Here is a 57080-nt window from a genome sequence, read left to right on the forward strand (position 1 = left end):
CGGCAGCGGCTCGCTGCACGCGGCGAACGCCGCGGCGTGCGCGCAGGACGTAGGGAAATTCGTCCCGTATCACGACGTGCTGTACCAGAACCAGCCGCCGGAGACGGACGACGCCTTCGCCAATAACAGCAGGCTGATCGAGCTCGCGGGCAAGGTCGACGGCCTGGACACCCCCGACTTCCGCAGCTGTGTGGAGGACGGCAAGCACAACAGCTGGGTGGCCAAGTCGAACGCCGCCTTCCAGAACGGCGGCTTCCGCGGTACCCCCACCGTGCTGCTCAACGGGGAGTCCGTCTTCCCGCAGAAGGGCGCCGAGCACATTTCCGTCGCCAACTTCAAGAAGTGGGTCCAAGAGGCGAACAAGGGCAAGAAGCCGGGCACCGAGCGGTCCACGCCGAGTCCGGGTGCGGCCTCCTCCTGACGGCTTCCGGGCGGCCTCCCGGCGTACATCGGTGCATATCGGCGTGCATCGACGTACGTCCGGGACGCGGCTCGTTATCCAGACGTTGCGGGGTGGGTTGCCGCAGGTCCCACCCGGCAGGGTAGCGTCGGTCCTGCCATGGAAATTGCCTACATTCCCAGCCCGTCGACCGGAGTGATCCACCTCGGACCGCTCCCGCTGCGCGGCTATGCCTTCTGCATCATCATCGGTGTCTTCGCGGCCGTCTGGTACGGCAACAAGCGCTGGATCGCTCGCGGCGGCAAGGCCGGCACTGTGGCCGACATCGCCGTCTGGGCGGTGCCCTTCGGTCTCGTCGGCGGTCGGCTGTACCACGTGATCACCGACTACCAGCTGTACTTCAGCGAGGGTGAGAACTGGGTCAACGCCTTCAAGATCTGGGAGGGCGGCCTCGGCATCTGGGGCGCGATCGCGCTGGGCGCGGTCGGCGCCTGGATCGGCTGCCGCCGCCGCGGGATCCCGCTGCCGGCCTGGGCGGACGCCCTCGCGCCCGCCATCGCCATAGCGCAGGCGATCGGCCGCTGGGGCAACTGGTTCAACCAGGAGCTGTACGGCAAGCCGACGGATCTGCCGTGGGCACTCAAGATCACCGAGAGTACGAACCGCGAGGCGGGTCTCTACCACCCGACGTTCCTGTACGAGTCCCTGTGGTGCATCGGCGTCGCGCTGCTGGTCATCTGGGCCGACCGGCGCTTCAAGCTGGGACACGGCCGGGCGTTCGCGCTCTACGTCGCTTCGTACTGCGTGGGCCGGGCCTGGATCGAGTACATGCGGGTCGACGAGGCGCACCACGTGCTGGGGCTGCGCCTCAATGTGTGGACCTCGATCATCGTCTTCGTACTGGCGGTGACGTACATGGTGATCTCGGCACGGGTGCGGCCCGGGCGCGAGGAGATCGTCGAGCCGGAGAGGTCCGACAAGCCGGCGAAGGCGGCGGCTGCGCAGCCGGAGGCGGACGACGCTGCGGGCGCCCCGGCAAAGGACCCGGCGGACGGGGACGAGGCTGCCGCGGAGAACTCGGACGCAGGCGCGGACGCGGAGTCGGCCAAGAAGGGCTGACCGCGGGCATTTGCGCGACCCGCGTGACTTGCGCGACGAGGCCGCCGGGACCGAGAGGGTCCAGGCGGCCTCGTGCGTTTCTCGTCCGCTCCTTGTTCCTCCATTCCTCCATTCCTCCATTCCTCCATTCCTCCATTCCTCCGCTCCTGTGCTCCTATCCGCCCTCACGTCGCGCGAGGGAGAGGGTCCGCTGCGCCGCGGCCACGATCGCGGCGTCCACGAAGCGGCCGTCCGGCAGGGCCAGCGCGCCCTCGTCCGTGGCAGCCGCCTTGACGACCTCCTCCGCCGCCTCGATCTCCTCGGGCGTGGGGCGGAACGCCCGCTCGATGACCGGGAGCTGGCGGGGGTGGATGGCCGCCCGGCCCAGGAAGCCGAGAGCGCGGCCGTGGGTGCAGGAGGCGTAGAGGGCGTCCAGGTCGCGGATGTCGGGGAAGACGGACTGGACCGGTGGCGCCAGACCGGCCGCGCGGGCGGCGACCACGATGCGGGTGCGCGGCCAGTCGAGGCCGGTGCCGTCCCGGATACCGAGGTCGGCGCGGAGGTCGGCCTCGCCGATGGCGATGCCGTGGACGGCGGGGTGTGCGGTGGCGATGGAGTACGCGTGTTCGATGGCGAGAGCGGATTCGAGGAGCGGATAGAGGGGGACGCCGGGGGCGCGGGCCGCGATCCGCCGGATGTCAGTGGCGTGTGCGACCTTGGGGATACGCAGAGCACAGAGGCCGGGGAGTGTGGTCAGGGCCTCGACGTCATGGGGGGTGTTGATGCGGACATGGACCGGAAGCGTCTGGGGGGAAGCGAGAAGTTCGGCTGTGGCGGCCAGCGCGTACTTCTTGCGGTCGGGGGAGACGGCGTCCTCCAGGTCGACGATCACGACGTCGGCGTTGGAGGCAAGGGCCTTGTGCACCACCTCGGGCCGGTCCCCGGGGGCGTACAGCCAGGTGAGGGGGGTGGTCATACGGCGCCCTGGGAGCGGAGAGCTGTGATTTCGGCCCGTGACAGACCGAGTTCGGTGAGGACCTCGTCCGTGTTGGCACCGTGCGGGCGGCCCGCCCAGCGGATGGCACCGGGGGTCTCGGAGAGGCGGAAGAGGACGTTCTGCATCCGAAGGATGCCGAGTTCGGGGTCGGGGACCTCGGTGATGGTGTTCAGCGCTTGGTATTGGGGGTCTTCCATGACGTCACGGATGTCGTAGATGGGGGCGATCGCCGCTTCGGCCTTCTCGAAGGCGGCCATGGCTTCGGCGCGGGTGCGGGACGCGATCCAGCCGCCGACCGCCTCGTCGAGTACGTCGGCGTGCTCGGCACGGCCGCTGCCGGTGCTGAACCACGGCTCGTCGATCAGGTCCGGACGGCCGACCAGATGCATGACGCGTTCGGCGATGGACTGGGCGGACGTGGAGACGGCCAGCCAGGAGCCGTCGGTCGTGCGGTAGGTGTTGCGCGGGGCGTTGTTGCAGGAGCGATTGCCGGTCCGTGTCTGTACGTACCCGGTCTGGTCGTACCAGAGGGGCTGCGGGCCGAGCACGGTCAGGATCGGCTCGATGATCGCCATGTCGACGACCTGGCCGCGGGCAGTGGCGGTGCGGGCGGTGAGCGCCGTCATGACGGCGTACGCGGTGGCGAGCGCCGCGATCGAGTCGGCGAGGCCGAACGGAGGGAGGGTGGGCGGACCTTCGGGCTCGCCGGTGATGAAGGCGAAGCCGCTCATCGCCTCGGCGAGCGTGCCGAAGCCGGGGCGGTGGGAGTACGGGCCGAACTGTCCGAAGCCGGTGACGCGGGTCAGCACGAGGCGGGGGTTGGCTGTGCTCAGCTCCTCCCAGCCGAGCTGCCACTTCTCCAGGGTGCCGGGGCGGAAGTTCTCGATGATCACGTCGGCGGTTTTCGCGAGACGGAGGAGGGTGTCGCGGCCGCCGGGGGCGGACAGATCGAGGGTGACGGTGCGCTTGTTGCGGCCGAGCAGCTTCCACCACAGGCCGACGCCGTCCTTGTCGGGACCGTGACCCCGGGAGGGATCGGGCCTGGTGGGATGCTCGATCTTGATGACCTCCGCGCCGAAGTCGCCGAGCATGGTGGCGGCGAGCGGGCCCGCGAAGAGGGTGGCCAGGTCGAGGACGCGCAGGCCGGTAAGGGGAGCGGCCGGTGGGGGAGTGTGGCTCATGAGGCCTCGTCGATCTCTGATCGGTACGGCATGGAGGTGGAGGCGCCCGGGCGCTGGACGCAGAGGGCGGCGGCGGCCGAGGCCCAGGTGAGGGCCTGTTGTACGGGCATGCCCTCGACGAGCGCGACGGCGAGGGCGCCGACGAAGGTGTCGCCCGCGCCGGTCGTGTCGACGGCCCGTACGCGAGGCGCGGGCACGGTGACGGGATCCGCGCCCCGGGCCGCGTACAGGCTGCCCGCCGAGCCGAGCGTGATCACGACCTCGGGGACCTGACGCAGCAGCGCCTCGGCGGCCATGTGCGGGTCGGCGACGCCGGCGAGGGTGGCCGCCTCGTGCTCATTGGGCACCAACAGGTCCGTGACGGCGAGGAGTTCGGGAGGAAGGGGTTGTGCGGGGGCGGGAGTGAGGACGGTCCGTACACCGTGCCGACGCGCGGCTTCGGCACCGTCGAGCACTGCACTCAGGGGGAGCTCGAGCTGGAGGAGCAGCGCGACGGAGGTGGCGATGAGGGCCTCGTCGCCGGGGGCGAGAGCGGTGACGGTGCCGTTCGCGCCGGGGATGACGACGATCGCATTGCCGCCTTCGTCATCGACGACGATGTGCGCGGTGCCGGAGGGGCCTTCCGCGGTGCGCAGAAGGTCGGTGTCGACGCCGGACGATTCGAGCGTGTGCCGGAGCAGTACGCCGAAGTCGTCCGAGCCGACCGCGCCGATCATCGCGACGTCGCCGCCGGCGCGGGCGGCGGCGACGGCCTGGTTGGCGCCCTTGCCGCCGGGGATCGTACGGAACTCCCTTCCGGTGACGGTCTCTCCGCGTTTCGGCGCGTGCGAGACGTACGCGACGAGGTCCATGTTGGTGCTGCCGAGCACTGCGATGCCGGTCATGGGCGGAGTGCCTCCTGGTGCGTGAGCTGGGCGAGGGTGTCGAAGCCGATGCCGTCGAAGCCGGCGACGGAGGTGGCGAGACGGTTCTTGAGGGGGGTGGTCCAGCGGTCGGGAATCGCGGCGGGGTGGCCGGCGAGCAGGCCCGCGACGGAGCCGGCGGTCGCGCCATTGGAGTCGGTGTCCCAGCCGCCGGAGACGGCACGGCAGATGGAGCCGGTGAAATCGCCGTCGGCGTGGGTGAGGGCGGCGGCGAGGAGGGCGGCGTTGGGGATGACGTGGACCCAGTGGTGGTGGCCGAGGGCGGTGTGGAGCCGGTCCACGACGGTGTCGAAGTCGGGTTCCGCGCGGGCGGTGTCGATGCCGAGTCGGATCGCCTTGGCGAGCCGGGAGCGCGGGGGGATGACGGTGAGGCCGGTCCGCAGACACTGGTGGACGTCGCTCCGGCCGCCGGCCGCGGTGGCGATGGTGGCCGCGATGAACATCGAGCCGTAGACGCCGTTCGCGGTGTGGGTGAGCGACGCGTCGCGATGGGCCTGCGCGGCGGCGGCCGCGGGGTCGCCGGGGTGCGTCCAGCCGTGCACATCGGCGCGGATGGCGGCGCCGATCCACTCCCGGAAGGGGTTGCGGTGGCCGGCGGTGAGCGGGGGTTCGACGCCGGAGAGGAGATTGCGATAGGCGACGCGCTCGGCGGTGAAGGTACGGCCGGCCGGGAGCTCGTCGAGCCAGAGCTGGGCGAGCTGGGCGGTGGTGAACGCCTTCCCGTGGCGCTGGAGGAGAAGGAGGTTGAGGAGGGGGTAGTTCAGATCGTCGTCCTCCGGCATCCCGTCGATGTTCTCGGCGAGTGAGGTGCCGGCGGACCGGCGATTCCAGGGGTGCGCGGCGGCGAGGTCCTGGGGGAGGCCTTTGGCGGTGAACCAGGTGTGGAGGGGCCAGTTGCCGGTGGCGCGAGCGAGACTGCGGATGGCGTGGAGGGGGAGCTTTTCGACGGGCTTGCCGAGGAGGCAGCCGATGGCCCGGCCGAGCCAGGAGGCGTGCAGGGTGTCGGGGTGGGGGTGTCTCTCCCCCGGAGCTTCGCCTGGGTGGGGGTGCCCCCGGCGCAGCCAGGGGGAGTACCCCCATCCCGGAACCGGGAGCTGACCCCCAGGCCCCCGGCCCCTCGGTGGTTCGCGCGAGGACTGGGCGTCGCTATGGGGCTGCGCCTGGCGCGAGGAGGCGGGTTGCCGCCCGCGGGCGTCAGCTGGGGGTGGCGTGGGGGGCCAGGCCGGGCAGGCGGCCTTGATCAATGCGAGAGGCGTCGGCTCTTGCCCCGTCAACGGGGACGGCAGCGGGGCCAGTTCGTCCAGGAGCTCGTACGCCAGGGCCCGAAGCTCCGGTGGCGCGGGTGACGCAGACGCCCCGTCCCGCGGCGGGGACTGGGGGCCGCCCGCGCGTGCCCAGCGGGTGCGGATCTGTGTAGCGTCCCGGCCGTCCTCGTCCGCCTGGCGCAGTTCGTGGCCCACCAGGTCCTCCGGCTGGACCCAGGTGAGGCGGAGGCCGGTCATCGCGGATCCGTCAGATGGGCGAACGCCGTTTCGTGGGTGCGGCGGCGGGTGATGTCGCGGGCGAAGATCTCGCGGGTGACCGCGGTCAGCGCCGCCGCCGGGGCGTGCAGGTCGAGGCGGCTGGCCTCGGCGACCGTCTTCGCCCAGTCACTCGGCACCGCGGACTCGCCGTGGAGCGCGCCCGCGATCGCCCCTGCCATCGTGGCGATCGAGTCGCAGTCGCGGCCGTAGTTGACGGCTCCGAGGACCGTACGGCGGTAGTCGCCGCCGCCCACCAGAAGCATCCCGAGGGCAATCGGGAGTTCCTCGATCGCGTGCAGCCGGGAGGGCCGGCGGGCGGCCAGCGACGGGGCGCGGTAGTCCGGGCCGACTGTGTCGAAGGGGGCGACGGCCGCTCGGAGCGGGGCCAGTGCCGACTCGAAATCCGTGTGGTGCGGGGCGACTTCGGCCACCGCCTCGATCGCCGCGCCCGTGCCGTCCTTGGCCAGCGAGAGTGCCGCGTCCACAACCGTCGCAGGCGTCGCGCCGGGCAGGCACGCCGCGGCGACCGCCGCCGCGAAGACGCCCGCCGCCTCACGTCCGTACGAGGACTGGTGCGCGCCCGCGATGTCGATGGCCTCGGCGTAGGCGGCCGCCGGATGCGCCGCGTTGACCAGGCCCACCGGGGCCATGTACATCGCCGCGCCGCAGTTCACGATGTTGCCGACGCCCGCCTCGCGCGGGTCGTTGTGCCCGTAGTGGAGGCGGGCCACCATCCACTTCTCGGCGAGGAAGACGCGCTGCACGGGGAGCGCCTCCGCCTCGAGCTCCGGAATCCAGCGGGGGTTCGAAATCAGGTCGGGGACCAGATGGTCGGCGACGGCGTACGCGTCGAGGTGGTCGCGGACGGTCGTGTACACGCGGATCAGCGCGTGCGTCATGAGGGTGTCGTCGGTGACGTGTCCGTCGCCCTTGTGGTACGGCGCGATGGGGCGGGCGGTGCGCCAGTCGTCGCCGTGCCACGGGCCGACGATGCCGTGGACGCGGCCGCCGTGCCGCTCCACGATCTGCTCCGGGGTGTAGCCCTCGACCGGGCCGCCGAGCGCGTCACCGACCGCCGCGCCGATCAGGCTGCCGCTGATCCGGTCATCGAGTGTGAGCGTCGCGAGTGTCGTCGTCATATCGGAATTGTCCACCCGGGGCGGTCAGTTCTGTGTGTGCAAGCAGCCCGGCGAGTTCAACGAGATCCGTGCCGGCGAGCCGGGGGAGCGCGCAGCCGGCCAGGGTGCGGCAGGCGTCGCGCCAGGTGGCGGGCACGGCCCCGCCGCCGCCGAGCGCTCCGGTCAGGGCGCCGGCGAGGGCGGGCGCGGAGTCGGCGACGCGGGACAGACAGGCGGCCGCGGGCACGGCTTCCGTGACCCGGCCGCGGGCGGCGGTGGCGATGGCGAGGGCGATGGGGACGGTCTCGGCGGCGGCGACGCCGTAGCTGTAGACGTGGTCGACGATCTGGTGCTCGAGGAGCGGTACGAGTTCGAAGGCGCCGTGGGCGTCGCGGGCGAGCTTGACGGCGTGCTGGGCGTTGCGGCCGATTTCGGTGGCGTCGGGGAGTTCGGCGAGGGCGGCGTCGACGGCGTCGTCGACGGACGCGCCGCCGAGCGCCGCGGCCACGGCGGCGGCCATGGCGCGGGCGCCGTGCACCCCGTCGCCGTCCTGGCTGTAACGCGCGTCGAACTCGGCGAGCGCGGCGGCAGCGGCCGGGTCGCCGGGGTGGACGACGGCGAGGACAACGGCGCGTACGCAGGCGGCGTCGTCGAAGAAGTGCGGGTTGTCGTGGCCGGTGGCGGGCGGGCGGAGGCCGGTGGCGAGATTGCCGAGCCCGGCGCGGACGGAGATCCGGGCGCGGAGGGGGGGTACGGCGGACTCGACCTCGGGGGCGCGGTCGGCGGCCGCGGCGACCTCGCTGGCGAGGGAGTTCCAGGCGAGGTCGACGGCGGCGCGCATCCGGCGGCCGGGCGCGAGCCCTGCGAAGAGATCACCGGCGGCGGTGAGCACGGTCTCGGCGGCGAAGGCGGCCCACTCGGCGTCGTCGGAGGGGCCGAGTCGGAGGGGTTCGGGGGGCTGGTTGAGGGCGATGGGGACGGGGAGCGTGGTGGTCGCGTTCTGCTCGGCGAAGTCGTCGAGCTCACGGGTGAGCCGCCGGGTCCACTCGGGCATCCGCGCGGCCCGATGGCGCGCGGATGGCCATCCGGCGGCGTCCCCCGCAGCGAGCCCGAGGAGCAGCCCTTCGATGGGGCGGGCCGGCGTACGGCCGGAGCCTGCGGCCAGGCCCTTCGTCCCCCCGGAGCCGCTCGGCGCTTCGCGTGACTCGCCGGCCACGCGGGGGCGGCCTCCCGACGGGCGCGCGTGGCCCGGCGCTGCGCCCGGGCGGATGGGTCTGACTTGGACGGGTGCCTGGTCCGTGGCGGCGCTCGGCGCTTCGTGTGAGGGGGTGGGTTGGTGGGTGCGTGGCGCTTCGCGGGTGCGCGTCTTGTCCGTGCCGGGCGTTTCGCACCTCGTGGGGGGCCTCTCGGGGGCGATGCCGTGGCCCGCGCCGGCGCCCGCGGGGATGGGCCTGCCCGCCTCGGCGCTCGGCGGCGAACCCGCTGGGGCAGGGGCTTCGAGTCCCGCGTCCTCGCGCCACCGCGGCTCGCGCGTCATGGCGCCGTCTGTGGGTCGTCGTCCGGGGTGAGCAGTTCCGCGATGTCCAGGACGTGGTGGCCGGTCATCGACGGGAGGCAGCTGCCGCGGACCGGGCCGATGGCCGAGGACCATTCCGGGGGGATCGCGCCGGCCCCGGACATCGCCCCGGCCAGCGCTCCCGCGACCGCCGCCGTGGTGTCCGCGTCGCGGCCCATGTTGACCGCGGTGAGGACCGACGTACGGAAGTCTCCACGGGCCGCCGCGAACGCGCCGAATGCCAGGCCCACCGCCTCCGGGGCCAGGTCCGTCCACGGGTAGCCGCCGATCACCACCGCCGAGCGGACCGCCCGTTCCATCTCCAGGGCGTGCGCGTGGGTGCGCTGAGCCGCGACCACCGCGCGGCGCAGGGAGCGGGCCGTCCAGGAGTCCATCGGGACCACCGACAGCGCCGCTCCGATCACCCCGGCCGGGCCCGCGCCCGCCATCGCCGCGGCGACGCCCGCCGCCACTGCCTGGCCGCCGTAGATGCCCTCGCCGTCGTGGCTGACGGTGCCGTCGATCGCGACCAGTCGCGCCGCCTCCGCCGGGTGGCCCGCCGCGAAGACGCCGAACGGCGCCGCGCGCATCGCCAGCCCGTCGCTCCACGCGTGCCGGTGCTGGGCCGAGATCGGGGCGGCGAGCCCGCGCCGCAGGTTCTCCAGGGTGCCGCGTTCGCTGAACCCCGCTCCGCGGAACGGGCCTTCGTCCAGATCCGCGATCCAGTGGTGCCACGCATTCTCGACATGCGCGACGGTCAGCGCCGAGCCGTGCCGCGCCAGCAGCAGGCCGGAGAAGATCGCGTACTCCGTGTCGTCCGTACCCTCCGGGTCCTCGCTCACGAAGCCTTCGATACGGCCCCAGCGGCGGCGGATCTCCGACGGCCGCATGTTCTCGGCGGGAGCGCCGAGGGCATCGCCCACCGCGAGGCCGAGCAGTGCGCCACAGGCCCGGTCGCGGAGTACGGCGGCGGCCGTAACAGGGGCGGTGGGGGCGCGGGCGGCGGGATCAGCGGGATTGCATGCAATCAAGTCCATGGGGCGGGCCCCTTTCGCGCGCACCGAGCCTGTTCCTGCATCTGTGCCACATGCGACGCGGGACGAGTCTGAGAAACGTGTCTGTCACCCGCCTGACTACAGGTAAGTACGGCCTGCCTTGCTGGCGCGCCCCTTACATAGTGCGTATTTTCGAGGGTGTTGAGGGGGGAGCGGGACCACCGGGCCCGCTGCCGGAGAAAAGGGGAGAACTGTGTCCATCATCGAAACCGGGGCGACGCTCCACGAAGCGCACCGCGACAACCACACCCACCGTGATGTCAACGGCGGCTGGCTGCGCCCCGCGGTCTTCGGCGCGATGGACGGACTGGTCTCCAACCTCGCCCTGATGACGGGTGTCGCGGGCGGCGCCGTGTCCCAGCAGGCGATGGTCATCACGGGGCTCGCCGGACTCGCCGCGGGCGCCTTCTCGATGGCGGCCGGCGAGTACACCTCGGTGGCCTCCCAGCGGGAGCTCGTCCAGGCCGAACTGGACGTCGAGCGGCGGGAGTTGCACAAGCACCCGGTGGACGAGATGGAGGAGCTCGCCGCACTGTACGTGGCCCGCGGCGTCGAGCCCGCGCTCGCCCGCGAGGTGGCGATGCAGCTCTCCAAGGACCCCGAGCAGGCGCTGGAGATCCACGCCCGCGAGGAGCTCGGCATCGACCCGGACGACCTGCCGTCGCCGGCCGTCGCCGCTGTCTCGTCCTTCGGATCGTTCGCGCTGGGCGCGCTGCTGCCCCTACTGCCGTATCTCCTGGGCGCGAGCTCCCTGTGGCCCGCGGTGCTGCTCGCGCTGGTCGGGCTCTTCGCCTGCGGCGCGCTCGTCGCCCGGGTGACCGCGCGCAGCTGGTGGTACAGCGGACTGCGCCAGCTGGTCCTCGGCGGCGCGGCGGCGGCGGTCACCTACGGGCTCGGGACGCTGTTCGGTGCGGCCCTCTGACCTGGTTCCGAATCCGCGGCCTGCTGATCCGGCACTCCGATTCCGCGGCCCTCTGATCCGGCTCTCCGGAGCCGCGGCCTTGATCCCCGGCATCCCCTCATCCGAGGTCCCAGGACGCGGCAGAACCATCGAGCAGGAAGCACCGGCTCCCACCAGGGGCCGGTGCTTCCGCGCACGACCCTGGCCGGTCACCTCGAAGGATGTGACGTACGCCCCCTCTCGGGAAACAGCCCCAGGTGAGACACTATGAATGCCGCTACGTATGTAGCCGTTACTCGGGGGTTTCGAGTCCTTAATCACCGGGCATGAGCCGTAGGCGCTGCGGGCAATGAAGCCTGCTCTGCGACGGGCCGGTGGATATCGATATGTCCGACTGTGACCCACAATTCACCGCTTTACGCGGTGTCCGCATGCTGGAATGATCTATCCGCTTTTCGAGAAGCACTCCATCATGTAACCTGCACGAAATTTCGCGGAGGGCCAACGTCGTCCCTCGGTAGTTGCATATGCCACGACGACGACGGGAGTGCCAATGCGTTCCGACGCCTGGTCGCCCATGGACGGTCGCCCCGCCCCTCAGGGGCTGTACGACCCCCGTAACGAACACGACGCATGCGGCGTCGGGTTCGTGGCCACCCTCACTGGTGTTGCCAGCCATGAGCTGGTCGAGCAGGCGCTGACCGTACTGCGTAATCTTGAGCACCGCGGTGCCACCGGCTCCGAGCCCGACTCGGGTGACGGCGCGGGCATCCTGCTTCAGGTCCCGGACGCATTTTTGCGTGAGGTCAGCAATTTCGAGCTTCCCGAGGCCGGTTCGTATGCCGTCGGCATCGCCTTCCTGCCGGCCGACGACTCCACGGGTGCCGTCTCACGTATTGAGACGATTGCCGCTGAAGAGGGCCTGACGGTCCTCGGCTGGCGCGAGGTCCCGGTCAGCCCGGATCTGCTCGGCAACGGCGCGCGCGTCACCATGCCGGCCTTCTCCCAGCTCTTCGTCTCGGACGGACCGGACGGTGCCAGCAAGGGCATCGCGCTGGACCGCAAGGCGTTCGTGCTGCGCAAGCGCGCCGAGCGCGAGGCCGGCGTCTACTTCCCCTCGCTCTCCGCCCGCACCATCGTCTACAAGGGCATGCTGACCACCGGCCAGCTGGAGCCCTTCTTCCCGGACCTTTCCGACCGCCGCCTGGCGACCGCCGTCGCGCTCGTGCACTCGCGGTTCTCGACCAACACCTTCCCGAGCTGGCCGCTCGCCCACCCGTACCGCTTCGTCGCGCACAACGGCGAGATCAACACGGTCAAGGGCAACCGCAACTGGATGCGTGCCCGTGAGTCGCAGCTCGCCTCGGAGCTCTTCGGCTCGGACAAGCTGGAGCGGATCTTCCCGGTCTGTACGCCCGACGCCTCCGACTCCGCGTCCTTCGACGAGGTCCTGGAGCTCCTCCACCTCGGCGGCCGCTCCCTGCCGCACTCCGTGCTGATGATGGTCCCCGAGGCGTGGGAGAACCACGACTCCATGGACCCGGCCCGGCGCGCCTTCTACCAGTACCACTCCACGATGATGGAGCCCTGGGACGGCCCGGCCTGTGTCACCTTCACCGACGGCACCCAGGTCGGTGCGGTCCTCGACCGCAATGGCCTGCGCCCCGGCCGCTACTGGGTCACAGACGAGGGACTCGTAGTCCTCTCCTCCGAGGTCGGCGTTCTCGACATCGACCCGGCCAAGGTCGTCCGCAAGGGCCGCCTCCAGCCCGGCAAGATGTTCCTCGTCGACACCGCCGAGCACCGCATCATCGAGGACGACGAGATCAAGTCCTCGCTCGCCGCCGAGCATCCGTACCAGGAGTGGCTGGAGGCCGGCGAGATCGAGCTCGAGGACCTGCCCGAGCGCGAGCACATCGTCCACACCCACGCCTCCGTCACCCGCCGCCAGCAGACCTTCGGGTACACCGAGGAGGAGCTGCGCGTCATCCTCGCGCCCATGGCCAGGACCGGCGGTGAGCCGCTCGGCTCCATGGGTACGGACTCCCCGATCGCGGCCCTGTCCGAGCGCCCCCGGCTGCTCTTCGACTACTTCACCCAGCTGTTCGCGCAGGTCACCAACCCGCCGCTGGACGCCATCCGCGAGGAGCTCGTCACCTCGCTGTACTCCTCGCTGGGCCCGCAGGGCAACCTGCTCGAGCCGACCGCTGCCTCCTGCCGGTCCGTCACGCTGCCCTTCCCCGTGATCGACAACGACGAGCTGGCCAAGCTCATCCACGTCAACGCCGACGGCGACATGCCCGGCATGACCGCCGCGACCCTCTCCGGTCTCTACCGCGTGAGCGGCGGCGGCGACGCCCTCGCGGCCCGTATCGAAGAGATCTGCGCCGAGGCCGACGCCGCCATCGAGGACGGCGCCCACCTGATCGTTCTCTCCGACCGGCACTCGGACGCCGAGCACGCGCCGATCCCGTCGCTGCTGCTCACCTCCGCCGTGCACCACCACCTCATCCGCACCAAGCAGCGCACCGAGGTGGGCCTGCTCGTCGAGGCCGGCGACGTACGCGAGGTGCACCATGTCGCGCTTCTCATCGGCTACGGCGCGGCCGCAGTCAACCCTTACCTCGCGATGGAGTCGGTCGAGGACCTGGTCCGCGCCGGCACCTTCATCGAGGGCCTGGAGCCCGAGAAGGCCATCCGCAACCTCATCTACGCGCTGGGCAAGGGCGTCCTGAAGGTCATGTCCAAGATGGGCATCTCGACCGTCGCCTCCTACCGTGGCGCGCAGGTCTTCGAAGCCGTCGGCCTCGACGAGGCCTTCGTGGAGAAGTACTTCAACGGCACCGCCACGAAGATCGGTGGAGCCGGACTCGACGTCACCGCCAAGGAGGTCGCCGCCCGGCACGCCAAGGCCTACCCGGCCTCCGGCATCGCGGCCTCGCACCGTGCGCTGGAGATCGGCGGCGAGTACCAGTGGCGGCGTGAGGGCGAGCCGCACCTCTTCGACCCGGAGACGGTCTTCCGGCTGCAGCACGCCACGCGCTCGCGCAGCTACGACATCTTCAAGAAGTACACGGACCGGGTGAACGAGCAGTCCGAGCGGCTGATGACGCTGCGCGGCCTGTTCGGCTTCAAGACCGACCGGCAGCCCATCCCGGTCGACGAGGTCGAGCCGGTCTCCGAGATCGTCAAGCGCTTCTCGACCGGTGCCATGTCGTACGGCTCCATCTCGAAGGAGGCGCACGAGACCCTCGCCATCGCCATGAACCAGCTGGGCGGCAAGTCCAACACCGGTGAGGGCGGCGAGGACGCGGACCGTCTGTACGACCCGAAGCGCCGCTCGTCCATCAAGCAGGTCGCCTCCGGCCGCTTCGGTGTGACCTCCGAGTACCTGGTCAACGCGGACGACATCCAGATCAAGATGGCGCAGGGCGCGAAGCCCGGCGAGGGCGGCCAGCTGCCCGGCCACAAGGTCTACCCCTGGGTGGCCAAGACCCGGCACTCCACGCCCGGCGTCGGTCTGATCTCCCCGCCGCCGCACCACGACATCTACTCCATCGAGGACCTGGCTCAGCTGATCCACGACCTCAAGAACGCCAACCCGGCCGCGCGTATCCACGTGAAGCTGGTCTCCGAGGTCGGTGTCGGCACGGTCGCCGCGGGTGTCTCCAAGGCGCACGCGGACGTCGTCCTGATCTCCGGCCACGACGGCGGCACCGGCGCTTCTCCCCTTACGTCGCTGAAGCACGCGGGCGGCCCCTGGGAGCTCGGCCTCGCCGAGACCCAGCAGACCCTGCTGCTCAACGGCCTGCGCGACCGCATCGTCGTCCAGACCGACGGCCAGCTGAAGACCGGCCGTGACGTCGTCATCGCCGCTCTGCTCGGCGCCGAGGAGTTCGGTTTCGCGACCGCGCCGCTCGTCGTCTCCGGCTGCATCATGATGCGCGTCTGCCACCTTGACACCTGCCCGGTCGGCATCGCCACGCAGAACCCGGTGCTGCGCGACCGGTTCGCCGGCAAGGCCGAGTACGTCGTCAACTTCTTCCAGTTCATCGCCGAGGAGGTCCGTGAGCTCCTCGCCGAGCTGGGCTTCCGTTCGATCGAAGAGGCCGTCGGCCACGCGGAACTGCTCGACACCGAGCGGGCCGTGGACCACTGGAAGGCGCAGGGCCTCGACCTGGCTCCGCTCTTCCACGTCCCCGAGCTGCCGGACGGCGCGGTGCGCCACGCGCTGGTCGAGCAGGACCACGCTCTGGAGAAGGCGCTCGACAACGAGCTGATCGAGCTCGCCGCCGAAGCGCTGAAGGCCGCCACCGCCGAGGAAGCCCAGCCGGTCCGCGCGCAGGTCGCGATCCGCAACATCAACCGGACCGTCGGCACGATGCTCGGTTACGAGGTGACGAAGAAGTTCGGCGGTGCGGGCCTGCCCGAGGACACCATCGACATCACCTTCTCCGGCTCGGCCGGCCAGTCCTTCGGCGCGTTCCTGCCGCGCGGTGTGACGCTGCGACTGGAGGGCGACGCCAACGACTACGTCGGCAAGGGCCTCTCCGGCGGCCGCGTCATCGTTCGCCCGGACCGGGGCGCCGACCACCTCGCCGAGTACTCCACCATCGCGGGCAACACCATCGCCTACGGTGCGACCGGCGGCGAGCTGTTCCTGCGCGGCCGCACCGGCGAGCGCTTCTGCGTCCGCAACTCCGGCGCCACGGTCGTCTCGGAGGGCGTGGGCGACCACGGCTGCGAGTACATGACCGGCGGCCACGCGGTGGTGCTGGGCGAGACGGGTCGTAACTTCGCGGCCGGCATGTCCGGCGGTGTCGCGTACGTCATCGACCTCGACCGCGACAACGTCAACGTCGGCAACGTCGACGCCATCGAGACCCTCTCGGACGCCGACAAGCAGTGGCTGCACGATGTCGTGCGCCGCCACCAGGAGGAGACGGGCTCCACCGTCGCGTCGAAGCTGCTGGCCGAGTGGTCCGTCGCGGTGGACCGATTCAGCAAGATCATCCCGACCACGTACAAGGCAGTGCTCGCCGCCAAGGACGCCGCTGAGCTCGCCGGTCTCTCCGAGCAGGAGACCACCGAGAAGATGATGGAGGCGGCGACCAATGGCTGACCCCAAGGGCTTCCTGACCACCGGACGCGAGGTCGCCAAGACCCGTCCCGTCGCGGAGCGCGTCAAGGACTGGAACGAGGTCTACGTTCCCGGCTCGCTGCTGCCGATCATCAGCAAGCAGGCCGGGCGCTGCATGGACTGCGGCATTCCGTTCTGCCACAACGGCTGCCCGCTGGGAAACCTCATCCCCGAGTGGAACGACTACGCCTATCGCGAGGACTGGGCGGCGGCGAGCGAGCGGCTGCACGCGACGAACAACTTCCCTGAGTTCACCGGCCGTCTGTGCCCCGCTCCGTGCGAGTCGGCCTGCGTCCTCGGCATCAACCAGCCGGCCGTCACCATCAAGAACGTCGAAGTCTCGATCATCGACAAGGCCTGGGACAGCAATGACGTACGGCCCCAGGCGCCGGAGCGGCTGACCGGCAAGACGGTCGCGGTCATCGGCTCGGGCCCGGCGGGTCTCGCCGCCGCCCAGCAGCTGACCCGGGCCGGCCACACGGTCGCCGTCTATGAGCGCGCGGACCGCGTCGGGGGACTTCTGCGGTACGGCATCCCCGAGTTCAAGATGGAGAAGGTGCACATCAACCGCCGTATCGAGCAGATGCGGGCGGAGGGCACGAAGTTCCGTACGGGCGTGGAGATCGGCCGCGACATCGACGCGGCGAAGCTGCGCAAGCGGTACGACGCGGTGGTCATCGCGGCCGGCGCGACCGTCTCGCGCAACCTGCCCGTCCCGGGCCGTGAGCTGAACGGCATCCACTTCGCCATGGACTACCTGCCGCTCTCCAACAAGGTGCAGGAGGGCGACTTCGTGGCCCCGCCGATCACGGCGGAGGGCAAGCACGTGGTCGTCATCGGCGGCGGCGACACCGGCGCGGACTGCGTCGGCACGGCGCACCGGCAGGGCGCGGCGTCCGTCACACAGCTGGAGATCATGCCGCGTCCCGGCGAGGAGCGGCCGTCGGGCCAGCCGTGGCCGACGTACCCGATGCTGTACAAGGTCACCTCGGCGCACGAGGAGGGCGGCGAGCGGGTCTACTCCGTCTCGACGACGCACTTCGAGGGCGACGAGGACGGCAACGTCCAGTTCCTGCACCTCGTCGAGGTGGAGTTCAAGGACGGCAAGCTGGAGCAGAAGCCGGGCACGGAGCGCAAGCTGCCCGCGCAACTGGTCACGCTGGCGATGGGCTTCACCGGCACGGACCAGGAGAACGGTCTGGTCCAGCAGTTCGGCCTGGACCTGGACGAGCGGGGCAACATCACGCGGGACGCGGACTTCGCGACGAACGTCGACGGCGTGTACGTCGCGGGTGACGCGGGCCGTGGACAGTCGCTGATCGTGTGGGCGATCGCCGAGGGCCGCTCGGCGGCGCGCGGTGTGGACCGCTACCTGACGGGGGCGAGCGAGCTGCCGGCTCCGATCCGACCGACGGACCGTGCGCTGACGGTCTGACCTCTCGACGTCCCGTACAACGGCGTACGGAACTGAATGCGGCGCCTGCCCTGTCCCCGACCGGACTATGGGTGGGCGCCGCGGCGCGTTCAGCCCTGGGCGGTGTACGAGACGAAGTCGCCCCATGCGGCGGGGGAGAGCGCAAGCTGAGGACTGCTTGTCCTTGGAGTCCCGAACGTGCACGGTGTCGGGGCAGGCGGCCTCAACTGCTACCTCACCTGCCCCATCGGCAGGGGAAGTTCCTCCTCGTGTGACGTAATCTCGACCTCCCCATCCGCCCCGTCCCATTGCACGAACGGAGCCCCGCATGGCGGCCATCAGCCTCCGTAAGGTCGAGGAGACCGCGCCCGCGCTCGTCAGCCTCTACAAGAGCGCGGGTGCCTGTCTGGAGAAGCACCGGCTGAGCGGGGAGCATGCGGCCGTCTATCTGGTGCTCGACTACTCCGGCTCCATGAAGGACTACTACAAGGACGGCAGCGTCCAGGCCCTCGCCGACCGGGTGCTCGGGCTGTCGGCCCATCTCGACGACGACGGCCGGGTGCCCGTCGTCTTCTTCTCCACGGACATCGACGCGGTCACGGACATCGCCCTGGAGAACCACCGCGGACGGGTCGACGAGATCGTTGCGGGCCTCGGGCACATGGGGAAGACCAGCTACCACCTGGCCATGGACGCCGTCATCGACCACTACATCGACAGCGGCTCGACCGCCCCCGCGCTCGTCGTCTTCCAGACGGACGGCGGTCCGATCAGCAAGCTCGCCGCCGAGCGCTATCTGTGCAAGGCGGCGAAGCTGCCGCTGTTCTGGCAGTTCATCGGCTTCGGCAACAAGCGCAGCTCGCAGTTCGACTTCCTGCACAAGCTCGACGAACTCGCCGTGCCCGCCAAGCGCGCCGTCGACAACGCGGGCTTCTTCCACGCCGGACTCGACCCGCGGCAGGTCCCGGATGCGGAGCTGTACGACCGGCTGGTCGCCGAATTCCCCCTCTGGCTGGCCGCGGCCCGCACGCAGGGGATCGTGCGATGACGGTACGGGTGCTCAGGGCGGCGGACCGTACGGCCATCCCCTGGCAGAACGGCGGCGGCGTCACCCGCGAGATCGCCGTCTCGCCCGAGGGCGCGGGGACGGACACCTTCGACTGGCGGATCAGCCTCGCGGATGTCGGCGCGGACGGACCGTTCTCCGCGTTCCCCGGCATCGACCGCACCCTGACCGTGGTCGAGGGCGCCGGGATGGACCTCATGGTGGGCGGCGAGCACCACATCGTCGACGAGCAGTACTGGCCTCACGACTTCCCCGGGGACTTGGAGACGGATGGCCGTCTCCTCGACGGGCCCGTCGTGAACTTCAACGTGATGTATCGCAGGGGGCATACGGAAGCGGAGACCGCAGTCGTGCGCGGCACCGTCCGGCTCATGGTCCCCGAGGGCGGGGCGGTCCTGGCCGTAGCGATTGAGGACGGCGCTGTGCTCGATGGGGCGGGCATCGAACTCGGGTGCTACGACGCGGTGTTGGCGACGGGCGAGTCGCCAGGTGTGCTCCGGACGCAGGGGTTCGCGGTGGTGGTCACGCTGTCGGGCGAGTGAGCGGGTCTCCGCTCCGGGTACGTACCCGGTAGTTGTGCACCTTCCGCCCCGAAACGGCATCCGAGCCGGTGCTTGGCTGTGAAACCCGACAGAAGGTGTCGGGTTTCCACGGTTCGATGGGCTTATGACCTCTTCCACGTGGGCAGATTTCCAGGCGGCCGAGCCGGCCTTCGCCGAGTCCGTTCAGAAGCGATTCCAGCAGTACAAGCATCATGTCCTGGCCACCCTGCGCAAGGACGGGTCCCCGCGGGTGACCGGCCTCGAAGTGGACTTCCGCTTCGGTGAGCTGTGGCTCGGCATGATGCCGTACTCCCGTAAGGCGCAGGACCTCCAGCGCGATCCGCGCTTCGCGATCCACACGAACCCGGGCTCCGACGACTCCATGGACGGCGGCGATGTACGGATCGGCGGCCGCGCGGTGGAGGTGACCGATCCCGAGGTGATCGGCCGGTTCACGGTGGAGGTCAAGCCGCCGGAGCCGTTCCATCTGTTCCGGGTGGAGCTGGGCGAGGTGGTGCAGACGTACGTCGACGGCGAGGAACTGGTCGTACGGGCCTGGCGGCCGGGCGCGGCCGTCCGCACGCAGCGGCGTCGCTGAGTCAGCCGGCGAGCACCCGCGCCCGGCACTGGGCGGGGGTGCCCCAGGCGTCGCGCAGCGGACGCGCCTTGCGCAGCCAGAGCGAGAGGTCGAGCTCGTCGGTGTAGCCGACCGCGCCGTGCAGCTGGAGCGCGGTGCGGGCGGCGGCGTACGCGGCCTCACCGGCGGTGACCTTGGCCGCGGCGATGTCGGCGCCGTCCATGGGTATCGGCCGAACTGCTTCAGGAGCTGACCGCCAAGGAGGACTTCGGCCGGTATGCCGAACCGTGGGAGATCGCCAACGCCATCGTCTTCCTGACCAGCGGCTACTCCTCGTATCTGACCGGCGAGGTCCTCTCCGTCAGCAGCCGGCATGCATAGGACGAGAATGGTCAGGTGCCGACAAACAGCAAGAAGAAGACCCAGGTGACCGCCTCGCCCGAGCGCCGCCGCGAGCTCCTCGACACCGCCGCCGAGGTGTTCGCCGCCCAGGGGTACAACGCCACCACCGTCCGCAAGATCGCGGACCAGGCGGGAATGCTCGCCGGCAGCCTCTACTACCACTTCGATTCCAAGGAATCGATCCTCGACGAGATCCTCTCCACCTTCCTCGACGAGCTCTGGCAGGGCTACGACGCCGTGCTCGCCGCCGGGCTCGGGCCCAGGGAGACCATCGAGGCCCTCGTCACCGAGTCCTTCCGGGAGATCGACCGGCACCGCGCCGCCGTCGCGATCTACCAGAAGGAGTCCAGGCACCTGGCGGCGCAGCCCCGCTTCCACTACCTCACCGACTCGCAGCAGAAGTTCGAGAAGGCGTGGCTCGGGGACGCTGGAGCGCGGCGTCGCGGACCGGGTCTTCCGCGCCGACCCGGACATCCGGCTCACCTACCGGTTCGTGCGCGACACGGTGTGGGTCGCCGCCTCCTGGTACCGGCCGGGCGGGCAGCACAGCCCCGAGGAGATCGCCCGGCAGTACCTGTCGATGGTGCTGGACGGGATCGCCGTACGTACGTAACCGACTGAGGAGTTGTCATGGTTGAGGCCTACATAGTCGAAGCGGTTCGCACCCCGGTGGGCAGGCGCAGGGGCGGCCTTGCCCAGGTCCACCCGGCGGACCTGGGCGCGCATGTACTGAAGGCCTTGGTCGCACGCTCCGGAGTCGATCCGTCCGCCGTCGAGGACGTCGTCTTCGGCTGCCTGGACACGGTGGGCCCGCAGGCCGGCGACATCGCCCGTACGGCATGGCTGGCGGCGGGACTGCCCGAAGAGGTCCCGGGTGTGACGATCGACCGCCAGTGCGGGTCGTCGCAGCAGGCCGTGCACTTCGCGGCGCAAAGCGTGCTCTCGGGCACCCAGGACCTGGTCGTCGCCGGCGGCACCCAGAACATGACGCAGATCCCCATCGCGTTCGCGTCACGGCAGGCCGCCGAGCCGCTCGGACTGGCCGAAGGCCCGTTCGCGGGCAGCGAGGGATGGCGGGCCAGGTACGGCGAAGCGCCGGTCAACCAGTTCCACGGTGCGCAGCTGATCGCGGAGAAGTGGGGGATCTCGCGGCGCGACATGGAGGTGTTCGCGCTCACTTCCCACCGGCGTGCGGTTCGTGCGATCGACGAGGGCCGCTTCGAGCGGGAGCTCGTGGCGTACGGAGACGTAACGGTCGACGAGGGTCCGCGGCGCGACACGACACTGGAGAAGATGGCGGCCCTGAAGCCGGTCCTGGAGGGCGGCACCATCACGGCCGCGTGCTCCTCGCAGGTCTCGGACGGCGCGGCGGCGATGCTGATCGCGAGCGAGCGGGCCGTGGCCGAGCACGGTCTCACCCCGCGGGCCCGGATCCACCATCTCTCCGTACGGGGCGAGGACCCGATCCGGATGCTGTCGGCGCCGATCCCGGCGACGGCGTACGCGCTCAAGAAGACCGGTATGTCCATCGACGACATCGACCTGGTCGAGATCAACGAGGCCTTCGCGCCCGTGGTGCTCGCCTGGCTGAAGGAGACCGGCGCGGACCCGGACAAGGTCAATGTGAACGGCGGCGCGATCGCCCTGGGCCATCCTCTGGGCGCCACGGGCGTGAAGCTGATGACGACGCTGCTGCATGAACTGGAGCGCACGGGAGGCCGGTACGGACTGCAAACGATGTGTGAAGGGGGAGGCCAGGCCAACGTCACGATCATCGAACGGCTGTGAACACGAGCCTTTTCGGCGCGGGCGTGCTACCGTGAGGGCGTTGCAGTTTTGGTACCCATGAACTTTATGTGCGCCTGACGGGAATGCTTCCTCAGGCGCACATTATTGTTTCCGGCTTCTCCGGATGGGGCTCAATATCGCGACAGGAAACTCACGAGGTGTGGGTTTCCGGCTTGCCCCTGTTTTAGGAGAATGACATGGCTACTGGAACCGTGAAGTGGTTCAACTCGGAAAAGGGCTTCGGCTTCATTGAGCAGGACGGCGGCGGCGCCGACGTCTTCGCTCACTACTCGAACATCGCCACCTCGGGCTTCCGCGAGCTCCAGGAGGGCCAGAAGGTTTCCTTCGACGTCACGCAGGGCCAGAAGGGCCCGCAGGCGGAGAACATCGTCCCGGCCTAATAGCTGGACGCGAACCTCGCAGCCGGGGCCCGCACCGTGAAGGTGCGGGCCCCGGCTTGTGCTGTCTCACATGCCCAGGAGGGCAATATCCGCATGACTCGCTCCGAACGCCCGGCCCGCCCGACCCGAAAGCGCCCGGTCAATTCCCGCGCCACGGGCCCAGTGAAGGGTTCCGGCAAGGCTCCCGCCCGCAAGGTGGCGCCCCCGCAGGAATTCACGCTGCCGGAAACCATCACCCCCGCGCTGCCCGCCGTCGAGGCGTTCGACGAGCTGGACATGCCGGCCGCCCTGCTGAAGACCCTCGCGGCGCAGGGCGTGACCGAGCCCTTCCCGATCCAGGCCGCGACCCTGCCGAACTCCCTCGCCGGCCGAGACATTCTGGGCCGCGGGCGCACCGGCTCCGGCAAGACCCTCGCCTTCGGGCTCGCGCTGCTCGCCCGCACCGCGGGCCGGCGCGCCGAGCCGCGGGCGCCGCTCGCGCTCGTCCTCGTACCGACGCGTGAGCTCGCGCAGCAGGTCACCGACGCGCTTTCGCCGTACGCGACCTCCGTGCAGCTGCGGCTGGCGACGGTCGTCGGCGGGCTGTCGATCAGCAAGCAGTCGGGCGCGCTGCGGCGCGGCGCCGAGGTGCTCGTGGCCACGCCCGGGCGGCTCAAGGACCTGATCGAGCGCGGCGACTGCGTGCTCGACCGGGTGGCGATCACCGTCCTCGACGAGGCTGACCAGATGGCCGACATGGGCTTCATGCCGCAGGTCACGGCGCTGCTCAAGCAGGTCGAGGCGGACGGTCAGCGGATGCTGTTCTCGGCGACGCTGGACAAGAACATCGACCGGCTCGTACGGATGTTCCTCACCGACCCCGTCGTGCACTCCGTCGACCCGTCCGCGGGCGCGGTCACCACGATGGAGCACCATGTGCTGCACGTGGCGGACGAGACGGACAAGAAGGCCGTGGCCGTGCGTATCGCGGCGCGCGACGGACGGGTGATCCTCTTTGTGGACACCAAGCGCGGCGCCGACCGGTTCGCCAAGAGGCTGCTCGCCAGTGGCGTACGTGCGGCCGCCCTGCACGGCGGCCGCTCGCAGCCGCAGCGCAACCGCACGCTCGACCAGTTCAAGAACGGGCAGGTCACCGCGCTGGTCGCGACGAACGTGGCGGCCCGTGGCATCCATGTCGACGATCTCGACCTGGTCGTGAACGTCGATCCGCCTGTCGACCACAAGGACTACCTGCACCGCGGTGGGCGCACCGCGCGGGCGGGCGAGTCCGGCAGCGTCGTGACGCTGGTGCTGCCCGAGCAGCGGCGTGAGATGACCCGGCTGATGGCGGACGCGGGCATCAACCCGCGCACGGCGAGGATCAAGTCGAGCGACGACGAGCTCAGCCGTCTCACCGGGGCGCGCGAGCCGTCGGGGGTCGCGGTCACGATCGAGGTGCCGCAGCCGGTCGTCCAGCAGCGGCCGCAGCGCCGCCGCGCCCAGGTCCCCGGCCAGGGCGGCCGCGGCGGCGCCCAGTCGGGCACCGCGGCCGGCGCCCGCACCCGCGGCCGCCGCGGGGGGCAGGCCGGCCGCCCGGGGCGTGGCGCGGCGGGCGGGGCTCAGGGGGGCCGCCGCACTGCGGTTTAGTGCGCTGACGGGGCGGGGCGAGCGCCGACTGCGGGCGTTCCCCTGGGGCTCCGCCCCAGACCCCGCGCCTCAAACTCCCCCAGACTCCGTCCGGGGGACCCCCGCGGGGCTGGATTTCGGGCTTCGCCCCGGGGCCTGCGGCTCAGGTGTCGGTGGGGCTGGATTTCGGGGCTTCGCCCCGGGGCTGTGAGCCCCGGGGCCCGTGCGTCAGCCTCGATCTACCGGCGAACCGCCGGCCCAGCGCACTCGGAGGGCATTTGCCTGCCCATGTCATCAATGTTTCTACATGGGTGGTATGGGCTGTTCCGCCCATATGGTCTTGCCGTGGGCGCTGTGCCGGGTACCCCAGCGATGGGCAAGCAGGGTCACCATGGCCAGTCCGCGTCCGCCCTCGTCGGTCTCGGCGGCCCGCAGGACCCGGGGGGTGGTGGCGCTGCCGTCGGACACCTCGCAAATCAGGTGCCGGCTGCGCAGCAGACGGAGCCGGACCGGCCCCCGGCCGTAGCGGACGGCGTTGGTGACCAGTTCGCTCACAATCAGTTCGGTGATGTCGATCAGGGGCTCCAGCCCCCAGGCCGTCAGCTGTGCGGTGGCCAGGGACCGTGCCTGGCCGGCGGCGATGGGGCCGTCGGGCAGCAGCCAGGCGGCGACCTGCTTGGGAGACAGGGCCTGTGGCCTGGCGAGGAGCAGGACGGCATCATCCTCGGCATCGTGCGGGGAGGTCAGCGCGGTGGTCAGGGTGTGGCACAGGTGGTCGAGCCCGGGAGCGGTCTCGGTACCCGCAAGGGGGTCGGCCAAGGCGTTGGTGAGGGCCATGGCCAGCCTGCTGATCCCGCTCTCGATGTCCCGGCTGCGGGTTTCCACCAGTCCGTCGGTGTAAAAGGCGAGCAGGCTGTTGTCGGGCAGCTCCAGCTCGGCCGTCTCGAACGGCGGGTTCCCCACACCGAGGGGCGGATTGTTCGGCAGGTCGAGGATGTCGATGGCTCCATCCGGGCGGACGAGCACCGGGGGCGGATGCCCGGCCCGCGCGAAGGTCGCGGTGTGGGTCGCAGGGTCGTAGACGGCGTACAGGAAGGTGGCGTAGAAGTCCTCACCGAGGCGTGCGACCAGCTCGTTGAGACGGGTGAGCAGGTCGTCGGGCGTCAATTCCAGATCCGCGAGTGTATACACCGCGGTACGGAGCCGGCCCATCGTCGCTGCTTCGGAGAGGCCGTGCCCCATCACGTCGCCGATGATCAGGGCCACTCGGTCGCTGGAGAGCGGGATCACGTCATACCAGTCGCCGCCGACCTCCATACCTTCACCGGCAGGCAGGTAGCGGACCGCTGTAGTCATGCCAGGCGGCTGCGGGAGGACCTGGGGAAGCAGGCCGCGCTGCAGTTCTACGGCCCGGGCGTGCTCGGCGTCGTAGAGCCTGGCCCGTTCCAGGGCATGTGCGACCAGTCCGCTCAGCGCGGCGAGCAGCGTGCGCTCGTCCTCATCGAGTTCGTGAGGCTCCGGGAAGGCGATGATGCAGCAGCCGATGGGCCTGTCGGAGGCGACCAAAGGCAGGAAGGCCCAGGCCTGCATGGCCGAGGGCCCGATCCGCCAGTTCAGGTGGGGATAGCGGCGGCCATAATCGCTGGCCGAGCCTATGAAGATCGGAGTGCGGGCGCGCAACGAGTCGGAAGTCGGCGACAGCTCGGTCACCGGAGATTCCTCGAGCAAGGCCAGGAAACTCGCTGAGTAACCGGCGGAGCCGACCGTGTGCAGGCGGCCCCCCTCCAGGGTCTGAACGGCCAGTCCCGTCGCTCCGAAGGGCGTGAGGAGATGATCGCCGACAGCGCCGACGACATCCTTCACGGTGACTGCCTCCGAGAGCGCCGAGGTCAGTTGCTGGGTCCGGTTGGTGCGCAGCGCGGCCGCGTGCTCGACCCGGACCCGCTCCGCCCCGCGCAGCCGCGCTTCGGTGATGTCGCTCAACGACAGGGTCAGGCCACTGGCATGCGGATTGATCCGAAAGCGGTACCAGGTACCGACGGTCTGGACGTGCACGTCGAATTCCATCCGCACCCCGGTAGCGGCGGCCTCGCGGCAGCGGGCCTCAAGGCTGGGCTCTCCGATGTGTGGAACGGCCGTCCACAGTATTCGTCCCAGCAGGTCACTACGGGAAGTCCGGAGGATGCCCTCGGCCTGGACATTGACGTAGATGATCCGCCCGTCGCCGTCCGTCACGAACACGCCGTCGGTCGGACGCTTCAGCGCGTATGCGTTCCCGTCCCCGGTCGCGTGACTGCCGGTGTTGTCGTACAACGTCCCCACCGCACGACCCGGCTGCTCATCGGGGCCGGGCAGAACCAGGCCGTTGGACCGTACCCAGCGCGTGTCACCGTCCGGACGGATGATCCGGTACTCGCAGTCGTAGCTGCCGAACGCGACCATGGGCAACGAGATCAGGGGGAGGTCGTCCGGGTGCACCATCTGCATCCAGGTCTCGACCCTGGAGTCGAAGGTTTCCGGGTTCACGCCGTAGATCCGGCAGGAACGCTCGTCGGCGAGGAAGTGACCGGTGCGGATGTCCCAGTCGAATGTGCCCACCTGGGCTGCGTCCAGCATCGGTCCCGGCGCTTCGCCGGGTCCGGACCGAGTGTTTCCTGTCGTCCGGTCCTCACTTTGGGTCAGCCCTGCGAGGTGGCCGCCCAGCAGGCCCGCCACCTCCGTGAGGGAGGCCCTGGCGTCGTCAAAAGCGTTCCCATGCTCGATCAGCATCGACAGTGTTCCCACCGGGGCAGCCCGTGGCCCCAGTGGGAGGACCAGGACACGGGGGGCGAGGGGGCCGACCGCACCAGGGAGTGGGCTGCTGCTGCCGAACGCGCCGGAGACGTCAAGTGGCCCCACCGGGCAGCCGCTCCGCACGGCTACCGCCTGGGGGAGATCCTGGTCCGCGGGCACCCGGTTCCAGGCTTCGGCGAACGCCGGGGGCAGGCCTGCCATGGCCAGCAGACTCAGCCGGGAATGGTGGGGTTCGAGGAGGTGGATGGCGCCTCCCAGGACATTGAGGACCGACACGGTGTGCTGGAGTGCCAGTGCGAGCGGCTCAGCGGCATCCGTGACGGACATCAGACGCAACCGAGCCGCTAGGGCCTCCGGCCCGGCGGCGTACAAGGCATCACTTATGGTCTGCCCCCAGTAGGTGGGAATTTCGTGGTTGGCTTCCGCGGCAACGGGACGCGGATCCGTCTCGGGGGTCCGAAGATTGGGTCGGCCTGTTCATCAGCGCTCTGTCGCCTCTGATCACCGATCCGTCCCGAGGAACGGGACCGCATACCACACTCGAACGGATTTTTACCGCCTTTAATATACTACTTTTGGTCCTGTGTCACGCCGGAGTGCCCAGCGGGGACGCCGTGGCGAACCGGGACGGTGCAGCGGGCCTCACCCCGCCAGGCGTCGCGGCCCTCCTTGACCGCGACGCCGGCGATCCCCAGCGCGGTGATCGGGTCGGCCCACGACCAGGCCGGCGCGGCGCGGGCGGCGGACAGGAACGGCATCACGGCCAGGGACGCCACGGCGAGCAGATCCCCGGGGTCGACGGCTCCGCCTCGCCGCTGCCGGTCAGGGCCCGGATCGCGTCGGCCGATACCCGGCGAGCGCCGCCAAGCCCGACCGCGAGGCCTGACCTCGAAGCCCGGATCACTCTGGGACGGATAGGGTGCCGAGCACGTGCCGGGCCTCGGACATCACCCGGGCGACGAGCTCCGCACAGCTGGGGAAGTCCTCGATCAGCCCGGCGACCTGCCCCGAGGCCATCACGCCCAGGTCGGTGCGGCCCTCGACCATGGACGCCTTGAGGAGCACGGGGGTGTTCCGGCCGGCGGCGGCCAGGAGGCCGATGTCGGGCCGCCGTAGGAGACAACGGTGAGATCAGTGATCCCGGAGCGGAGCAGTGCCCGCACCAGTGCCATGGGCTTACGGCGCGAACCCCAGCCGCCGATGCCGATTGTCATGCCGCTGCGAAGGTGGCCCACGACCTCTTCGGGTGTCATCGTCTTGTCGGTCACGCCTGCTGGTCCTCCTTGCCGAGGGGGTCCTCGCCGAGGGGGTCCTTGCCGAAGGTGTCGCGGACGCGGTCGGCGACCCCGCTGAGGTTGGCCTCGAAGGTGAAGCCCTGCTCGAAGCGGTAGCTGCGGCGTACGTCGACGGGGTCGATGCCATTGATGGCGGCCTTGGCCAGCCGGATGAGGCAGCCGTCCTTCCGGGCGATCTCCCGCGCCAACTCCAGTGCCGCATCGGCCAGTTCGGCACGCGGGACGACCTTCCAGACCGAGCCGTGGGCGTGCAGCTCCTGTGCGGTCGCGGTGCGCGAGGTGTAGTACAGCGCGCGCATCAGATGCTGGGGGACGAGCCGGGCGAGGTGGGTGGCCGCGCCGAGTGCGCCGCGGTCCAGCTCCGGACGAGGACGACCGGGACGCCGTGATGCGGGTGCATCTGAAGGGCCACTTCCTGCCCCTCAGGCATGCCGCCGCGCACTGGTGTGCCGAGGCCAAGGCGGGACGGCCGGTGGCCGCCCGGGTCGTCAACACCACCTCGGGTGCGGGACTGTTGGGCAGCGTCGGCCAGGGCAACTACGCCGCAGCCAAGGCCGGGATCACCGGCCTCACGCTGGTCGCATCGGCCGAGATGGGCCGGTACGGAGTCCAGGTCAACGCCATCGCACCGGCGGCCCGTACGCGTATGACCGAGGCGACCTTCACCGGACTCGCCGCCCTGCCCGAGGACGTCTCGCCGCTCGTCGTCCGGCTCGGCTCGGCCGACAGCGCCGGCGTGACCGGTCGCGTCTTCGAGGCTGAGGGCGGGCGCATCACCGTCATGGAGGGCTGGCGGCCGGGACCCACCGCCGACAAGGGCACGCGCTGGACCCCCGCCGAGGCGGGCGTCGCGGCGATGAAGCTGCTGACCGAGGCGGAGCCGCCGCAGCCTGTGTACGGGGTGCGATAGCCGCGCGGACAACAGGTGAAGGTCGTACACCGCCCGCCCCCGACCCGGTTAACTTCCGGGAAATTCCGCCCAGTTGACGTTGACCCGTCAAGTTCTACGCGCATCAATAGTGCGTATGCGAATCCCCCCACGAATCGCCACCCTCGGTGGCATCGCCGCCCTTGTCTCGACTCTCCTCATCGGCGGTCAGGCCACGGCCACCCCCACGACCGCGGCCGCAGTCGGTGACATCTGCTACTCCGACCTCCCCTCGCAGGCGCACGACACGCTCGATCTGATCGAGTCGGGCGGGCCGTACCCCTACCCCCAGGACGGCACGGTCTTCCAGAACCGCGAGGGCACCGGCGCGCTCCGGCTCCGCTGAGCCCCGCCGGCGGAGGCGAGGTCTGTTCGCGCCGGGCCCGGGCCGGCTGAGGCTGCGCCCCTTGGGCGGCCGGCAGCGCGGGGGCTCTGTTCGCGCCGGGCCCGGGTGGCTGAGGCTGCGCGCCGTTGGGTCAGCGGTGGCGCGGCGGGGTCTGTTCGAGGCGCCGCCTGAGCTTCTCGTTGTGTACGTGGCGTACGGCATCGGCGGCCGTCTCGCGGGCGTACCCGTCCGGGCTCTCGTTCGCGAGAATCCGCGCCAACGCCGATGCGGCACGCGGATCCTGACGTACCGCCAGGCCTCGGGCCGCCTCCGCGGCGGTCTCCACGTCGCGGTCGCCGAGCCGCTCCGCCAGCGCCTCGCGGATCTCGGCCGTATCGGCGTCCACAGCCGCGAGGGCCGTGGTCGCCCAGTCCCTGACATGGGCGTCCGCGTCCCGGCTCAGCGCGATCAGCGCCTCGATGCCCTCCGCGTGGTCGCCCGGCACAAGCCCGAACAGCGAGAGCGCCACCTGGTTGCGCACCTCCGCGTCCGGGTGGCCGGCATGCCGCAGGATCTCCGGCAGCGCGGCCGCGTCCCCGTGGTGCCCGAGCCCCAGGACGACCGCCTGGATCAGCTCGGGCTCCCGCGCCTCGCGGGACAGCTCGCGCAGCAGGGGCAGCGCGCGGGCGGCGAACGGCCGCCGGGGGGCCGCTCCGGCCGACTCACCCGGATCCGTCGAACCCGACCCCGACCCCGAACGCGATCCCGAACCAGAACCCGGGCTCGCGAAGCCCAGTTGCGCCAGCACATCCGCCGCGAAAGCCTGCCGCATCGGGTCGTCGCTCGCGCACCACGCGGACGCCGCCTGGAAGGTCTCCTCGTCGCCGCGGCCCCACAGCGCCAACACCGACTCGATCCAGTCGTCCTGCCCGGGGTCACCGCAGCGCAGGGCCCGATCGGCGAGCTCCGCGTACGGCGTCCGGACCCCCAACTCCCCTTCGAGCAGCGTGACGATCGCCGCGTGGCCGGTCTGCTGCTCATTGCCCGCGAACAGCGTGCCGTCCCGCAGTAGCTCGACGACGACGGTCACCCCGCCGTCCTCCTCGATCCGGTGCGCCACCGCTTCGTACCCCTCGTCCTTCGCGAACGTACGGAGCAGCCCCTCGCGCAGTTCCCGCTCCACATCCCGTACGAGCCACTGTCGGGCCTCCGCGAGTGCCGCCTCCTTTGCGGCGGCGCCGTGCCACAGCAGGGCCCGTACGGTCGACGGGGAGCCGCGGCGGGCGGCCAGCACCAGCGGCTGCTCGCCGCCGGGGCCCGGCAGGTCGGGGCCGGCGCCGTACTCGAGCAGCGCCCACGCGGTCGCGGCGTGGCCCTGCGTCACCGCCCACCGCAGCGCCGTGAAGCCGTACGCCTCCTGCTGGTCGGGCTGTGCGCCCGCGGCGAGCAGGGCTCGTACCACCTCGGTGTGCCCGCCGACCGAGGCCCCGCACAGCGGCAGGTCCCCGCTCTCGGGGCCGCTCGGGCGCCCGGGATCGGCCCCTGCGGCCAGCAGCACCCTGACGATCCCGACTTCGTCGCTCACCGCCGCCAGATAGAGCGGGGTCTGCCCGTCCTCATCGGTCACATCTGCGGGAACCCCGGCCCTCAGCAGCCCCACGACGGCGTCGTCCGCGCCGCTGTGCACCGCCTCGAACAGCGCGCGGACTTTCGCCGCCGGCTCTTTTGTCATATTTCGAGCGTACGGAAGATCGGTCAGGTGTCGCATTCGAGAATCGTCCGGCACAGTCCGCAGCGGGCCCGCACCCGTCCGCGTACGGTCACCCGGATGCGCTGGTGGCAGGTGGGGCAGGGGAAGGAGACGCGCAGCCCGTTCGGGCCGTGCTCGAAGGCGTACGAGGAGGAGCCGGTGTCCGGGTGGTGGGCGGCTGCCCGGCCGGGGTTCTCCAGGGCGTAGCGCCGTTCCTTGGCATAGCGGTGGCGGCCCGTCCAGCCCGCGGTGGTCAGCGGCGGCCGCTGGGCGTCGCGCAGCGCCTGGGCGCGGCCCTTGGCGTACGCGGTGTAGCCCTGCGGGCTGGTGAACCAGGGTGAGGGGTCCTCGTCGAAGGCGATCGCCCGCTTGGCGAGGACGTAACCGAACTCCTCGGGCGTGAGGTAGCCCAGTTTCTGGCTGGTAAGGCTGTCCTCCCGGAACGCGTCGAGCAGCAGCCAGCCCGCGCCGAGATAGGTGGTCGCGGTGTCGGTGAGGATTTCGTTGGCGCGGGTGCCGGGGAAGGACAGGTCGAGCCTGTGCAGAAGCACATGCATGATCTCGTGGGCGAGGGCGGCGCCGATGTCCCTGCGGTGGGTGCGGAAGCGGTCGTTCAGCTCGATGAAGTACTCCGGGCCCGCGGTGAGTTCGACGCTCGCGGCGTGGTGCATCTCGCGGAAGCTCACGATCATCCGGGCCTCGGGCAGTCGCAGGTGCTGGACCAGGGCGCGGGCGACGCGCTGTGCGCCCAGGTACAGATCGTCCTGGTCGGCGAAGGCCACATCGGCGGGCAGGACGCTGGGCGCGTAGGAGAGCACGCCTTCGGGCGAGAGCCGTCTGTGCAGCGCAGTGATGGCCGCCCGCACGGTGTCGAGGTGCGGATAGCCGTGTACGACCTCACTGTCCTTCTCCACCACGTCCCCGTACCCCCATGCACGACGGTCGGCCCGAACTCAACTCTACGCGGAGCGGCGGCGAATCCCCGCCAGGCCCTGTCCGGGCGATCTTCGAGGATCAGCCCGCGGCGTCAGATGCATGGGGTCTCCTCAGGCCCGAAGGGCCTGGGGGACGCATCGCAAGGCGGTGGGGGCACCCCCGGACGAAGTCTGGGGGAGATCGTCCTCGTACTGGACGTACTTGGGCGACTTTCGACAACACAGCGAGGTGCCCTTGCTGTCGTCGCCGGCCCGACAAGATCGCCCGGACAGGGCCTGGTGACGGTGGCCGAAAACTGCTCCTTGTGGCGCGGGTGATCCGCTCTCCATAATCCGGATCACGCTTTGTCGGGCCCATGTCAGCGCGCGGACGATGCCGCGTGGGCACGGCGCGAGCGTAAGTCAACCCCCCCACGAAAGGCAGCCCGTTGAAGCTTATGCGTGTGCTCCAGAGATGCGCGGCGGCCGGCGCCGTCGTCCTCGCCGCGATCAGCCTCCAGCCCACATCGGCCTCGGCCGCCGCGCCACCCGTCGTCGGCGGAACCCGCGCCGCCCAGGGCGAATTCCCGTTCATGGTCCGGCTCTCCATGGGCTGTGGCGGCGCGTTGTACGCCAAGGACATCGTGCTGACCGCCGCCCACTGCGTAAGCGGGTCCGGCAACAACACGAGCATCACCGCGACCGCGGGCGTCGTCGATCTGCAGAGCCCCAGCGCCATAAAGGTCAAGTCGACCAAGGTCCTCCAGGCCCCCGGCTACAACGGCACGGGCAAGGACTGGGCGCTGATCAAACTCGCCACGCCGATCAACCTGCCCACCTTGAAGATCGCCGAGACGAAGGCGTTCGACAACGGCACATTCGACGTCGCCGGCTGGGGCTCGGCCCGCGAGGGCGGCCCTCAGCAGCGCTACCTCCTCAAGGCCAAGGTGCCCTTCGTCTCCGACGCCAGCTGTAAGCAGGCGTACCCCTCGCTCGTCGCCGGCGAGGAGATCTGCGCCGGTCTTCCGCAGGGCGGTGTCGACACCTGCCAGGGTGACTCGGGCGGCCCCATGTTCCGCAAGGACAACACCAACGCGTGGATCCAGGTCGGCATCGTCAGTTGGGGCGAGGGCTGCGCACGGCCCAACCTCCCGGGTGTCTACACCGAGGTGTCCACCTTCGCCGCCGCCATCAAGTCCGCTGCGGCAGGCCTCTAAAACCTGATCGGGGAGGGGCAGGGGGCGGACGCGTCGGTCCAACACCCCGCCCCTCCTTTGTTCGCGGGAGCGTTCGTCCCTGGCGGCGCGCTCAGGCCAGGCGCACCTCCCCCGGCCCCGCCGTCGGGCTCGAGCACCCCCACCTCGTTTCGCGCCCGCCCGCAGCACAGGGCCCGGGACGAACAGTGACCGCTGCGGCCCGGCACTCCGGTACCGCCCCAGGCAGAAGCCGTTCACGCACACGAACCCCCGTCCCCAGCCAGGCAGTTCAAGTCGGCGTCCCCGGGGGCAGGGGTCTTCGCGGCACCCCGGTAAGCCCGGGCGCCACCCGCCTGCGGGACCGGAACGGCACCTTCGCGACCGCGCCCTCCTCGTCGAAGGCGGCCGGCCGCAGCGCCCGGGCCCGTACGCCGTGCAGACGCAGATACTGCCGCCCGTGCGGTACGCCGCCGGTGATGCCCTTGGACTCGCCCGTCAGCAGCCGCCGGCTGCGGGCGGCGCGCCCTTCGGCTCACTCGCCGGTGTGAGCGAACCCGCAGGGAAGACCCCGCCCACCATCGCCCCCTGGCGGCAAGCCGGTCCATGGACAAGGATCGGCGCTGTTTGGACGCAGTGCGCACCCTCCGGCGCCCAGGGAAAGGACGAAGGCGGATGTACCGCACCTGGATGCGCTATTTCACCCCCGGCTCCGTCCACCACCGCCTCGGCCTCGTCTGCCTCGGCGTCGGCCTCCAGTACGGCGTCCTGCCCACCGTCGGCCCTCGCACCCTCGACCACCATGTCGCCGTCGTGATCAACGCCGGCGGCGGCTGGTTCCGCGGCCCCGACGGACGGCGCACCGCCGTCACCGCGCCCGCACTGATCTGGCTCACCCCCGGCGTCCCGCACCACTATGGCCCCGATCCGGCCGGCGGCTGGGACGAGAGCTTCGTCGACTTCACCGGGCCCGCCACCGCCACGTACACCGAACTTGGCTACATCGAGCCCGACCGGCCAGTCGTCCCGCTCTCCGACGCCGGGGGCGCCCGCGCCGCCGTCGGCCGCATCGTCCGCGCCGCACACCTGGGCAACCCGCTCCTGGAGGTCGAGACGGGCGCCGCAGTCCATGAGCTCCTCGTCGCCCTGCGCCGTGCCCGCGCCGACACCAACGCCGCCGACGACCCGGTGCTCACCGCCCTCGCCCGCGACGCCTTCCAGCCGCTCTCCGTCGCCGAGCACGCGGCCCGGCACGGCATGACCCCCGCCGAACTGCGCACCGCGGTCCGCCGCGGCGCCGGCTGCAGCCCCAAGGACTACCTCCTCGGCATCCGCCTGGGCCGGGCCAAGGAACTGCTCGCGGCCACCGAACTCCCCGTCGCCGCCGTCGCCCGCCGCGTCGGCTACGAGGACCCGGCGTACTTCTCCCGGCTGTTCACCCGCCGCGTGGGCACCGCCCCCATCCGCTTCCGCGATCAGCAGGGCCGCGCCGTACCGGGCGGCTGGAGCAACCAGATCCCGGACCCCGAACACCCGCCGACGATCACCTCGTGATCGGCGTGCAGCCCCATCGACGTAAGCTCGATGACCATGACCACGAGGGACATCGACGAGAACCTGCGCGCCGAACTGAACCGTCTGCGCGAAAGCATCGACAACATCGACGCGGCAGTCGTCCATATGCTCGCGGAGCGTTTCAAGTGCACGCAGCAGGTCGGCCACCTCAAGGCGCAGCACCATCTGCCGCCCGCCGACCCGGACCGTGAGTCCCGCCAGATCGAGCGGCTGCGGCAGCTCGCGAAGAGCGCGAAGCTGGACCCCGCCTTCGCGGAGAAGCTGCTGAACTTCATCATCGCCGAGGTCATCCGCCACCACGAGACAATCGCGGCCGGCCCGAAGGCCGGTCCGGAGGCCGACCGGAACACTGACCCCAACACCGGCCCGAAGGCATCGCCCGACGCCTGAGGCCCCCACCGCCGGTCTGTGCGCCGAGAGCACAATCGATACCCCGTGTGCAGGACAGGGGCCATCAGGCAGCATGGCCCCATGTCCGTACTGACGCGCGACGAAGCGCAGACCCGAGCCCAGCTCCTCGACGTCCACCGGTACACGATCGAGCTCGATCTCACCGGCGGGGAAGAGACCTTCGACTCCCGAACCGTCATCCAGTTCACAGCGCGCGCGGCCGGGGACACCTTCGTCGAACTCAAGCCGGCCGTGCTGCGCTCCGTCACCCTCGACGGGCAGCCCATCGCCCCGGAGTCACTCGCCGAGAACCGGCTCGCGCTCAGCGGCCTGAGCGCCGGGGAACACGAGCTGCGCGTCGAGGCGGACATGCGCTACTCCCACACCGGTGAAGGCATGCACCGCTTCACCGACCCCACCGACGGCGAGACATACGTCTACACCCAGCTCTTCATGGAGGACGTCCAGCGCGTCTTCGCCGCCTTCGACCAGCCCGACCTCAAGGCCGTCTTCGACCTCGCCGTCACAGCGCCCGAGGGCTGGACGGTCCTCGGCAACGGCATCGCCACCCCCGACGGCGACGGCCGCTGGACCTGCGCGGAGACCCCACCGCTCGCCACCTACTTCGTGGCCGTCGCCGCGGGCCCCTGGCACTCCGTGACCACCGAGCACGCCGGGCTGCCCTTCGGCATCCACTGCCGCCGCTCGCTCGCCCCCCACCTCGACGCGGACGTCGACGAGATCCTCGAGATCACGCGCCAGTGCTACGACCGGTACCACGAGAAGTTCGAAGAGCCGTACCCCTTCGACTCGTACGACCAGGCATTCGTGCCCGAGTTCAACGCCGGGGCGATGGAGAACCCCGGCCTGGTCACCTTCCGCGACGATTTCATCTACCGCTCCGCCGTCACCGACACCGAGCGGCAGACCCGCGCCATGGTCATCGCCCACGAGATGGCCCACATGTGGTTCGGCGACCTCGTCACGCTCAAGTGGTGGGACGACATCTGGCTGAACGAGTCCTTCGCCGAGTACATGGGCTACCAGACCCTCACCGAGGCCACCCGCTTCACCGACACCTGGGTCGACTTCGCGATCGGCCGCAAGTCCTGGGGCTACGACGCCGACCAGCGGCCCTCCACCCACCCGGTCGCCCCGGCCCCGGACGCCGTGCCCGACACCGCGTCGGCGATGCTCAACTTCGACGGCATCTCGTACGCCAAGGGCGCGTCCGCTCTGCGCCAGCTGGTGACCTGGCTGGGCGAGAAGGACTTTTTCGCCGGGATCAACACCCACTTCGCCCGGCACAAGTTCGGCAACGCCACGCTCGCCGACTTCATCGACTCCCTCGCGCACGCCACTGACCGCGATGTGCACGGCTGGGCTGAGGCCTGGCTGCGTACGACGGGCGTCGACACCCTCACGCCGACGATCACCGAGTCCAACGGCACCTGGGCGCTGCAGATCACCCGCGACGGCAGCCGCCCGCACCGCATCGCGGTCGGCGCGTACGACGCCGACCCGGTGGACCCCGGCCGGCTCGTGCTGCGCGACCGGCTCGAACTGGACGTCCCGCGGAACGGGAACGGCACCACCCACCCGGGCCGCCGCCCGGCCCTCGTCGTCCTCAATGACGGCGACTCCAGCTACGCCAAGGTCCGCCTGGACCCCCCCTCCTGGGACATGGCCGTACGCTCCCTCTCCGGCATCCCGGACCCGCTGACCCGCGCCGTCGTGTGGAACGCCGCCCGCGACATGGTCCGCGACGGTGGCAGCGTCTCCCGGGGGGCGGCCTCCGGCCCCCTGACCATGACCCCCACCGCCTATCTGGAAGCCGCCCGCGCCCACCTCCCGCGCGAGTCGGACCTCGCCGTCGTCCAGGGCGTCCTCGCCTTCGCCGCCGGCCAGATCGCCGACCGCTACCTCCCCGCCGGCGAGCGGCCCGCCGCCCTCGGCGCGATCAGGGCCATATGCCGCGACCTGCTGCGGCGCACGGAGGACGGCAACGACCCCGGCCTGCGCCTGACCGCCGTACGCCACTTCATCGACGCCGCCGCCCAGCCGGAGACGCTCCAGCAGTGGCTCGGCGACGGCAGCGTGCCCGGCGGCCCGGAACTCGACCCGGAACTGCGCTGGCGCATCCTCTACCGCCTCGCGGTCCTCGGCGCGATCGACGACGCGGCGATCGCCGCCGAACTGGACCGCGACCCCAGCGCCGCCGGCCAGGAGGGCGCGGCCCGCTGCCGCGCAGCCCTGCCCACGCCCGAGGCGAAGGCGGCGGCCTGGCAGCGGCTGTTCACCACCGACTCGCTGTCCAACTACCTGTTCACGGCAACGGCCCAGGGCTTCTGGCAGCCCGAACAGGCCGATCTGGTGAGGGAGTACGTCCCCCGCTACTACTCCGACTCGGTGTCCCTGGCCGCCCGCCGCGGCCCCGCCATCGCGGAGGCGGCGGGCCGCCACGCCTTCCCGCTCCACGCGGTGGACGCTCAGGCGCTGCGCCTGGGCGAGGAGTGCCTGCGCGACGCGGACATGATCCCGGCGCTGCGCCGCAAGCTGGTCGACCAACTCGACGACCTTCGCCGCGCGCGGACAGTCCGCGCGGCGGTTAGCCGTCCCCCGGGGCTCCGCCCCCGGACCCCCAACCGGCTGAAGAATCCAGCCTCGTGAAGGTCCCCCCGGACGAAGTCTGGGGAGTGAGGCGCGGGGTCTGAGGCGGAGCCCCACGCGGCGGAGCTGCAATCGACACAGCCGGGAAGGGTTCGGGTAGGGGAGCAGGCCCCGCGCAGCGGGGCCCGCACCCCCTGCCCACCCGCCATACCAGCGGCCCCCACCCCAACCCCCCCCTTCCTCACCGCAGTACCACTTTCGGGTTCGGTTCGTTGAGCTCTGCGGGCACCCCGCCGGGTCCCCCGCACACCCTGGTGTAACACCCCGCGCTCATCGAAGGACCCCGCATGACTACGCCCCCGCCCAGCCCGCCCCTCGCCGGAGGAACCGCAGGCCCCGACGCCCTGCGGCCGTTGCTCGCAGTCGTGCTCGACGCGCTCCACGAGGGCGCGGTGGCGCGCGGCGGGCCGTTCCCCGCCGGCGGCCCCGACGCCGTCGCCGCGCGGGTCCGCGAAGCCGCCGAGCCCGTGCTCCCCGACCGCGGCACCGGCGCCGAACAGGCCCTGCGCGGCCTCGTCCGCACCCTCGCACACGGCGCCGCCGACCCCGCGGACCCCCTGTGCGTCGCCCATCTGCACACCTCGCCACTCGCGCTCGCCGTCGCCGCCGATCTCGCCGCCTGTGCGCTCAACCCCTCCATGGACTCCTGGGACCAGGCCCCGGCCGCATCCGAGCTGGAGGCCGTGGTCAGCCGCACCCTCGCCGCCGAGGTCTACCCGCACCAGGCCGACCCCGACGCCCTCGTCACCACCGGCGGCACCGAGTCCAACCAGCTCGGCCTGCTGCTGGCCCGCGAACGCCACGGCGCGATCCAGGTGATCTGCGGCGCAGCCGCCCACCACTCCGTACACCGCGCCGCCTGGCTCCTCGGCCTGCCCGAGCCGGTGACCGTCCCCACTCCCTCCGGCGTCCTCGACCTCGCCGCACTCGACGAAGCCCTCACCGACCTGCCCGGCCCGCTCCTCGTCGTCGTAACCGCAGGCACCACCGACACAGGGCGAATCGATCCGCTCCCCGAGATCGCCGACCTGTGCGGGCGCCACGGCGCCGAACTCCACATCGACGCCGCCTACGGCGGACCCCTGCTGTTCAGCGCGGAGCACCGCGGCAAGCTGGCCGGCCTGGAGCGCGCCCACTCCGTAGCCATCGACCTGCACAAACTGGGCTGGCAGCCGATCGCGGCGGGCCTGCTCGCCGTCCCCGACCGGGCCCTGCTCACCCCCATCGGCATCACCGCCGACTACCTCAACGCCGACGACGACACCAAGGCCGGCCTGCCCGACCTGCTGGGCCGCTCCCTGCGCACGACACGACGCCCCGACATCCTCAAAGTCGCCGTCACCCTCCGGGCGCTCGGCCGCACCGGCCTCGGCGCGCTCATCGACCGCACCTGCGCCGCCGCCCAGCAACTCGCCGACCTCGTCGAGGAGCACCCCCGCCTCGAGCTGTACGAGCGGCCCGCACTCTCCACCGTCCTCTTCCGGCCCACCGGGGCCACCGACGAGCAGACCGCGGGCATCCGCCGCACACTCCTCGCCGACGGCCGCGCCGTCCTCGGCCGGGCCCGCGCCGGCGGCCGCCTCTGGCTCAAGGCCACCGTGCTCAACCCCCACGCCACCCCCGGCGACCTGGCAGCTCTGATCCAAGAAGTCCTGATCGAACTCGTGGAAGGCAGCACCCCCCGATGACCGGCACGCCCGCAACCGAACACTCCCCCCACGCCCAGGAGGCGTGGGGGGACCCCCAGCCCCACGACCTCGTGGGCATCGGCATCGGCCCCTTCAACCTCTCCCTCGCCGCGCTCGCCGACGGCGTCCACGGCTCTCTCACCACCGCCTTCTACGAGCAACGGCCCGCCTTCCACTGGCACCCCGGCCTGCTGATCGAGGGCACAACCCTCCAAGTCCCCTTCCTCGCCGACCTGGTGACGCTCGCCGACCCCGCCAGCCCCTGGTCCTTCCTCAACTACCTGCGCTCCCGGGACCGGCTCTTCCCCTTCTACTTCGCCGAGCGGTTCCACATCCAACGCACCGAGTACGACGCCTACTGCCGCTGGGTCAGCGACAGCCTCACCGGCCTGCACTTCGGCCACCAGGTCGACGCCGTGCGCTGGAACCCCGAACGCTCCCTGTTCGAGGTCGACTTCACGCAACTCGACGCCGAGGGCGAAGCGGAGGCCCTGGGGCGGGCGTACGCCCGGCACATCGCGCTCGGCATCGGCACCGAGCCGTACGTGCCCGAGCCGCTCAGACCACTCGCCGACGCCCTGACCGTCCCGGTCATCCACTCCGCCGCCTATCTCGACAACCGCGAACGGCTGCTGGCCGCCGAGCACATCACCATCATCGGCTCCGGACAGTCGGGCGCCGAGGTCTTCCTCGACCTGCTACGCGCCCGGCCGGCGGGCGCCGAGAAGATCCACTGGCTGGCCCGTACCGAAGCCTTCGCGCCAATGGAGTACTCCAAGCTCGGCCTGGAGCACTTCACCCCCGACTACACCCGCTACTTCCACGCGCTGCCCGAGCAGACCCGCGACGCCCTCGTCCCACGACAGTGGCAGCTCCACAAGGGCATCGACGCCGACACCATCGCCGCCATCCACGACGAGCTCTACCGCCGCACCCTGCACGGCGGCTGGCCCGACGCCGTCCTCACCCCCGGCGTCTCGGTCCGCACCGCCGGCCGAGTCGCCACCACCAAGGTCGAACTCCACATCGAGCACACCCAGCAAGGCACCCGCTCCCGGCTCACCACCGACGCCGTGGTCCTCGCCACCGGCTACCGCGAACGCCCGCTCGACCGGATGCTGGCCGGCCTCGACCCGCACATCCGCCGTGACGCGGCCGGGCGCCCGCGCATCGACGACCAGTTCCGGCTGCTCCTGGACAGCTCGGTGACCGGGTCGGTGTACGTACAGAACGCGGAGCGGCACACGCACGGCGTCGGCGCGCCCGACCTGGGCCTGGCCGCCTGGCGCAGCGCCAGCATCCTCAACTCCATCACCGCCAAGGAGCCCTATCCACTACCGCGCCGCACCGCCTTCACCCGCTTCGGCCTGGAACGCGAACAGGCCCTCCCGGCACACACTCCGGAGGGCCTGCGCCCGCTGATGGAACACTCCTGATCAGAAGACGGGCGTGCCGTCCCGGGTCAGCTTCCAGTCCACGGAAGCGTCGAGATCTTCGCCAGGCCCACGTCGTTGTGTGCCTTGTCGTCGAACTCCTTGTCCGTGAAGTAGTCCCAGTTGAAGACATTGCCGTGCAGATCGGTGGTGCCCATCACGGTGAACGAGTACCGCTTCGGCGGACGCCCCTGGCTGTGGCCCTCCGCTTCGGCGGGCGCGGCGGCGGCGCCGGCGACGGCCACTCCCGCCCCGGCGGCGGCCGACCGCTCCAGGAACGTCCTACGGTTCAGCGGCATTTCGTCTCCCTCGATGTCCATCGGTCAGCTGCACAACGCGCGTAGATTCTGGCCCAGGAACCTCGCGCGGCAACACCCCTCGCGGGTTTCGATCTGGTGTCTGCCACTTGTCGCCGGCGAGTGCGAGAGTGTCCAGGACGACTGATTCCAGGACGCACGAGGGAGCTTCCCGTGACCACCGACGCACCCACCACCGCCGCACCGTACGGCACCCCCGAGACGCCGCGCGTCGCCGTGCGCGGCGAGGCGCGCCTGGAGTTCGACCCGGAGATCGCCAGGATCGGCGTCGCCGTCAGCGCACGCGGCACCGACCGGCGCACCGCGCTGGAGGACCTCACCCGCCGCAACTCCGCGGTCCTGGACCTGATCAAGTCGTACGGCGAATCGGTGGAGAAGCTGGAGACCGGCGCGTTCTCCATCAGCCCCGAACTGGGCCGCCACGGCAGGGGCGAACGGATCCGCGCCTACCACGGCCGGGTCCACATCACCGCCGAGCTCGCCGACTTCACCGCGCTCGGAGAGCTCACCACCCGGCTCGCGGACCTGGAGCTGACCCGGGTCGACGGCCCCTGGTGGTCGCTGCGCCCCGACTCCCCGGCCCACGGCGAGGCCCGCCGCCAGGCCGTGCGGGAAGCGGTCCAGCGCGCCCGCGAGTACGCCGAGGCACTCGGGGCACGGCTGTCCGCCCTGGTCGAGCTGGCCGACCTGGGCGCGGAGAACACCGTCCCGTACGGCATGCCGCCCGCTGCCGGCGGCATGCGCATGGCCGCGTACGGCTCCGCCGACGGCGCTGAGATGGCCCCCGCCCTCGATCTCGAGCCGCAGCGCCAGACGGTCTACGCGCAGGTGAACGCGCGCTTCACGATGACCCCTCCGCAGCTTTAGCGAGCGAGGCCCCCGCGATCACGCTGCGCTACGGACAGGACAATGGCGCCTCGTACTCTTGAGAAGACCGGACTCCCGGGCGCTACGCGAATACCTGTTATGAATGCTCATCAGAGCACCACTGCGCACAATTCAACACTTGTCAATAACCCTTCACGCAAAGGTTGTTGAGTAGTCATGCGCGACCAATTCCCTACCCGCCGGTAAGCCCTAGGCTCGAACCATGCGCCGAGCAAAGATCGTCTGCACCCTGGGGCCCGCCACCGACTCATACGACCAGATCAAGGCACTGGTCGAAGCCGGAATGGACGTCGCCCGCTTCAACCTCAGCCACGGCATCTACGCCGACCACGAGGAGCGCTACCAGCGCGTACGCAAAGCGTCCGACGAATCGGGCCGCAGCGTCGGCATCCTCGCCGACCTTCAAGGCCCGAAGATTCGCCTCGGACGCTTCCGCGAAGGCCCCGTACTGCTTGAACGCGGCGATGAATTCACCATCACCGTCGAGGAGACGGAAGGCGACCGCCACATCTGCGGCACCACCTACCAAGGCCTCGCCGCCGATGTCACCCCCGGTGAGCGCATCCTCGTCGACGACGGCAAAGTCGCCCTCGAAGTGACCGCCGTGGACGGCCCCCGGATCCACACCACCGTCGTCGAAGGCGGCATGGTCTCCGACAACAAGGGCCTCAACCTCCCCGGCGTCGCAGTCTCCGTCCCCGCCCTCTCCGAAAAGGACATCGAGGACCTCCGCTGGGCGCTGCGCACCGGGGCCGACATCATCGCGCTCTCCTTCGTACGCAGCGGACGCGACATCGACGACGTCCACCGGATCATGGACGAGGAAGGCCGCCGCCTCCCCGTCATCGCGAAGCTGGAGAAACCGCAGGCCGTCGAGAACATCGACGACATCGTGGCCGCATTCGACGGCATCATGGTCGCCCGCGGCGACCTCGGCGTCGAAATGCCACTGGAGCAGGTGCCGATCTTCCAGAAGCGCGCGATCAAACTCGCCAAACGCAACGCCAAACCGGTCATCGTCGCCACCCAGATGCTCGACTCGATGATCGACAACTCCCGCCCCACGCGCGCCGAGGCCTCCGACGTCGCCAACGCCGTCATCGACGGCACCGACGCCGTGATGCTCTCCGGCGAGACCAGTGTCGGTAAGTACCCCATCGAGACGGTGAGGACGATGGGCCGCATCGTCGAAGCGGCCGAGGAAGACGTCCTCGCCATGGGCCTGCCCCCGCTGACCGAACTCAACAAGCCGCGCACCCAGGGCGGCGCCGTTGCCCGCGCGGCCGCGGAGATGGGCGACTTCCTGGGCGCGAAGTTCCTGGTCGCCTTCACCCAGTCCGGCGACACGGTCCGGCGCCTCTCCCGCTACCGCTCACCGATCCCACTGCTCGCCTTCACCCCGGACGCGGCCACCCGCTCGCAGCTCAATCTCACCTGGGGCGTGGAGACCTTCCTCGGCCCGCATGTCGACTCCACGGACGCGATGGTCGCCCAGGTCGACGACGAGCTGCTGAAGATCGGGCGCTGCGAGAAGGGCGACATCGTCGTGATCACGGCGGGCTCGCCGCCGGGCGTCCCGGGCTCGACGAACCTGGTGCGCGTCCACCACATCGGCGAGGACGACTGCCCCAGGTAGGCGTCGGGGTGTGCGTCTCGGGCCGAGGTGTCAGTACTTCGGCCCGACGTACAGGTCCATGAGGGCGACGGACGCGCGCTTGGCGACGGAGATGTTGAACGGGTCGCTGCCGCGGGCGAGCGTCGTCCACTCCACACCGACCTTTGTGAGGGTGTCCGAGAACAGGTTCCGGATGTCGTCGGACTTGTTGGAGAAGAAGTACCGCGGATACTCGTAACGCTTGCGCTCCCCGCCGACGAGGCGGGTGGTCCAGTTGGCGATCCGGCATCCGTCGGAGTGGACCAGCCCACGGATGAACTCCCAGGGGTGCTCATCCACGATCTCCTGCTGCCACGGTTCGAGCGCGATCTTCCGCTCGTGCTTCTTGCCGGGGCCGTGCTGTGGGAAAAGGCACCATAGGTGCTTGGAGTACATCTTCACCTCGCGACACCCCTTGCGGCGCACCCTGCACACGGAGTTGCTGGGGAACACCGAGCGCATGGCCCGCTCGCACTCGTCCATGAGGCCGGGCCACGAGTCGGCGCAGGTGACCGAGAGGCTGGGCGAGCGCATCGCCCGGTTCTGGATGATGTGACCGTCGCCGAGATAGACGCCAAGAAGATAGGCGTACGCCCGGGCATTCATCACTCCGTCGCACCGGGGGCAGGCGGACTGATGCGCTCCTGGGCATTCGCCGCGCTTAGCACGATCCATGTGCAGCCAATAGCTGATGGTGCCGGGCGGGACATCCAGTTTGCGGGCAACATCGGCGTTCTTCGTCCCGCCTCGCAGTAGCGTGATCGCCTTCTGTCGCACCTCTGTGCCATGGAAGTTCATGCCGTCACTCTGCGTGTCTGATCGTGGCGACGAGTAGCAAAAAGCGGATGTTCACGAGAACGTGAACATCCGCTTTCTGGACGAGGTGCCGGGTGCGGGATTCGAACCCGCAAGCCCTCTCAGGCAGAGGTGTTTGAGACCTCCGTGTATACCGTTCCACCAACCCGGCTCGATCAGCTGCCCGGAAGTGTACCGGGTCAGCGCACGCTGCTGCTGCTGGGTAGGCTCATGGGGAGCACCCCCTTGGAATGAGGAGTCCTGTGACCGCCCCCGACTCGTCCCAGCCCGTCGCCGACGACGACAAGTCTCACGTCCCTCCGCTCACGACCCGCGTCGTGATCGCCGAGGACGAGGCCCTCATCCGCCTCGACCTCAAGGAGATGCTGGAGGAAGAGGGCTACGCGGTAGTCGGCGAGGCCGGAGACGGGCAGCGGGCCGTCGAGCTGGCCCGGGAGCACCGGCCCGATCTGGTGATTCTGGATGTGAAGATGCCCGTCCTGGACGGGATCTCCGCGGCCGAGAAGATCGCCGAGGAGTCCATCGCCCCCGTGCTGATGCTCACCGCGTTCTCGCAGCGCGATCTCGTCGAGCGGGCTCGGGACGCCGGGGCCATGGCGTATCTGGTGAAGCCGTTCTCCAAGAGCGATGTGGTGCCTGCCATCGAGATGGCGGTGTCCCGGTTCACCGAGCTGAAGGCGCTGGAGCAGGAGGTCGCAGACCTTTCGCAGCGGCTTGAGACGCGCAAGCTGGTGGACCGTGCGAAGAGTGTTCTGCAGACGCACTACGGGCTGACGGAGCCGGCCGCGTTCCGCTGGATCCAGAAGACGTCGATGGACCGGCGGCTGTCGATGCAGCAGGTCGCGGAGGCGGTCATCGAGGACGCCGAGGAGAAGAAGGCCGCGAAGGGGCAGCAGTAGCCCGCCTGGAATGTGAGTGAGGCCCGTCCCCGGTTTCCGGGGCGGGCCTCACTCATGGGCGTACTGGGGGCTCAGTCCTCGCCGAGGTAGGCCTTGCGGACCGAGTCGTCGTGGAGCAGGTCCTGGCCTGTGCCCGAGAGCACGATATTGCCGATCTCCATGACATGGCCCTGGTCGGCGAGCGAGAGCGCGGCCTGGGCGTTCTGCTCGACGAGCAGGATGGTGGTGCCCTGGGCCTTGAGCTCGACGATCGTCGCCATGATCTTCTGCATCATGATCGGGGAGAGGCCCATGGAGGGCTCGTCGAGCATGAGCAGCTTGGGCTGGGACATCAGCGCGCGCCCCATGGCGAGCATCTGCTGTTCGCCGCCGGAGAGGGTGCCTGCGGCCTGCTTGCGCCGTTCACCCAGGATGGGGAAGAGGTCGTAGGCGCGCTGGATGTCCTTCTCGATGCCGGCTTTGTCGCTGCGGAGGAAGGCGCCGAGCCGGAGGTTGTCCTCGATCGTCATGCGCGGGAAGATGTGCCGCCCCTCGGGGGAGTGGGCGAGTCCGAGAGAGACGATCTGGTGGGCCGGGGTCTTCTTCAGCGATTTGCCGTTGAATTTGATCTGGCCGCCGACGGGCTTGAGGAGGCCTGAGAGGGTGCGCAGCGTGGTGGTCTTGCCGGCGCCGTTGGTGCCGATGAGGGTGACGACCTCGCCGGCTTCGACGCTGAACGAGATGCCTTTGACGGCCTCGATTTTGCCGTAGGCGACGCGCAGGTCCTCGACTTCGAGAAGTGCGGTCATCAGTCGTTCTCCTTGCTGGCGGACTCGGCGGGTGCGGTGGACTTCGCCGCGCCGGTTTCGGCCGCTTCCACTTCGGCCACTTCTTCGTCGCCGGGGGCGCCTTCGAAGGGCTCGCCGAGGTAGGCGGCGATGACGCGTTCGTCGCCCTGGACGGTCTCGCTGTCGCCTTCGACGAGTTTTTCGCCCTGGACGAGAACCGCGACGCGGTCGCACAGGTTGAAGATGAAGCGCATGTCGTGCTCGATGACGAGGACGGCGATGCCCATGTCCCGGATGGCGAAGACGAGTTCTTCGGTGGCCCGGGTCTCCTGCGGGTTCATGCCGGCGGTGGGCTCGTCGAGGAGGAGCAGGCCGGGGTCGCTGGCGAGTGCGCGCGCGATTTCGAGCTTGCGCTGTTCGCCGTAGGGGAGGTTGCGGGCGAGGTGTTCCGCCTTGCCTGCGAGGCCGATGAACTCGAGGAGTTCCATGGCCCGTGCCCGGGATTTGGCTTCGGCCTTGTGGAAGCCGGGGCCGCGCAGGAGGGCGGACCAGAGGCCTTCCTTGGTACGGGTGTGGCGGCCCACGAGCACGTTTTCCAGGACGGTCATGTTGCCGAAGAGGCGGATGTTCTGGAAGGTTCGCGCGACGCCCGCCGCCGTGACCTTGAAGGACTTGGAGGGCAGGACGGTGCCCTTGTAGCGGACCTCGCCCTCGGTGGGGATGTAGAGACCGGTGAGGCAGTTGAAGAAGGTGGTCTTGCCTGCGCCGTTGGGGCCGATGAGGCCGACGATCTCGCCGCTGTTGACGGTGAGGTCGACCGAGCGTACGGCGGTGAGGCCGCCGAACCGCATGGTGACGCCGCGGGCGTCAAGGACGGTTTCGCCGGGCGTGGTGGCCGGGGCGGTGTCCTTCGTGGTGGTGTCGGTGGTCATGGATCAGGCCCCTGTCTTGCTGAGGACTGCGGGCGCTTCCGCGGATTCGTGGAACTCGAGCTGGCGGCGCCGGTTGGGGATGAGTCCCTCGGGCCGCAAGCGCATCAGGAGTACGAGCGCGAGGCCGAAGGCGAGGAGCTGGTAGTTGCCGAGGAACTGCAGCTTGGCCGGGATCAGGTAGAGCAGTGCGGCGCCGACGAGCGGTCCGCTGATGGTGCCCATGCCGCCGAGGACGACCGCGGCCAGCAGGAAGGCCGAGTTCGGCGGGACCACGTGGGCGAACTGGTACTGCTCCGGCGTCACGGTGTAGGTGACGTGGGCCTGAACGGTGCCGGCGAGGCCGGCGAGGGTCGCACCGAGGGCGAAGGCGATGAGCTTGACGCGGAAGCCGTTGATGCCCATGGCGAGCGCGGCGGTCTCGTCTTCGCGGATGGCGATCCAGGCGCGGCCGATGCGCGAGTCTCCGGTGCGGCGGAAGACGACCACGACGATCAGGGTGATCAGCAGCATCAGGAAGAAGTAGTTCGCGAACCGGCCGATGGTGACGCCGAAGATGCTGTGCTCGAGTCCGAAGTCGAAGCCGAACATCTGCAGGTTGGGGATCGACGAGATGCCGTTGGATCCGTTGGTGATGTCGGGGCCGGAGGTGCCGTCGAGGTTGTTGACGGTGATCCGGAAGATCTCACCGAAGCCGAGCGTCACGATCGCGAGGTAGTCGCCGCGCAGTCGCAGGGTCGGGGCGCCGATGAGGACGCCGAAGACCATGGACGCGGTGGCGCCGACGAGGACCGCTCCCCAGAAGGGGAGGTGGATGTCGAACGGCGAGGACGGTGATCCGGAGACCATGGCCGCGGCGTATGCGCCGACGCCGAGGAAGGCGACGTAACCGAGGTCGAGGAGTCCGGCGAGGCCGACGACGATGTTCAGGCCGAGGGCGACGGTGGCGAAGATCAGGATGTAGACGCCGATGGTCGCGTACTGGTCGTCGGACTGGGTGAAGGGGAAGGCCGCGGCGGCGGCGAACGCGCCGGCCATGGTCACATTGCGGTGCTTGGCGGTGATCGCGGAGAGGCGTCCGACGAGGCCGGACTTGAAGAGGGCGGCGAACCCGAAACCGGCGGTGATGAGGAAGCCGATGAAGAGTTCGTCGTACTCGGTGCCGATGCCGTACGTGAAGACGACCAGGCCGAAGCTGAGCGCCGCGACGATGATCAGGATCTCGACGTAGGAGGGCAGCTTGCGGGCGGCGGGCGCGGTGCCGCTGGCGAAGGCGGCCTTGGCGACGGCCATGAGGTTGCGCCGGTTGTGATTGAACCGGTCCCACCAGCTGTCATCGGGGTCGGCAGGTTCGAGTTCGGGCCGCTCGAACGGCAGCGACCGGGCGCCGATGTGGGCCACGAGGCTGACAATGCCCGCGACGTACCCACCGGGCTCGAGGTTGGCGAAGCCGCCGAGCTCGTAGCTGATGGCGATCAGGGTGAACCAGGTGGTGGCGAAGCCGGCGAGCGCGGAGAGCCTGATGGAGCTGTCAGCGCCGGCGGGGGCGAGCCACCTGAGGCCCTTGACTCCGTACGAGGAGAGTCCGAACAGGGTCGTCATGGCGCCCGCGATGAGGACGAGCCACTGGAGTCCGCCGGGGTATCCGTAGACGGTGAGGTCGCCGGGGAAGGCGGCCGTCCAGGTCCAGGCGAGGAACGCGGAGATGACGGTGAGTGCGCCGCCTCCGGTCGCGACGGCACGCGCGATGTTCGGCGGGAGGGAGATGAGGCCCGTCTGTGCGCTGTCGGCCGGGGTCTGCGGGGTTTCCGCGGTGGGGGTCTGTGTCGTCATCGGTGTCACGCCCTGTCCGCGACGCGCTCGCCGAGGAGGCCTTGTGGCCTGACGAGGAGCACGACGATGAGAAGTACGAAGGCCCAGACGTCGGCCCAGGACTGGCCGCCGAGCTGCTGCATGCCGGGGATGTCGTTGATGTATGCCGTGGCCATGGTTTCGGCGATGCCGAGGGCGAGTCCGCCCAGCATGGCGCCGTAGATGTTGCCGATGCCGCCGAGGACGGCTGCGGTGAACGCCTTGAGGCCGAGGATGAAGCCCATGCGGAAGTTCACTTCGCCGTACTTGAGGCCGTATGCGACGGCTCCGACGGCGGCGAACGCGGCGCCGAGGGCGAAGGCGACCACGATGATGCGGTCGGTGTTGATGCCCATGAGCTTGGCCGTGTCGGGATCCTGGGCGGTGGCCTGCATGCCGCGTCCGGTGCGGGTCTTCATGACGAAGAAGGCGAGGATCGCCATGCAGATGGGGGCGGCTATCAGCAGGAAGATGTCACCGGTCTGGATGGTGATGCTGCCGAGGTGGAAGGGGCCGCCGGGGATTTCGGGGAAGGTGCGGGAGGACTTCGCCTCGGGGTACCAGGCCCACACTGCCTGCTGGAGGGCGAGGGAGAGGCCGATGGCGGTGATGAGTGGGGCGAGGCGGGGTGCGGTGCGCAGTGGCCGGTATGCGAAGCGTTCCGCGCCGACCGCGATGGTGGTGGCGACGATGATCGCGCCGACCAGCATGAGTGGCAGGGCCAGCCACATGGTGGTGCCGGTGGGAAGGATGAGCCAGACCGTGAGGGCCCCGAACCCGCCGGTCATGAAGATCTCGCCATGGGCGAAGTTGATGAGCTGGACAATGCCATAAACCATCGTGTAGCCGATGGCGACGAGCCCGTACATGGATCCCAGTAGCAGGCCGTTGACCAGCTGTTGCGGCAGTTCGTGCACCGCAGGTCCTCCGAGTCTTTCGACGGATGCGACACCGCGCGGGGCGCTGGTTTTGCGGCGCCCCGCGCGGCAGGTGAGGTGGTGCGGAGTGAGGATCAGCCGGCGAACGTGCCGGACTTGACGGCCTTCCAGACGGTGCCCTCGTACTTGTAGACCGTGAGCTGCTTGTTGGTGGCGTCGCCGTACTCGTCGAAGGCGACCTTGCCGGTCACACCGTCGAAGGAGACACCCTGCAGGGCGTCGATGACCTTGGCGCGGGCGTCGGAGGGAAGCTTGCCGTTGTTGCCCTCGACGACCTTCTTCACGGCCTCGATGACCGACCAGGCGGAGTCGTAGGAGTAGCCGCCGTAGGCCTCGTAGGCCTCCTTGTAGCCGGCCGCCTTGTAGTTGGCCACGAAGTCCTTGGCCGAGGGGAGCGTCTCGACCGGCGCACCGACGGAGGTGGCGAGGTCGCCCAGGCCCTCCTTGCCGGAGAGCTTGATGAAGTCGGCGCTGTAGATGCCGTCGCCGCCGACGAGCGGGATCGCGGCACCGGACTTCTTGATCTGCTTGCTGAGCGGGCCCGCGACGGGGTACTCGCCGCCGTAGTAGACGACGTCGGCCTTGGAGCTCTTGATCTGGGTGACGACCGCGGCGAAGTCCTTGGTGTCGGGGTTCACGTGCTCGGTGCCGGCGACCTTGCCGCCGAGCTTCTCGAACTCCGCCTTGAAGGTGGCGGCGAGACCGGCGCCGTACGTCTTCTTGTCATCGATGACGAAGACGTTCTTCTTCTTGGCGTCGTTGAAGAGGTACTGCGCGGCGAACGGGCCCTGGATGGCGTCCGTGGTCGCGGTGCGGAAGTACGACTTGTAGGGACGGGCCTTCTTGCCGCCGTTCCAGTCCGGACCCTGGGTCAGGGCCGGGTTGGTGTTGGCGGGGGAGACCTGGGCCAGCTTGGCGTCGTCGAAGACCTTCTGCATGGACTCGGCGACCGAGGAGTTCAGCGGGCCGACGACGCCGAGGACGTCCTTGTTGGCGACGAACTTGGTGGCGTTCTGCTGCCCGGAGGACGGCTGAGCCTGGTCGTCGAGGGCCTCGACCTTGAAGGTGACGCCGTTGACGTACTTCTTGGCGTTGGCCTGCTTGGCCGCGAGGTCCACGGAGTTCTTGATGCCGAGACCCAGCGCGGAGAGTTCGCCGGTCAGCGGGGCATCGATGCCGATGACGACCGTGGTGCCGCCGCCCGCGGCCCCGCTGTTGCTGTCGTCGCGCGAGCCACAGGCGGTGAGCGTAAGGGCCCCCGCGGTGAGCGCAGCCGTCATGGCTATGAGCGAACGTTGACGCACGATCAGTCCTTTCACCTGGCACGGCCGCCCCCCACGGGACGTACCGAGTCGAGCGCTGGAACCGAACTGAAGGTAATCCGGTGGCGCGGTGACTGGCCGTGACTCTAAGCGGGGTATTGGGGGAGGTGGAGTGGTCTGGCCAAGGATGTGACGCTCTTGTTATGCCGCGGCGTAATGCATAGCGGATTTCGTGGGGGGAACGGGGGAATTCCGGCCGGTTCGTCTTGTCCGCATACTGAGAACGTGCAGGACCGTTCGGTGGTTTGAGTACTGACGTCCGATCTTCGTGGCATGCAGTGCCAACTGCTCTGGCCAGGTCTCGGGCGTACCGCTCGCCCACAATGTAATTATGTTCTTGCATTGCGCGCGCATTACGCAGTGTTACATCGAGGAAAGAGGGCCCGGCATTCCGTGCCACTTTTCCGCAATCCGAGACATGGACCACAATGTGCACTTTGCGTGGTTTTTCGGCGCTCGCGGTGAACGGTACCGCCGGGGTGGTGGAGACCCGGAGACCTGCGGAGTTCTGGGTGATTTGCTCGACCGTGACCGGTGGTCCGGAGACGGTGGTGACCATGACGGTGAAATCGAACGAGTCGTGGCGGGCGACCGGCCGGGCGGGTGCCTCGTAGACCACGGTGACCGCCTGCGCCGGCCATGGCGTCGGGGGTGGCGGGGGCGGCGTCGGCCCGGGCCTGGCCGCGTGGACGGCGTCGTCCGGCGCGTAAGTGCCCTCGCCCGGCTCGCCCGGGCCGGCTCCGCTCATTGCCAGGGGCCCCCGGTCGGGCTCCCGCTGCGGTGGCGCTCGGTGCAGCGGACCGCGGCCTGAGCATCGATCAACTTCCGTGCGGCGCCGGACCCTTGGCGCTTCTGCTCGGCGCGGGCGGCAGCCACGACGTCCAGCAGAATCTCGTTCTGCCCGCCGGACAGGCCCATGGCCTGGTAGTCGAGGTCGGCCTGCTCGCCGCCATCCAGGACGACTCGCGCCCAGTGGGAGATCAGCCGTTCGCACAGTTCCTTCGGTGGCGTGATGCGCGGAGCCGGTGAGGCGGAGTCGGGACCGCTCCCGCAGCCGGTGAGGACGGCCGACAGTGCGACGGCGCACACCGCAAAGTGCCTTGCTCGGCGTGGCGCTCCTGGTGGTCCTGGCCCCATGCCGCGACGCTAGCGGGGGTGCCGGGAGAGGGCAATGGCGCGCTGGAAGTCGCCGGAGCAGGCCCCGCCGCTGCCCCGGGGTGCGGTCATGGTCAGGCGCTCCAGGCCTTGTTGAGGGGATGTGCGGTCCGGCTGCCGGTGCGGGACGCCGGACCGCTGTGCCGGTCAGCCTGTCGTGTCGCCCGGGTTCACGTCCCGCAGCAGACAGGTCAGCCGCGCCGTGCAGACCCGCTTGTCCTGCTCGTCGGTGATGACGATCTCGTACGTCGCCGTGGTGCGGCCACGGTGCACCGGCGTCGCGACGCCGGTGACCAGGCCGGAGCGGACGCCGCGGTGGTGTGTGCAGTTGAGATCCACACCGACGGCGATCTTGGTGACCCCGCCGTGCAGCATCGAACCGACCGAGCCGAGAGTCTCGGCAAGCACGGCGGACGCGCCGCCGTGCAGCAGCCCGTACGGCTGGGTGTTGCCCTCGACGGGCATCGTGCCGACGACGCGGTCCGCCGCTGCCTCGACGATCTGCACGCCCATGCGGTTGCCCAGGTGCCCGGCGGAGAAGAGCGCAGGCAGATCAACCCCGAGCGCGGCGTATTCGTCGATGACCTCTTGCGGGAACTTCACGGTTTTCTGCTCGCCCATGCGGCCCGGCTCCGATCTCAATGCGTTGCGTGCTGTGGGCACCGTCCTATCAGATGCCTGAGCGAACGCTTAGCCCGGTGGTCTCATTCCCCCGGCTCGAACCGGACGATCACGGACTTACTGGCCGGGGTGTTGCTGGTGTCGGCGGTGGAGTCCAGCGGGACCAGCACATTGGTCTCCGGGTAGTACGCGGCGGCGCAGCCCCGGGCGGTGGGGTAGTGCACCACGCGGAAACCGGGGGCCCGTCGCTCCACGCCGTCCTTCCACTCGCTGACCAGGTCGGTGTACGAGCCGTCCGCCAGGCCCAGTTCACGCGCGTCGTCGGGGTGCACCATGACGATCCGGCGGCCGCCCTTGATGCCGCGGTAGCGGTCGTCGAGGCCGTAGATCGTGGTGTTGTACTGGTCGTGCGAGCGCATCGTCTGCAACAGCAGCCGGCCCGCCGGAACCTTCGGGAACTCGATCGGCGCTGCGGTGAAATTGGCCTTGCCGGTGGCGGTGGGGAAGCGGCGCTCGTCGCGTGGGGCATGCGGGAGCGCGAAGCCGCCGGGGCGGGCGATCTTCTCGTTGAAGTCCTCGAAACCGGGCACCACGCGCGCGATGCGGTCGCGGATCGTCCCGTAGTCCTTCTCGAAGTCCTCCCAGGGTGTCAGCGAGTCTGGGCCGAGCACCGCGCGCGCCAGCCGGGTCACGATCGCCGGTTCGGACAGCAGCTGGGGGCTCGCCGGTGTCAGATTGCCGCGGGAGGCGTGCACCATCCCCATCGAGTCCTCGACGGTCACCACCTGCCTGCCACCCGCCTGTACGTCCTTGTCGGTGCGGCCGAGGGTGGGCAGGATCAGCGCCCTGGCGCCGGTCACGGCGTGCGAGCGGTTCAGCTTGGTCGACACATGGACGGTGAGCCGGGCCCGGCGCATCGCGGCCTCGGTGACCTCGGTGTCGGGGGTGGCGGCCACGAAGTTGCCGCCCATGGCGAAGAAGACCTTCGCCTCGCCGTCGCGCAGCGCCTGGATGGACCGTACGACGTCGAAGCCGTGGTGGCGCGGCGGCGCGAAGCCGAACTCCTTCTCCAGCGCGTCCAGGAAGTCAGGGTCGGGCCGCTCGAATATGCCCATGGTGCGGTCGCCCTGGACGTTGGAGTGCCCGCGTACCGGGCAGACGCCGGCGCCGGGGCGGCCGATGTTGCCGCGCAGCAGCAGGAAGTTGACCACCTCACGGATGGTCGGTACGGAGTGCTTGTGCTGGGTCAGGCCCATCGCCCAGCAGACGACGGTGCGCTTCGAGGCGAGGATCATGGCGAGGGCCTGCTCGATGGCGGCACGGTCGAGCCCGGTCGCGGCGAGTGTCTCGTCCCAGTCGGCCCCGCGGGCCGCGGCTGTGAACTCCTCGTACCCGTGCGTGTGTTCGCGTACGAACTCCTCGTCGACCGCGTCCCCCGCCTCCAGGATCAGCTTGTTCAGCAGCCGGAACAGCGCCTGGTCGCCGCCTATGCGGATCTGCAGGAACAGGTCGGTCAACGCGACGCCCTTGGCCATGCCGAGCGGCGTCTGCGGATTCTTGAACCGCTCCAGACCCGCCTCGGGCAGCGGATTCACCGAAATGATCTTCGCGCCCGCGTTCTTGGCCTTCTCCAGAGCGCTGAGCATCCGGGGGTGATTGGTGCCCGGGTTCTGCCCGGCGACGATGATCAGGTCCGCCTGGTGGAGATCCTCCAGCGAGACGCTGCCCTTGCCGACGCCGATTGTCTCGGTGAGCGCCGATCCGGAGGACTCATGGCACATGTTGGAGCAGTCGGGGAGATTGTTGGTGCCGAATTCGCGGGCGAAGAGCTGGAGCAGGAATGCGGCTTCGTTGCTGGTGCGGCCCGAGGTGTAGAAGAGCGCCTCGTCGGGGGAGGCCAGCGCCGTCAGCTCCTCCGCGATGATCGCGAAGGCGCGCTCCCAGGTCACCTCCTCGTACCGGTCGCCGCCCTGAGGCAGGTACATCGGCTGCGTGATGCGGCCCTGCTGCCCCAGCCAGTAGCCACTGCGTGAGGCGAGGTCCGCGAGGGGGTGCGCGGCGAAGAAGTCGGGCGTCACGCGGCGCCGCGTCGCCTCCTCGGCGACGGCTTTCGCGCCGTTCTCGCAGAACTCCGCCGTGTGCCGCTTGTCGCCCTCCGGCCAGGCGCAGCCCGGACAGTCGAAGCCGTCCTTCTGGTTGACCTTGAGGAGCGTCTGCGCGGTGCGGACCACGCCCATCTGCTGCTGGGCGATGCGCAGCGTGTGCCCGATGGCGGGGAGGCCGGCGGCCGCGTGCTGTGGGTCCGCGACCTGTGGCGCGTCCTGGGCCGGATCACCTGCGGGCGGCTTGGTGGCCATCGTGCTCTCCCTCGAACTGGCATATGCGTTACGTCTGCGATCTTGCCACGGTTCCGGTCACGGGCGGCAATGACCGCCGGTCGGGATTGTCAGTGGTACGTGGCAGGATCGTGGACGTGGCTGAGACGGCATCGAAGAAGACGGCAGACAACCGACCGCGCCTGCTCCTCATGGACGGGCACTCCCTGGCGTACCGGGCGTTCTTCGCGCTGCCCGCGGAGAATTTCACGACCGCGACCGGCCAGCCGACCAACGCCATCTACGGCTTCGCGTCGATGCTGGCGAACACGCTGCGCGACGAGTCGCCCACGCATTTCGCGGTGGCGTTCGACGTGTCCCGCAAGACGTGGCGCTCGGAGGAGTTCCCGGAGTACAAGGCGAACCGCTCCAAGACCCCTGACGAGTTCAAGGGGCAGGTCGAATTGATCGGGGAGCTGCTCGACGCGATGCACGCCGACCGCTTCGCGATCGACGGCTTCGAGGCGGACGACGTGATCGCCACCCTCGCCACGCAGGCCGAGGCGGCCGGCTTCGAAGTGCTGATCGTCACCGGCGACCGCGACTCCTTCCAGCTGGTCTCCGACCATGTGACCGTGCTGTACCCGACCAAGGGCGTCTCGGAGCTCACCCGCTTCACCCCGGAGAAGGTCTTCGAGAAGTACGGACTCTCGCCGCAGCAGTACCCCGACTTCGCTGCGCTGCGCGGCGACCCGTCCGACAACCTCCCGGGCATTCCCGGCGTCGGCGAGAAGACGGCCGCGAAGTGGATCAACCAATTCGGTTCGTTCGCCGATCTGGTCGAGCGTGCGGAGGAGGTCAAGGGCAAGGCCGGGCAGAACCTGCGCGCCCATCTGGAGGCGGTCAAGCTCAACCGCCACCTCACGCAGCTGGTGCGTGACGTGGAGCTGCCCAAGGCTCCGCAGGACCTGGAGCGCGCGCCGTACGACCGGGCCGCTGTCAAGGGCGTGCTGGACGTGCTGGAGATCCGAAACCCGAGCCTGCGCGAGCGCCTCCTCGCCGTCGACCCGGGCGCCGAGGTCGAGGAGCCGTCGGCCCCGGCCGCCGGCGTCGAGCTGGACGGCGCGGTCCTGGGCTCCGGCGAGCTCGCGCCGTGGCTGGAGGAGCACGGCACGCAGCCGCTCGGCGTGGCCACCGTCGACAGCTGGGCGCTGGGCACCGGCAATGTCACCGAGATCGCGCTCGCCGCGGCCTCCGGAGCGGCCGCATGGTTCGACACCACCCGGCTCGACGAGTCCGACGAGCGGGCCTTCGCCGCCTGGATCGCGGACGCCGGCCGGCCCAAGGTCATGCACAACGCCAAGGGCGCGATGCGGGTCTTCCCCGAGCACGGCTGGAGCGTCGACGGCGTCACCATGGACACCGCGCTCGCCGCCTACCTCGTCAAGCCGGGACGCCGTTCCTTCGCGCTGGACGCGCTGGCCATCGAGTACCTGGGCCGTGAGCTCGCCCCGGCCCCGGCCGACGGCCAGCTTGCCTTCGGCACGGACGAACAGGCCGAGGCGGAAGCGCTGATGGCGCAGGCCCGCGCGGTCCTCGACCTCGGCGCGGCCTTTACCGAGCGGCTGCGCGAGGTCGGCGCGGCCGAGCTGCTGCACGACGTGGAGCTGCCCACCTCCGCCCTGCTGGCCCGCATGGAGCGGCACGGCATCGCCGCCGACCGCCCCCATCTTCAGGCCATGGAGCAGCAGTTCGGGGGAGCCGTGCAGCAGGCCGTGAAGGAGGCGCACGCCGCCGTCGGGCACGAGTTCAACCTTGGCTCGCCCAAGCAGCTCCAGGAAGTCTTCTTCGGCGAGCTGAATCTCCCGAAGACCAAGAAGACCAAGACCGGCTACACCACGGACGCGGACGCGCTGGCCTGGCTGGCGGCCCAGACCGAGCACGAGCTGCCGGTGATCATGCTGCGCC

41 protein-coding genes, 1 tRNA gene and 10 pseudogenes (2 of these 52 running past the window's edge) are annotated in these 57080 nt (G+C 70.2%); 25 read left to right on the forward strand and 27 right to left on the reverse strand.

Annotated features, from left to right (window positions below; translation table 11 throughout):
• Positions 1 to 421: the 3' portion of a DsbA family protein gene (locus ACWDO5_RS01935; protein ID WP_450527558.1), read on the forward strand. It extends 416 nt beyond the left edge of the window; 421 of the gene's 837 nt are visible here — the last part of the coding sequence; its start codon lies beyond the left edge, outside the window; its stop codon occupies positions 419 to 421.
• A 138-nt stretch (positions 422 to 559) separates the two neighbouring features.
• Complete coding sequence (lgt, locus tag ACWDO5_RS01940) at positions 560 to 1519, forward strand: prolipoprotein diacylglyceryl transferase (protein ID WP_450527560.1); 960 nt, start codon at positions 560 to 562, stop codon at positions 1517 to 1519.
• Positions 1520 to 1673: 154 nt separating this feature from the next.
• Here lgt and ACWDO5_RS01945 read toward each other — a convergent pair whose 3' ends face one another.
• The 7 genes from ACWDO5_RS01945 to ACWDO5_RS01975 form a co-directional block, all read right to left on the reverse strand.
• Complete coding sequence (locus tag ACWDO5_RS01945) at positions 1674 to 2474, reverse strand: HpcH/HpaI aldolase/citrate lyase family protein (RefSeq protein WP_450527561.1); 801 nt, start codon at positions 2472 to 2474, stop codon at positions 1674 to 1676.
• Positions 2471 to 3676, reverse strand: coding sequence for a CaiB/BaiF CoA transferase family protein (locus ACWDO5_RS01950; RefSeq protein ID WP_450527563.1), 1206 nt, complete (start codon positions 3674 to 3676; stop codon positions 2471 to 2473). Before ACWDO5_RS01950 ends, ACWDO5_RS01945 begins: the two co-directional genes overlap by 4 nt.
• Positions 3673 to 4560 carry a ribokinase gene (gene rbsK, locus ACWDO5_RS01955; protein WP_450527565.1) on the reverse strand — a complete coding sequence of 296 codons (888 nt, stop codon included), beginning with the start codon at positions 4558 to 4560 and terminating at the stop codon, positions 3673 to 3675. Before rbsK ends, ACWDO5_RS01950 begins: the two co-directional genes overlap by 4 nt.
• Entirely contained in the window at positions 4557 to 6101 is a 1545-nt protein-coding gene (locus ACWDO5_RS01960; protein WP_450527566.1) for an ADP-ribosylglycohydrolase family protein, read from the reverse strand. The genes rbsK and ACWDO5_RS01960 overlap by 4 nt, the downstream gene beginning before the upstream one ends.
• Entirely contained in the window at positions 6098 to 7261 is a 1164-nt protein-coding gene (locus tag ACWDO5_RS01965; protein WP_450527568.1) for an ADP-ribosylglycohydrolase family protein, read from the reverse strand. The genes ACWDO5_RS01960 and ACWDO5_RS01965 overlap by 4 nt, the downstream gene beginning before the upstream one ends.
• Positions 7227 to 8456 (reverse strand): ADP-ribosylglycohydrolase family protein, encoded by a 1230-nt coding sequence (locus ACWDO5_RS01970; RefSeq protein ID WP_450527570.1) that lies wholly within the window; start codon positions 8454 to 8456, stop codon positions 7227 to 7229. Before ACWDO5_RS01970 ends, ACWDO5_RS01965 begins: the two co-directional genes overlap by 35 nt.
• Positions 8457 to 8773: 317 nt before the next feature.
• Positions 8774 to 9832: an ADP-ribosylglycohydrolase family protein gene (locus ACWDO5_RS01975; protein WP_450527572.1), complete on the reverse strand. Its 1059-nt coding sequence runs from the start codon at positions 9830 to 9832 to the stop codon at positions 8774 to 8776.
• Positions 9833 to 10043: 211 nt separating this feature from the next.
• Here ACWDO5_RS01975 and ACWDO5_RS01980 point away from each other — a divergent pair, with 211 nt between their 5' ends.
• The 6 genes from ACWDO5_RS01980 (at position 10044) to ACWDO5_RS02005 (ending at position 19511) form a co-directional block, all read left to right on the forward strand.
• Positions 10044 to 10772, forward strand: a complete 729-nt coding sequence (locus tag ACWDO5_RS01980; RefSeq protein ID WP_450527574.1) for a VIT1/CCC1 transporter family protein — start codon at positions 10044 to 10046, stop codon at positions 10770 to 10772.
• Positions 10773 to 11304: 532 nt separating this feature from the next.
• Complete coding sequence (gene gltB, locus ACWDO5_RS01985; RefSeq protein ID WP_450527575.1) at positions 11305 to 15873, forward strand: glutamate synthase large subunit; 4569 nt, start codon at positions 11305 to 11307, stop codon at positions 15871 to 15873.
• The gene (locus ACWDO5_RS01990; protein ID WP_450527576.1) at positions 15866 to 17326 is read left to right on the forward strand and encodes a glutamate synthase subunit beta; all 1461 of its coding nucleotides are present in this window, start codon (positions 15866 to 15868) and stop codon (positions 17324 to 17326) included. The genes gltB and ACWDO5_RS01990 overlap by 8 nt, the downstream gene beginning before the upstream one ends.
• A 307-nt stretch (positions 17327 to 17633) precedes the next feature.
• Positions 17634 to 18353, forward strand: coding sequence for a vWA domain-containing protein (locus ACWDO5_RS01995; RefSeq protein ID WP_450527577.1), 720 nt, complete (start codon positions 17634 to 17636; stop codon positions 18351 to 18353).
• Positions 18350 to 18913 (forward strand): HutD/Ves family protein, encoded by a 564-nt coding sequence (locus ACWDO5_RS02000; protein WP_450527579.1) that lies wholly within the window; start codon positions 18350 to 18352, stop codon positions 18911 to 18913. The genes ACWDO5_RS01995 and ACWDO5_RS02000 overlap by 4 nt, the downstream gene beginning before the upstream one ends.
• Positions 18914 to 19037: 124 nt before the next feature.
• Positions 19038 to 19511 (forward strand): pyridoxamine 5'-phosphate oxidase family protein, encoded by a 474-nt coding sequence (locus ACWDO5_RS02005; RefSeq protein ID WP_450527581.1) that lies wholly within the window; start codon positions 19038 to 19040, stop codon positions 19509 to 19511.
• A gap of 1 nt (position 19512) precedes the next feature.
• On the opposite strand, the pseudogene ACWDO5_RS02010 reads toward ACWDO5_RS02005, so the two are convergent.
• Positions 19513 to 19716: pseudogene (locus ACWDO5_RS02010) on the reverse strand (acyl-CoA dehydrogenase family protein); the annotation flags it as partial.
• Positions 19717 to 19718: 2 nt separating this feature from the next.
• Between ACWDO5_RS02010 and ACWDO5_RS02015 the strand changes: the two are divergent.
• The 5 genes and pseudogenes from ACWDO5_RS02015 to ACWDO5_RS02035 all read left to right on the forward strand — a co-directional run.
• Positions 19719 to 19871, forward strand: a pseudogene (locus ACWDO5_RS02015) (SDR family oxidoreductase); the annotation flags it as partial.
• Between the two features lie 15 nt (positions 19872 to 19886).
• Positions 19887 to 20505, forward strand: a pseudogene (locus tag ACWDO5_RS02020) (TetR/AcrR family transcriptional regulator).
• A gap of 17 nt (positions 20506 to 20522) precedes the next feature.
• A complete protein-coding gene (locus ACWDO5_RS02025; protein ID WP_450527583.1) occupies positions 20523 to 21680 on the forward strand; it encodes an acetyl-CoA C-acetyltransferase in 1158 nt (385 codons plus the stop codon).
• A 197-nt stretch (positions 21681 to 21877) separates the two neighbouring features.
• On the forward strand, positions 21878 to 22081 hold the full coding sequence (locus ACWDO5_RS02030) for a cold-shock protein (RefSeq protein ID WP_003969786.1): 204 nt from the start codon (positions 21878 to 21880) through the stop codon (positions 22079 to 22081).
• Between the two features lie 93 nt (positions 22082 to 22174).
• On the forward strand, positions 22175 to 23707 hold the full coding sequence (locus ACWDO5_RS02035) for a DEAD/DEAH box helicase (protein ID WP_450527585.1): 1533 nt from the start codon (positions 22175 to 22177) through the stop codon (positions 23705 to 23707).
• Positions 23708 to 23989: 282 nt separating this feature from the next.
• On the opposite strand, the gene ACWDO5_RS02040 is transcribed toward ACWDO5_RS02035, so the two are convergent.
• The 5 genes and pseudogenes from ACWDO5_RS02040 to ACWDO5_RS02060 form a co-directional block, all read right to left on the reverse strand.
• Positions 23990 to 26806 (reverse strand): SpoIIE family protein phosphatase, encoded by a 2817-nt coding sequence (locus ACWDO5_RS02040; protein WP_450527586.1) that lies wholly within the window; start codon positions 26804 to 26806, stop codon positions 23990 to 23992.
• 242 nt (positions 26807 to 27048) lie between these two features.
• Entirely contained in the window at positions 27049 to 27255 is a 207-nt protein-coding gene (locus ACWDO5_RS02045) for a hypothetical protein (protein WP_450527587.1), read from the reverse strand.
• A 124-nt stretch (positions 27256 to 27379) separates the two neighbouring features.
• Positions 27380 to 27574 (reverse strand): annotated as a pseudogene (locus ACWDO5_RS02050) (nitronate monooxygenase); the annotation flags it as partial.
• Positions 27554 to 27747: pseudogene (locus ACWDO5_RS02055) on the reverse strand (CoA-transferase); the annotation flags it as partial. The pseudogenes ACWDO5_RS02055 and ACWDO5_RS02050, both read right to left, overlap by 21 nt.
• Positions 27744 to 28139 (reverse strand): annotated as a pseudogene (locus ACWDO5_RS02060) (enoyl-CoA hydratase-related protein); the annotation flags it as partial. The pseudogenes ACWDO5_RS02060 and ACWDO5_RS02055, both read right to left, overlap by 4 nt.
• Here ACWDO5_RS02060 and ACWDO5_RS02065 point away from each other — a divergent pair.
• Positions 28139 to 28684 (forward strand): annotated as a pseudogene (locus ACWDO5_RS02065) (SDR family NAD(P)-dependent oxidoreductase); the annotation flags it as partial. The pseudogenes ACWDO5_RS02060 and ACWDO5_RS02065 sit on opposite strands and share 1 nt — an antisense overlap.
• Positions 28685 to 28799: 115 nt before the next feature.
• Positions 28800 to 29024, forward strand: a pseudogene (locus ACWDO5_RS02070) (ribonuclease domain-containing protein); the annotation flags it as partial.
• A 154-nt stretch (positions 29025 to 29178) separates the two neighbouring features.
• On the opposite strand, the gene ACWDO5_RS02075 reads toward ACWDO5_RS02070, so the two are convergent.
• Entirely contained in the window at positions 29179 to 30759 is a 1581-nt protein-coding gene (locus ACWDO5_RS02075) for an ankyrin repeat domain-containing protein (protein WP_450527588.1), read from the reverse strand.
• A 23-nt stretch (positions 30760 to 30782) separates the two neighbouring features.
• Positions 30783 to 31691: a hypothetical protein gene (locus ACWDO5_RS02080; protein ID WP_450527589.1), complete on the reverse strand. Its 909-nt coding sequence runs from the start codon at positions 31689 to 31691 to the stop codon at positions 30783 to 30785.
• A 458-nt stretch (positions 31692 to 32149) separates the two neighbouring features.
• Between ACWDO5_RS02080 and ACWDO5_RS02085 the strand changes: the two genes are divergently transcribed.
• Positions 32150 to 32908 (forward strand): S1 family peptidase, encoded by a 759-nt coding sequence (locus ACWDO5_RS02085; protein WP_450527626.1) that lies wholly within the window; start codon positions 32150 to 32152, stop codon positions 32906 to 32908.
• Here the strand turns inward: ACWDO5_RS02085 and ACWDO5_RS02090 are convergent.
• Positions 32905 to 33413, reverse strand: a pseudogene (locus ACWDO5_RS02090) (hypothetical protein); the annotation flags it as partial. The gene ACWDO5_RS02085 and the pseudogene ACWDO5_RS02090 overlap by 4 nt on opposite strands.
• 146 nt (positions 33414 to 33559) lie before the next feature.
• Between ACWDO5_RS02090 and ACWDO5_RS02095 the strand changes: the two are divergent.
• The 5 genes from ACWDO5_RS02095 to ACWDO5_RS02115 all read left to right on the forward strand — a co-directional run bounded on the left by ACWDO5_RS02095 (position 33560) and on the right by ACWDO5_RS02115 (position 40643).
• The gene (locus ACWDO5_RS02095; RefSeq protein ID WP_450527591.1) at positions 33560 to 34438 is read left to right on the forward strand and encodes a helix-turn-helix domain-containing protein; all 879 of its coding nucleotides are present in this window, start codon (positions 33560 to 33562) and stop codon (positions 34436 to 34438) included.
• Between the two features lie 36 nt (positions 34439 to 34474).
• Positions 34475 to 34849: a chorismate mutase gene (locus ACWDO5_RS02100; protein WP_450527593.1), complete on the forward strand. Its 375-nt coding sequence runs from the start codon at positions 34475 to 34477 to the stop codon at positions 34847 to 34849.
• 81 nt (positions 34850 to 34930) lie between these two features.
• Entirely contained in the window at positions 34931 to 37519 is a 2589-nt protein-coding gene (pepN, locus tag ACWDO5_RS02105; protein ID WP_450527595.1) for an aminopeptidase N, read from the forward strand.
• 287 nt (positions 37520 to 37806) lie between these two features.
• Positions 37807 to 39207, forward strand: a complete 1401-nt coding sequence (locus ACWDO5_RS02110; RefSeq protein WP_450527596.1) for a pyridoxal phosphate-dependent decarboxylase family protein — start codon at positions 37807 to 37809, stop codon at positions 39205 to 39207.
• The gene (locus ACWDO5_RS02115; protein ID WP_450527598.1) at positions 39204 to 40643 is read left to right on the forward strand and encodes a lysine N(6)-hydroxylase/L-ornithine N(5)-oxygenase family protein; all 1440 of its coding nucleotides are present in this window, start codon (positions 39204 to 39206) and stop codon (positions 40641 to 40643) included. Before ACWDO5_RS02110 ends, ACWDO5_RS02115 begins: the two co-directional genes overlap by 4 nt.
• 44 nt (positions 40644 to 40687) lie before the next feature.
• Here the strand turns inward: ACWDO5_RS02115 and ACWDO5_RS02120 are convergent.
• Positions 40688 to 40939, reverse strand: a pseudogene (locus tag ACWDO5_RS02120) (bifunctional metallophosphatase/5'-nucleotidase); the annotation flags it as partial.
• Between the two features lie 171 nt (positions 40940 to 41110).
• On the opposite strand from ACWDO5_RS02120, the gene ACWDO5_RS02125 reads away from it, so the two are divergent.
• Together ACWDO5_RS02125 and pyk are read left to right on the forward strand one after the other, a co-directional pair.
• Entirely contained in the window at positions 41111 to 41824 is a 714-nt protein-coding gene (locus ACWDO5_RS02125) for an SIMPL domain-containing protein (RefSeq protein WP_450527599.1), read from the forward strand.
• 223 nt (positions 41825 to 42047) lie between these two features.
• Complete coding sequence (pyk, locus tag ACWDO5_RS02130; RefSeq protein ID WP_450527601.1) at positions 42048 to 43481, forward strand: pyruvate kinase; 1434 nt, start codon at positions 42048 to 42050, stop codon at positions 43479 to 43481.
• 30 nt (positions 43482 to 43511) lie between these two features.
• Here pyk and ACWDO5_RS02135 read toward each other — a convergent pair whose 3' ends face one another.
• Both ACWDO5_RS02135 and ACWDO5_RS02140 read right to left on the reverse strand, forming a co-directional pair.
• A complete protein-coding gene (locus ACWDO5_RS02135; protein ID WP_450527602.1) occupies positions 43512 to 44297 on the reverse strand; it encodes a helix-turn-helix domain-containing protein in 786 nt (261 codons plus the stop codon).
• Between the two features lie 86 nt (positions 44298 to 44383).
• Positions 44384 to 44466, reverse strand: a tRNA-Leu gene (locus ACWDO5_RS02140).
• A gap of 91 nt (positions 44467 to 44557) precedes the next feature.
• Here ACWDO5_RS02140 and ACWDO5_RS02145 point away from each other — a divergent pair.
• On the forward strand, positions 44558 to 45214 hold the full coding sequence (locus tag ACWDO5_RS02145; RefSeq protein ID WP_450527604.1) for an ANTAR domain-containing response regulator: 657 nt from the start codon (positions 44558 to 44560) through the stop codon (positions 45212 to 45214).
• 71 nt (positions 45215 to 45285) lie between these two features.
• Here ACWDO5_RS02145 and ACWDO5_RS02150 read toward each other — a convergent pair whose 3' ends face one another.
• The 8 genes from ACWDO5_RS02150 to ACWDO5_RS02185 all read right to left on the reverse strand — a co-directional run bounded on the left by ACWDO5_RS02150 (position 45286) and on the right by ACWDO5_RS02185 (position 55154).
• A complete protein-coding gene (locus ACWDO5_RS02150; RefSeq protein WP_307664126.1) occupies positions 45286 to 46002 on the reverse strand; it encodes an ABC transporter ATP-binding protein in 717 nt (238 codons plus the stop codon).
• Positions 46002 to 46913, reverse strand: a complete 912-nt coding sequence (locus tag ACWDO5_RS02155) for an ABC transporter ATP-binding protein (protein WP_450527606.1) — start codon at positions 46911 to 46913, stop codon at positions 46002 to 46004. The genes ACWDO5_RS02150 and ACWDO5_RS02155 overlap by 1 nt, the downstream gene beginning before the upstream one ends.
• 3 nt (positions 46914 to 46916) lie before the next feature.
• Entirely contained in the window at positions 46917 to 48743 is a 1827-nt protein-coding gene (locus ACWDO5_RS02160; RefSeq protein ID WP_450527608.1) for a branched-chain amino acid ABC transporter permease, read from the reverse strand.
• A gap of 5 nt (positions 48744 to 48748) precedes the next feature.
• Positions 48749 to 49678, reverse strand: coding sequence for a branched-chain amino acid ABC transporter permease (locus tag ACWDO5_RS02165; protein ID WP_450527609.1), 930 nt, complete (start codon positions 49676 to 49678; stop codon positions 48749 to 48751).
• A gap of 95 nt (positions 49679 to 49773) precedes the next feature.
• Positions 49774 to 51003 carry a branched-chain amino acid ABC transporter substrate-binding protein gene (locus tag ACWDO5_RS02170; RefSeq protein WP_450527610.1) on the reverse strand — a complete coding sequence of 410 codons (1230 nt, stop codon included), beginning with the start codon at positions 51001 to 51003 and terminating at the stop codon, positions 49774 to 49776.
• Positions 51004 to 51765: 762 nt separating this feature from the next.
• Positions 51766 to 52110 carry a hypothetical protein gene (locus tag ACWDO5_RS02175; protein WP_450527612.1) on the reverse strand — a complete coding sequence of 115 codons (345 nt, stop codon included), beginning with the start codon at positions 52108 to 52110 and terminating at the stop codon, positions 51766 to 51768.
• A 213-nt stretch (positions 52111 to 52323) separates the two neighbouring features.
• Positions 52324 to 52797, reverse strand: a complete 474-nt coding sequence (locus ACWDO5_RS02180; RefSeq protein WP_450527614.1) for a PaaI family thioesterase — start codon at positions 52795 to 52797, stop codon at positions 52324 to 52326.
• Between the two features lie 83 nt (positions 52798 to 52880).
• Positions 52881 to 55154 (reverse strand): FdhF/YdeP family oxidoreductase, encoded by a 2274-nt coding sequence (locus ACWDO5_RS02185; RefSeq protein ID WP_450527616.1) that lies wholly within the window; start codon positions 55152 to 55154, stop codon positions 52881 to 52883.
• A 116-nt stretch (positions 55155 to 55270) separates the two neighbouring features.
• Between ACWDO5_RS02185 and polA the strand changes: the two genes are divergently transcribed.
• Positions 55271 to 57080, forward strand: partial view of a DNA polymerase I gene (gene polA / locus ACWDO5_RS02190; protein WP_450527617.1) — the 5' portion only. Its footprint extends 899 nt past the window's final position; only the first 1810 of its 2709 coding nucleotides appear in the window; the start codon lies at positions 55271 to 55273; its stop codon lies off the right edge, out of view.

The sequence above is a fragment of the Streptomyces sp. NPDC000880 genome, assembly GCF_053599675.1.

What these genes read in the sequence shown, in the direction of transcription:
- lgt (WP_450527560.1), top strand. Translation starts at nt 560, where the DNA reads ATGGAAATTGCCTACATTCCCAGCCCGTCGACCGGAGTGATCCACCTC.
- ACWDO5_RS01945 (WP_450527561.1), bottom strand. Translation starts at nt 2,474, where the DNA reads ATGACCACCCCCCTCACCTGGCTGTACGCCCCCGGGGACCGGCCCGAG.
- ACWDO5_RS01950 (WP_450527563.1), bottom strand. Translation starts at nt 3,676, where the DNA reads ATGAGCCACACTCCCCCACCGGCCGCTCCCCTTACCGGCCTGCGCGTC.
- rbsK (WP_450527565.1), bottom strand. Translation starts at nt 4,560, where the DNA reads ATGACCGGCATCGCAGTGCTCGGCAGCACCAACATGGACCTCGTCGCG.
- ACWDO5_RS01960 (WP_450527566.1), bottom strand. Translation starts at nt 6,101, where the DNA reads ATGACCGGCCTCCGCCTCACCTGGGTCCAGCCGGAGGACCTGGTGGGC.
- ACWDO5_RS01965 (WP_450527568.1), bottom strand. Translation starts at nt 7,261, where the DNA reads ATGACGACGACACTCGCGACGCTCACACTCGATGACCGGATCAGCGGC.
- ACWDO5_RS01975 (WP_450527572.1), bottom strand. Translation starts at nt 9,832, where the DNA reads ATGGACTTGATTGCATGCAATCCCGCTGATCCCGCCGCCCGCGCCCCC.
- gltB (WP_450527575.1), top strand. Translation starts at nt 11,305, where the DNA reads ATGCGTTCCGACGCCTGGTCGCCCATGGACGGTCGCCCCGCCCCTCAG.
- ACWDO5_RS01990 (WP_450527576.1), top strand. Translation starts at nt 15,866, where the DNA reads ATGGCTGACCCCAAGGGCTTCCTGACCACCGGACGCGAGGTCGCCAAG.
- ACWDO5_RS01995 (WP_450527577.1), top strand. Translation starts at nt 17,634, where the DNA reads ATGGCGGCCATCAGCCTCCGTAAGGTCGAGGAGACCGCGCCCGCGCTC.
- ACWDO5_RS02000 (WP_450527579.1), top strand. Translation starts at nt 18,350, where the DNA reads ATGACGGTACGGGTGCTCAGGGCGGCGGACCGTACGGCCATCCCCTGG.
- ACWDO5_RS02005 (WP_450527581.1), top strand. Translation starts at nt 19,038, where the DNA reads ATGACCTCTTCCACGTGGGCAGATTTCCAGGCGGCCGAGCCGGCCTTC.
- ACWDO5_RS02025 (WP_450527583.1), top strand. Translation starts at nt 20,523, where the DNA reads ATGGTTGAGGCCTACATAGTCGAAGCGGTTCGCACCCCGGTGGGCAGG.
- ACWDO5_RS02030 (WP_003969786.1), top strand. Translation starts at nt 21,878, where the DNA reads ATGGCTACTGGAACCGTGAAGTGGTTCAACTCGGAAAAGGGCTTCGGC.
- ACWDO5_RS02035 (WP_450527585.1), top strand. Translation starts at nt 22,175, where the DNA reads ATGACTCGCTCCGAACGCCCGGCCCGCCCGACCCGAAAGCGCCCGGTC.
- ACWDO5_RS02040 (WP_450527586.1), bottom strand. Translation starts at nt 26,806, where the DNA reads ATGTCCGTCACGGATGCCGCTGAGCCGCTCGCACTGGCACTCCAGCAC.
- ACWDO5_RS02075 (WP_450527588.1), bottom strand. Translation starts at nt 30,759, where the DNA reads ATGACAAAAGAGCCGGCGGCGAAAGTCCGCGCGCTGTTCGAGGCGGTG.
- ACWDO5_RS02085 (WP_450527626.1), top strand. Translation starts at nt 32,150, where the DNA reads ATGCGTGTGCTCCAGAGATGCGCGGCGGCCGGCGCCGTCGTCCTCGCC.
- ACWDO5_RS02095 (WP_450527591.1), top strand. Translation starts at nt 33,560, where the DNA reads ATGTACCGCACCTGGATGCGCTATTTCACCCCCGGCTCCGTCCACCAC.
- ACWDO5_RS02100 (WP_450527593.1), top strand. Translation starts at nt 34,475, where the DNA reads ATGACCACGAGGGACATCGACGAGAACCTGCGCGCCGAACTGAACCGT.
- pepN (WP_450527595.1), top strand. Translation starts at nt 34,931, where the DNA reads ATGTCCGTACTGACGCGCGACGAAGCGCAGACCCGAGCCCAGCTCCTC.
- ACWDO5_RS02110 (WP_450527596.1), top strand. Translation starts at nt 37,807, where the DNA reads ATGACTACGCCCCCGCCCAGCCCGCCCCTCGCCGGAGGAACCGCAGGC.
- ACWDO5_RS02115 (WP_450527598.1), top strand. Translation starts at nt 39,204, where the DNA reads ATGACCGGCACGCCCGCAACCGAACACTCCCCCCACGCCCAGGAGGCG.
- pyk (WP_450527601.1), top strand. Translation starts at nt 42,048, where the DNA reads ATGCGCCGAGCAAAGATCGTCTGCACCCTGGGGCCCGCCACCGACTCA.
- ACWDO5_RS02135 (WP_450527602.1), bottom strand. Translation starts at nt 44,297, where the DNA reads ATGAACTTCCATGGCACAGAGGTGCGACAGAAGGCGATCACGCTACTG.
- ACWDO5_RS02150 (WP_307664126.1), bottom strand. Translation starts at nt 46,002, where the DNA reads ATGACCGCACTTCTCGAAGTCGAGGACCTGCGCGTCGCCTACGGCAAA.
- ACWDO5_RS02155 (WP_450527606.1), bottom strand. Translation starts at nt 46,913, where the DNA reads ATGACCACCGACACCACCACGAAGGACACCGCCCCGGCCACCACGCCC.
- ACWDO5_RS02160 (WP_450527608.1), bottom strand. Translation starts at nt 48,743, where the DNA reads ATGACGACACAGACCCCCACCGCGGAAACCCCGCAGACCCCGGCCGAC.
- ACWDO5_RS02180 (WP_450527614.1), bottom strand. Translation starts at nt 52,797, where the DNA reads ATGGGCGAGCAGAAAACCGTGAAGTTCCCGCAAGAGGTCATCGACGAA.
- ACWDO5_RS02185 (WP_450527616.1), bottom strand. Translation starts at nt 55,154, where the DNA reads ATGGCCACCAAGCCGCCCGCAGGTGATCCGGCCCAGGACGCGCCACAG.